This window comes from Pseudarthrobacter siccitolerans, from assembly GCF_001046895.1.
Classification (GTDB): Bacteria; Actinomycetota; Actinomycetes; order Actinomycetales; family Micrococcaceae; genus Arthrobacter; species Arthrobacter siccitolerans.
In genome coordinates this window covers 1-57,097 of the sequence record NZ_CAQI01000051.1, presented here as the reverse complement: position 1 = coordinate 57,097, position 57,097 = coordinate 1, and the positions used below count along the sequence as shown (strand labels likewise).

Sequence of the window (57,097 nt, the reverse complement as noted above, 5' to 3'; positions counted from 1 at the left end):
TTCCGGCAGAAATATTCTGACTTCCGAGCACGGCGGTGGGCCGGTGCGGCCGCTGTGACTTGCGCCGGGGCTCGCGAGCCCCGTGGATTCGGCCGCCCGCACGCCCTGTTCATTGCGCCCTGAAGTCGCGGCGGGACATCACGTGGCCGCATGTGACCTTGCGTGGAGCGTTTTCCTTACCGGGCATTAACCGGCGTTTCCGTATGTGGCCCTGCATGTCCCACCATGTCAGCAGGCAACCACATGGAACGTCCCGTGACGCTGCACGTCCTGCAATTTCCCCGGGTTTCCTGCGGTTAACCCGCCTCTTCTGCCCCGGAATCTTTCCTGTTCTAGTTGTCCCCACGGCCAGCCCGGCACGGCCAGCCCGGCCCGGATCCCTAACTGCACCGGTCCCCAACGAACAGCAGAAAGAACAGCATCATGAAAAACGGACTCCTCTCCAAAAGGCACCGCCCCGCCGCCGGCGTGGCAGCAGCCATCGCTGCCGCCGCGGCACTCACGCTGGCGCTGTCAGGGTGCGGCGGGCCGGCGACGGCCCAGCAGGGCGGGACGAGTGGCGGCACGGAAACTAAAACCGTCCGTTACCAGGGTTCGCCCAACAGCGTCGCACTGCTGGAAGTGGCTGAAGATCTCGGCTACCTGGGCGACGTCAAGCTCGAATGGGTCAGCAACACCACCAGCGGCCCCCAAAGCATCCAGTCCGTCGCCACGGACCAGACGGACATTGGCGGCGCGTTTACCGGTGCCGTGATCAAGCTGATCGAGGCCGGCGCCCCGGTCCAGGCGGTCATCAACTACTACGGCGAGGACAAGGACACCTTCACCGGGTACTACGTGGAGGAAGGAAGCCCGATCAAAACCCCCAGGGACCTGATCGGCAAGAAAGTCGCCGTCAACACACTCGGCGCCCACCACGAAGCGGTCATCACCACCTACCTGAAAAACAGCGGACTCACGCCCGAGGAGATCAAGCAGGTCCAACTCGTTGTGGTGCCGCCCAACGAAACCGAGGTGGCGCTCCGCAAGAAACAGGTGGATGTGGGCACCCTGGGCGGCGTCCTCCAGGACCGCGCGCTCGCCGAGGGCGGCATCCGCGCCCTGTTCACCGACGTCGGGGTCATTGGGGGACCGTTCGACGCCGGCCAGTATGTCCTGCGCAAGGACTTCATCGCGAAGAACCCCGAAACCAGCCGCACCGTAGTGACGGGGGTGGCCAAGGCCATCGAATGGGAGCGCACCACCCCGCGCGAGCAGGTGATTGCCAAGTTCGAGGAGATCATCGCCAAGCGCGGCCGGAATGAGAGCACCGAAGCACTTAAGTACTGGAAGAGCGTGGGTGTGGCCTCACCCGGCGGACGGATCCAGGACCAGGACTTCACCCGGTGGGAGGACTACCTGAAGTCCGCCGGGATCATCAACGGCGCCCTGGACACCGCAAAGCTCTACACCAACGAGTTCAACCTGCTGGAAAACTCCGCGCCGGCAGCAACTTCCAAAGGATAAAAGATGACTCCCAAGATCAGCCTTCGCAACGTGACCAAGGAGTTCGCGGTCCGCCAGGCCAAGGGCCAGGGCAGGGGAAAGGGCAAGCCGGGCTGGCGGCAGGCGGAAGCGTCCGTCCTGACAGCACTGTCCGATCTCAGCCTCGACGTCGCCGCCGGCGAATTCCTCACCCTGGTGGGACCAAGCGGTTCCGGCAAAACAACCCTGCTGGACCTGCTCGCCGGGCTGTCCAGCCCAACCTCCGGAAACGTCCTGGTGGACGGCAGGCCTGTAACAGGCCCCGGCCAGGACCGGGCCGTCGTTTTCCAGCAGTACGCGCTGTTTCCCTGGCGCACGGCATCGGCCAACGTCTCCATCGGCCTCGAGAACAGCGGGCTGTCCAGGAAGGAGCGGGCCGCCAAAGCCAGTGAATTCCTGGACCTCGTGGGCTTGGCCGGGTTCGAGGACCGGTATCCGCACGAACTGTCCGGCGGTATGAAGCAGCGCGTGGCCATCGCCAGGAGCCTCGCCTATGAGCCGGACATCCTCCTGATGGACGAACCCTTCGCGGCCCTGGACGCCCAGACCCGCGAACAGCTCCAGGACGAGCTCCTGCGGATCTGGAAAGCCACCGGCAAGACCATCGTGTTCATCACGCACGGCATCGACGAAGCCGTCTACCTCGGCCAGCGCGTGGCAGTGCTCAGTGCCCGCCCGGGCCGGCTCAAGGAAATTGTTGGCATCAACATCCCGGACCGGGACGGCGGCGAGGACATCCGCTCCCACCCTGCCTTTGTGGAACACCGCCACCAGGTCTGGTCCCTCCTGCACGACGAGGTCCGGCTGGCCCAGGACTCCGGCCACCGGAAGATCCTTCCGGACGGCACCGCCCCCGACGAAGAGCCCGCTGAAAGGAGCGCTGCCTGATGAGCGCACTGCTGACCCAACCGCACCCGCCGGCCGCCGCCGTCGACCCTTCCCACCCGGCCGAACCATCGCCGCGCGCAACAGAGCAACGCCCGACGGCGGCACCCGGGTTCGCTGCCCTGGCAAGCCTCGCCGCGCGGGCCGGCTGGAAGTCCCTCGCCGTGGTGCTGTTCCTTGCCTTGTGGGAATTCGGCCCGACCTTCCTGGCTGCCCCGGCCACCAAGGTGTTCCTTCCGCCCCTGCACGAAGTCCTGGCCGCCGGCGCCCGGCTGGTGGAGACCGGGCAGCTGCAAAGCCACCTCCAGGCAAGCCTGACCCGTTCGGCATCCGGCTTCATCATCGCGGTGGTGTCCGCCGTGGTCCTGGGACTCCTGATCGCCTGGTACGGCTGGCTGAACTCGTTCCTGAACCCGCTCCTGGAGCTCTTCCGCAACACCGCAGCCCTGGCCCTGCTGCCGGTGTTCACCCTGCTGCTGGGCATCGGCGAAGAATCCAAAATCACCATCGTGGCCTACGCTGCGTTCTTCCCGGTGCTGCTGAACACCATCGCCGGTGTCCGGACGGTAGACCCGCTGCTGATCCGGGCCGCAAGGTCCCTGGGGCTGGGCAGCTTCCGGCTCTTCCAGAAGGTGATCCTCCCGTCCGCCGTGCCAACGATCTTCACCGGAATCAGGATGGCCGGCACGTCGTCCATCCTGGTGCTCATCGCCGCAGAGATGGTCGGTGCCAAAGCGGGCCTGGGCTACCTGATCGTCAATTCCCAGATGAGCTTCCTGATCCCGGACATGTACGCCGGCATCCTTACGGTCTCCGTGCTCGGGCTGCTGGTAAACGTCCTGCTCGTGGCACTGGAACGGCACTTCTCCCGCTGGCGCACCGCCGTCGGCTCCGGCAACTGACCACCAAACGAATCACCTGAACCAACCGCACTGAAAGGCAAGGAACCACAATGACCCTCATTACCGAAACCAAACTCGAATTCACCAAGCTGGGTGCCCGCATCGGTGCCGAAATCCGCGGCCTGGACCTCAGTGCCGACCTCAGTGACGACACCATCGCCCAGATCCGCGAAGCCTTGAATACGCACAAGGCACTGGTCTTCCGTGAGGCCAATATCGGTAGCGACGAGGACCAGGTGCGGTTTGCCAGCCGGTTCGGCCCGCTCACCAAGGCGCACCCCACCGTGGCGTCTGTGGACGGAAAGCCTGCGGTCCTGCCCGTCGACAGCGAGAACGGCAGCGCGAACAACTGGCACACCGATGTCACGTTTGTGGTCAACCCGCCGCAAGCCTCCACCCTGCGCAGCATCACCTTGCCGGCATACGGCGGGGAAACCCTGATCGCGTCGTCCGCCGGCGCCTACCAGAACCTGCCCGATGAGCTGCGGAACTTCGCCGACACCCTGTGGGCCATCCATACCAACGACTACGACTACTCCGTCCCGAAGAACCTGGAGCACAGCAACGCGGAGGAGCGGCGCAAGGAGTTCACCCGGATCCACTTTGAAACCGCCCACCCGGTGGTGCGCGTGCATCCGTTGACGGGGGAGCGCGGGCTGTTCATCGGCGGCTTCGCCCAGCGCCTCAGGATCGTGGGGCTGTCCAACACCGAATCGAAGGACATCCTGCGCATCCTGCAGGCCTACATCACCCGCCCGGAGAACGTGGTCCGGGTGAACTGGGAACCGAACCAGTTGGTGTTGTTTGATAACCGCATCACCCAGCACTACGCCCCGGACAACTACGACCGCCAGCCGCGCACGCTGAACCGCGTCACCATCGCCGGCGATATTCCGGTGGGCGTGGACGGCCGCAGCAGCCAAGCCATCAAGGGCGACTCGTCCGCGTACTCGGAGACGGTGGTGCTCCCCTAAAACCCGGAGTTTTTGTCCAGATATGCAGGGCTGAAGGCACCGGAAGTCGGCATATGTGGACAAAAACTCCAAATAGAGAAGGTGCCCCTCCCTGGCCTTGCCCGGCCGGGAGGGGCACCTTTTTTCTACTGGCCCCTGTGCTAGCCGCGCAGGCAGTGCTGGTACTGCAGCCAGGCGATGCCGTACCGGATCCAGCCGAGGACGTCGTACCACTTCGTGGGGGTACCGGAGTGGTGCACACCGGTTCAACCGGCGGGACCGCCACGCTCACATCAGCAGTGACCAAGGTTCCGGATTCAACAGCAGTGAGGACCAGGGTCCCGGTTCCTGTTGCGGCGCCGGCCGGAACCGACAGGTTCACGGTGGCCGCCCCGGCACTGACGGGCACTGATCCGAGCTGGGTTGCCGTCCCGGCGGAATCGGTGAAGACAGCTGACAGCACGGTGTTGACCGGGCTGCCCAGCGACGCCAGGTCCAGCTTGGAGACCGTCAGGGTGATAGGCTCCCCGGGCTTTACCTCAGGCGCAGTGGTGTTGGCGACAGCCACTGACCTGCGCGCGAAGTCAGGCGAGACCGGGCTGCTCTTCTGCAGGTAACCGATCCAGGCATCCCGGTCCACCAGCCCCGAGTCCCTGGTATTGGCACCCTCAGTGAAGACCCGGAAGTTGTCGCCCCCGGTGGCCAGGAAGCTGAACGTCCCCACCCGGTAGGACTTGACCGGATCAAGCGTGGCCCCGTTCACCCGGACGGACGTGATGCGGTCCCCGGCCGGACGGGCGGCGTCATAGGTGTAGTTGACGTTCTTCGACAGGCCGAGCTGCAGGTAGGCGCGGCTGGGAACGGTACCGTCCGCATTGGTCTGCCACTGCTGTTCCAGCAGCGTCTTGAACTGCGCACCCGTCAGCGACGTGGTCCAAAGGTTGTTCACGAACGGCAGCACCGCGTTGGCCTCCGCGTAAGTGATGGTTCCATCCGGAGCGTAGTACAGCTCGTTCCGGAGCCCGCCGGGGTTGACCACGCCGATTTCGGCCCCGCCGAGTTCCGCCGGCTGCAGTGAGGCCAGCAGGGAATCGGCCACCAAGTAGCCCAGGGTTGACTCGCTGCCGCGGTCATCACGTTTGGCAACACCGGCGGCATCCGTGGTGAAGGCCGTGGTGATGTCCGCGGTGACGGAACCGACAGGCTGGTTGCCCACCACGGCGGCGTCCGCCAGCGCCTTTTTCACGATGGCGTCGACGGCGGCCACCCGGGGGTACGCGGCGATCAGGTCCGCCGCCGGGTCGGTGGTGCGCTTGACGTTGCCGGCCTTGTACGCAGTGACTTCCTTGGTGGCGGTGTCCACGGTGAGCTGGATCTGCCCCACGTTCTCGCCGTAGTTGCCGGTCTGGACGATGGGGCGGGTCTTGCCGGCCGCTCCCGGGACGGGGGCGTCCCAGGCGTATTCCTTGTGCGTGTGGCCGGTGAAGATGGCGTCAACGTCCGGGGATGTTTCGGTGACCAGCTTCGCGAAGGGGCCCCCGGCTGCCACTTCCTCCTCCAAAGTGGCGCCTTCCACCGTTCCCGAGCCGGCGCCGTCGTGGTTCTCCACGATGATGACGTCGGCAAGGTTGCCTGCCGTGATCTTTGCTGCGGCCCGGTTGATCGCTTCCACCGGGTCGCCGAACTCCAGGTCCGCGACGCCGGCCGGGGTCACCAGGGAGGGGACCTCCTGGGTGACGGTGCCGATCACGGCCACCTTGATGCCGTTCATGTCCAGGATGGTGTACTCGGGCAGGACCGGTTCGGTGGTGCCCTTGTGGTAGACGTTCGCTCCCAGGTAGGGGAACTTGGCGTTGGAACCGCCGGCGATGACGCGGTCCCGAAGGTCCGCCCAGCCGCCGTCGAACTCGTGGTTGCCCACCGCGGAAGCCTGAAGCTCCAGGGCGTTCAGCACGTCGATGGTGGGCTGGTCCTTGGCGACGGCGGACGCGAACAGGGATGCACCGATGTTGTCGCCGGCGGAGAGGAAGGCGGTGGCACCCGGAGCGGCTGCTGCGCGCAGCTTCTCGATGGTGCCGGCGAACTGGACCGTGTTGGTGTCGATCCTTCCGTGGAAGTCGTTGATGCCCAGGAAGTTCAGGTCAACAGTGGCCAGCGCGGGCTGCAGGTTCAGGCCCACAATCACCGGATCATGGTCGCTGGCGCGGAACTGGTCCGGGGCGTAGTAGTTGGTGACGTTGTTGTTGTAGCGGCTGTACTCCAGCGCTACGGACTCCACGGAATTGATGTTCCAGATGTCCGCGCCCGCCACCACGGCATTGGCCGCAGGGGAGGCGAGGATGTGGTCCAGCGAGCCGACCATCCCGCCGAAGAGGTAGGAGTGCTTGGCACTGCCATCGGCGTTGCGGGCCTTATCGTCCTGGTTGACGTACCCCTCGGCGGTGAAGACGTTGATGGGGTCTTCCTTGGCGTAGGAGTTGAAGTCGCCAATCAGGAAGACTTTGTCCGTGCCCTTGGACTGCTGCAGGGATTTGGTGAACTCAAGCAGGGACTTGGCCTGGGCGGTGCGCGCCAGGTTTGATGCGCCCTGGCCCTTGTCCGTGTCGTCCGGGGTAGCGGCCGATCCCTTGGACTTGAAGTGGTTGGCGATGGCGATGAACTCTGACCCGGCACCGCCGCCTACCGGCTTGAAGACCTGTGCCAGCGGCTTGCGTGCACTGGCGAAGGCAACCGTGTCGTTGTGGATGATCGATTCACCCACGGGTTCGGCCACGGCCTTTTTGTAGATGAAGGCGGTGCGGATCATGTCCTCGTCGCTCAGCGGCGGCGCGTTGGCGGGCGTCCGGACGTAGTCCCAGATCCCCGGGGTCGCGATGTTCAGGGCGTCCACCAGTTTGGCCAGGGCGTCGTCCCGGTTCTTGCCGAACTGTGCGGAGTTTTCGATCTCCATCAGCGTGACGACATCTGCGCCAGCCTTGGTAATGGCCGCGACGATCTTGTCCTGCTGCCGTTTGAAGTTCTCGGCGTTGGCCGCCCCGCGGGCGTTGCAGCCGTCCCGGACGGTGATCGGGTTGCCGTCACGGTCCTCGTAGTAGGTGCAGCCGGTTAGCTGGTCGCCGGTCGTGGGAAAGTAGTTCAACACGTTGAAGGAGGCGATTTTCAGGGCGCCGCCCACGGATGCGGGAGCGTCCGTCCGCGTGGCCCCGAAGGTGGCGGGTTGGACGGTGGCTTTGTTGGCTTCGGTCAGGTGCGTGAGCGGCTGGAGCTTCCAGGCATTGTTCGCGTAGCCAAGCACTACGTTGGTGGTGAAAGTGGCGGATGAGCCCACCCGGACCGGATCCATGGTGGTCAGGTAGGGCAGTACCAGGGCTTTGGTGGCGGCGTCCCTAAGGAAGTTGGTGCTGGAGCCGTCGTCGAGCTTGATGGCGCGGGCAGCGTTGTCCGCCACAGCCGTGGTGTACTCGGCAGAGCCGTAAGGTGCGACGGCGGTGGGCTGGACCAGGGGCGTGGTTCCGCCGGCAAGGCCGACCTCACCGTACTGGTTCAGGCTGTAGTTGTCCGTAACGGTCAGCGGGCCTTGGGGCGCCAGCAGCATCCCTTCGAGGGACTCACGGAAGGCTTCGGTGGCGGGCAGCGTAAAGGCGGTGGCCTTCACTTCGGGGGCTGGTTCCGTCAGTTTGGCCAGCCCGGCCCCCGAGGTGACGTTGAGCTGGGTCATCCCGTAGTACTCCGCGACGGTGCCGGTGACCTGGACATAATCACCCGCTTGCACGGAGGCCGCGGTGGCTGGGGAGTAGACGAAGATGCCGTCCGAGGCGGTGTGGTTGGTTGCTGTCAGGTCACCGCCGGTTCCCGCGGTCTGCAGGTAGTAGCCGTTGAGTCCGCCGGTGGGGAAGACAGCTGTGACCTTGCCCGTGGTGGTCACAGTGGTTCCGGCCAGCGGGCTTTCGGTGCCCGTGCCCTGGATTTCGGCAATGCTCCTGGGTGACGGCGTGGGCGTCGGGTCCGGTGTTGGATCCGGATCCGGTGCGGTGCCGCCGGCTCCCGTTGGGGTGATGGCCGCGTTGAGGCTGAAGTCCGCCGCATTGCTGTTGCTGTCTGCCCCGGCGGACCGGTTCAGGCTTTTGACGTCGGTATTGCCGGCAGGGGCAGGTGCTGCCTGTGTTTCGAAGGTGTTGGAGGCGCCGTAGCCCAGGAGGTCCGCCACGCCGGACGGCTCCACCTGGGAGCCGGTGGCGAGCACGACGGCGGTGGGCTGCTTCGCGAGCACGATGGTTCCGGCCGCGCCGCTGAAGTTCAGGGCTCCCGCCACCAGATCCGGTGCCGGAAGGTCTGCGCCGTTGGCCCCGTTGCTTGAGCCCTGGACGAGGTAGTGTCCCTTGGCCGGGATGGAGCCGGAAAGGGCCGCAACGCCGGCGGGAGCCGCGGTGCCTGTTGCGGAGCGGTATTGCAGCGACCAGCCGGCCAGGGAGACCGGCTCATCCGAGGAGTTGTAGAGTTCAACGAATTTGTTTTTGTAGGCGGCACCGCTGCTGCCGCCGCTGAGGTAGGCCTCGTTGATTACAACGGGCGAGGTTCCTGCCGCGGCTGAGACCTCCGCGGCTGTAGAGTCCGCAACTGCGGGCAAGGCTGCCAGGGGAGCTGCTGCCAGCCCCGCTGACAGCACTGTGCGCAGCGCTAATTTCCAAGGTGTTTGATGCATCCGCTCTTACTTTCAGAAGGGTTCCCGGTGGGGAAACCGATGGAAGGTGTCCGGGTTGTACCGACGGACAAGGGCCCGGATCCTGCTCCTGGTCAAGTGGTATCCGGCACATCACAGCAGCGTTGAATGAACGCAGGGTTGATAGCGCGTACATTCGGCGGAACGTCCCCCAGCGGAACGTACCGCCCCGCCGTCCGGTTGCCCCGGTAGCCCGGTCCCGGCGGAAGCTGTCAGTGCTTGGGTTGGTGGCCGGTACGGAATGTGCCGTCCATCACACAAAGGATACCGGCCGGTAGCTTTAAGGAAAGCTCCGGCCGGCATGTTGCCGGTAACCGTTTCCGGGTGTCAGTCCGGCCTCCCGTTATGGCGCGGTTGACTTAGTGGTCTCCTGCCGCGGGGTACCGGCTGGAAATGACCTTGAACATGCCGCCGGTGGGATCAGCCAGCTGTGCCACCCGGCCGAAGTCGCTGTCCGCCGGGCCGTCCAGCAGGGTTCCGCCCATAGCCAGGGCGTGCTCCACCGTGGCATCGGTGTCCTCAACCGCGAAGTACACCTGCCAGTGGGAAGGGACCTCGCCGGGAAGGTATCCGGACGCGTCCATGATTCCGGCCTGTGCCGTTTCACCCGAGCCCAGGGTGGTGTAGCGGAAGTCGGGAGAATCGCTCATAACGCTCGTCTGCCAGCCGAAGACCTTTTCGTAGAACGTCACGGCGCCCTGGTAGTTCTTGGTGTGCAGTTCGTGCCACGCGGGCGTCCCGGGTTCTCCGGCAATTTCATATCCCCGCATTTCCCGCCGCTGCCAAGCCCCTACGGACGCGCCGCTGGGGTCGCCGAACATGGCCATAATTCCCTGGGCGGGCACGTCCATGGGCGCCAGGTGAACCTGGCCGCCGTTCGCTGCCACCGAAGCTGCTGTGGCAGCGGCATCGTCGGTGCATAAGTAGGTGGACCACATGTCCGGGAATCCGGCCTGGTCCTCCTGCTTCTGCATGATGCCGGCAACCGTTTTTCCATTCCGTGACGCCGTGATGTAGCCGCCGTAAAGCTCCTGGTCGCCGGACTGGAACTGCCAGCCGAAAAGTTCGCCGTAGAACTCCCGTGCCTTGGCAGCGTCCGAGGTGATCAGGTCGATCCAGCAGGGGGAACCGGGCTTGGTGTCGGGACTGGGCATAGGGATCTCCTGGTGCGGTAGGTGTTCGGGGTGGGACACCATGAGGCTATGCGCGGGGTCTGACAGTTTCAATGGATCCCGAAGTTCCTGCCCGTCCCGGCAGTTTTAGCGCATGCAGGGGAAATGAAGGACCCCTGCCGGCCAGCATGCTGGCGGACAGGGGTCCCAATCGCGGAAGGTAAGAGATTCGAACTCTTGGTACGGGGTTACCGCACACTAGTTTTCAAGACTAGCTCCTTCGGCCGCTCGGACAACCTTCCTCGACTAGTAGTGTTTCATAGGCACTTGCCTGCAACAAAACAGAGGCGAAGAAGGTGTCCGGTGCACACTGGTTGCAGCGAGTATTCAGTCAGAAACGGGAGTGTTCCATGAAAGCCGTCTACATTTCGGAGCCGGGCGGCCCGGAGGTCCTGGAGGTCCGCGAGACGGAGGCTCCGGTACCCGGGCAGGGCGAGGTGCTGATCGACGTCGTCGCCGCCGGCCTGAACCGGGCGGACGTGCAGCAGCGCAGGGGCTTCTACCCCCCGCCGCCCGGCGCTTCGGAAATCCCCGGCCTCGAAGTATCCGGCCGGATTGCCGGATTTGGCCCCGGCGTAAGCAAACCCTTTTCCCTCGGCGACAAGGTGGTGGCACTGCTGGCCGGCGGTGGGTACGCCCAGCAGGTGGCTGTGCCGGCCGAGCAGGTCCTCCGGGTTCCCGAGGGTGTGGATCTGGTGACGGCGGCTGCCCTTCCGGAGGTGGCGGCCACGGTGTACTCCAACCTGGTGATGACCGCCCAGCTCCAGCCAGGCGAAACGGTCCTGATTCACGGCGCCACCGGCGGGATCGGCACCATGGCCATCCAGCTGGCCAAGGCCCTGGGCGCGAAGGTGGCCACCACGGCGGGAACGGATGAAAAGGTGGGGACGGCGAAGGCCTTCCTCGGTGCGGACATCGCCATCAATTACGCCGAGGAGGACTTTCCTGTAAGCCTTCGGGAGCAGAACGGCGGGCGTGGCGCGGACGTGATCCTCGACGTCGTTGGGGCCAAGTACCTTTCGCAAAACGTGGATGCCCTCGCCGACTACGGTCGGCTGGTGGTGATCGGCCTGCAGGGCGGCACCAAGGGCGAGCTGGACCTGGGCCAGCTGTTGAAGAAGCGCGCGGCGGTGGTTGCCACGGCACTCCGGCCCAGGCCGGTCCAGGAAAAGGGCGCCATCATGAACGCCGTCCGGGACGCCGTCTGGCCACTGATCACTGACGGCCGGATCCGACCGCTGGTGGCCAAAACCTTCCCGTTGGAGCAGGTCCAGGCCGCGCACAGCTACTTCGACAGCGGCGACCACGTAGGGAAGGTCCTCCTGCTGCTCTAGCTGGCGCTACCTTTCAAGAGGTGCGTAGATACTGAGTATTGCTATCCGCCAACAGCTGGCCTAGGCTGGGCGCTATACGCGGTATGCACGGCCATTGGGGGACCGTGCGCATTGCCGCCAAGCGCAAGGAGCACCATGTCCATCCGCCACAGCCTCCTCGCCCTGCTGCAGGACCAGCCGCGTTACGGCTACCAGTTGCGGGTCGAGTTCGAAAACCGCACCGGGGCCACCTGGCCGCTGAACATCGGGCAGGTGTACACCACGCTGGACCGGCTGGAACGCGACGCCCTGGTCACCAAGGAAGGCGACGACGGCGACGGCCACGTGGTCTACAGCATCACCGACGCGGGCAAAGCCGAAGTGACCAACTGGTTCGCGGCGCCGGTGGAGCGGAACAACCCGCCCCGGAACGAGCTCGCCATCAAGCTGGCGCTCGCCGTGACCCTGCCCGGCGTGGATGTCCAGGCGATCATCCAGGCCCAGCGGGCCGCGTCCATGCGGGCGCTGCAGGACTACACGAAGGCGCGGCGGGACACCACCGCGAACCAGCGCGCCGGCGATACTGCCTGGCTGCTGGTCCTTGATTCCCTGATCTTCCAGACCGAGGCGGAGGTCCGCTGGCTGGACCTCTGTGAGGCAAGGATGGTCCAGCAGGCGCAGGCAGCCGGGCCGGGCCAGACACGCAAAACGTCCAACGGGGTCACGGAAGACGCCGCCCCGCTCAACGCGGACAGCCGCCGGTGAGCGTCCAGGGGCCGCAGCAGGTCCTGGAACTTGCGAAGGTCAGCAGGACTTTCGGGGAAGGCGCGACGGCGGTCGCGGCCCTCCGCGACGTGGACCTCACCATCGAAGCGGGTGAGTTCGTTGCGGTGATGGGGCCGTCCGGCTCTGGAAAGTCCTCCCTGCTGGCTCTGGCCGGGGGACTGGACCACCCGACGTCGGGCGGTGTCTTTGTGGAATCCACACCCTTGGCGGGACTGGGGCTGAACGACCTGGCGCGGCTCCGGCGGCGAGCCGTGGGCTATGTTTTCCAGGACTTCAACCTGGTGCCCACCCTTACTGCCGCCGAGAATGTTGCGCTGCCGCTGGAACTCGACGGCACAGCGTGGAAGAAGGCCCGCCGGCAAGCGCTGGACGCCCTTCGGCAGGTGGGGATCCCGGAACTGGCAGACCGATTTATGGACCAGATGTCCGGCGGCCAGCAGCAGCGGGTCGCCATTGCCCGGGCGGTGGTGGGGCAGCGGCGGCTGATCCTCGCCGACGAGCCTACGGGAGCATTGGACTCCACCACAGGCCAGGGGGTGATGGAAGTGCTGCGTGCCCGGGCCGATGCCGGTGCGGCCGTGATGCTGGTGACGCATGAGGCACGGCACGCGGCCTGGGCAGACCGGGTGGTGTTCCTGCGCGACGGCCGGATCGTGGACCAGGCTGCGGCGATGCACGATCCCGCGATGCTTCTGGCCCAGGCAGGGTTCTGATGCTCGATCTCGCTCCGGCACCTAATTGCCGCCGGAGCAGCTTCCGTGTTGCCCTGCGTGTGGCGCGCCGGGATATCAGGAGGCACAAAGGGCGCTCGCTGCTCATCATCCTGCTGATCATGCTTCCCGTGGCCGGCATGACCGGGGCCGCCACGTTGTTCCAGAGCGCGCAAAGAACGCCCCAAGAAATTGTCCGGTACGAGCTGGGCCAAACGGAGGCCCGGTACAGCACCCTGCATGCTCCCAACGCTGATTCCGTCCAGGACCCGCTCAACGACGCCATGGTGGTGTCCAGCAGCGGCGTCTACGATCCGGACTTCAAGCCGGCCAATCCCCGGGACCTGCTTCCGCCGGGCTATGAGGTTCTGCCGCTCCGGCAGTTCAATCTGACCACGGGGATCGGGGCAGCGCTGGTGTCCCTGCAGGGCGTGGTGGCGGACACCCTGCATCCTGCCTTCGCCGGGAAATTCACGCTGCTTGAGGGCAGGGCTCCGCAGGCCGCGGGCGAGGCCCTGGTTTCACCGGGGCTTCTTGAGCGGTTCAGCCTGGGGTTGGGTGAGGAAATCACGACGTCGGCCGGCACCTTTGTGCCCGTGGGAACCATCCGGGATGCGGACGCCTCGGACCGGAACTCCGTCATTTTCCTGCAGCAGGCGCAGGTGCCGGCGGAGGTCCTGACGCAGGAACCCCGGTCCCCGGACGCCACGTCTTACTACCTGGTTGGCTCCGAAGCGGTGACCTGGCCGCAGATCCTCGCGGCAAACCGCCAGGGCGTCAGCGTGCTCTCCCGCAGCGTGGTGCTCAATCCGCCGTCCCTGGCCGAGCGCACCGTCGATGGCGTCCCCCCGCCGCAGCCATCGTCAGGATGGGTGGCGATGTACACAATGTTCGGCCTGGTCGCTGCCCTGGCGCTCCTGGAGGTGGGCCTCCTGGCTGGCGCTGCGTTCGCCGTCGGCGCTAAACGGCAGGTCCGGGAACTCGCTCTGCTCGCAGCATCCGGAGCCGACGCCCCCACCGTCCGCTCCGTGGTGACGTGCGCCGGTCTCTGGCTCGGCAGCATCGCTGTTTTGTCCGGCGCCGTCCTTGGGCTCGGGTCGGGTGCAGCGGTGGTTCACTGGGTCCGCTCCATGGGTTCGGCCCGCTTTGCCGGCGTCCATCCTGATCTCCTGCTCACGCTGATGGCCATGGTCCTGGGACTGGTGTGCTGCCTGCTCGCAGCCATGGCCCCGGCCGACCAGGTTGCCCGGCAGGCCGCCATGGGCGGGCTGAAGTCCGGCCGCGCCCCCGCCGGGAGTGCGAAGCGGACCACGGTGGCCGGTGCTGTGCTGCTGATTCTTTCTGCCGCACTTCTGTCCGGCGGCTGGCTGCTGGGGGAGTCTGCCACGGATCCGGACCGGAAGGCAGGGCAACTGCCGGTGGTCACCACGCTGCTGATTGGAGGCGCCGTGCTCGCCGTCGTGGCACTGGTGCTTCTGGCCGGATACCTCGTAACCCTGCTGACCGCGCGGACGGCAGTGCTGCCGCTGTCCTTGCGGATGGCTGCCCGTGATTCGGCCAGGAACCGGGCCCGGACGGTGCCGGCGGTGGCAGCCATTCTCGCCGCCGCCACGTTGGCCAGCGCCGCACTGGTCCTTTCGGCCAGCCAGCAAGCCATGATGCGGGAGAACCATTCGTGGACCGCCATGGAAAACCAGGCATTCCTGCCGCTGTCCCTGGAACAGCCCCTCCTGCCCGACGGCAGCACCCAGCCGCCGGTCAGCGTTGATCCGGCCGAACTCGCTTCCGCGGTGGACGGTGCCACCGGCAAGGTGGCATGGACCAGAACCATCAGTGCACCGGGCTACATCCGGAACTGCGCTTTCGGGAATGGCACGGATCTGTCGGTGCCGGCACGCACTGCCACCTCCAATTGCCTGCAGTACGTGCTGGCCACGCCGGCCGGCAATGAGTGTCCGATGACACCGGAGCGGAGGGTGGCGGACCCCGATGACTGGCGGTGCCGGGGATCGATGGCCCAGTCGCCGGGCGCCCAGGGTTCCATCCTGGTGGGTGGCGCGGACGAGATCAGTGCCGTCCTCGGCGCCGAGGCCGGACCTGAGGCACTGGCCGTGCTGGCCGACGGTGGCATGGTGGTGACCAACCCTGTTTTCGTTCGGGACGGGACGGTGGTGCTCGAGGGCCAGGATGTGCGGACCCAGACCCAGGACCCGGCGGACCCTTCCCGCATGCATCAGGCGTTGACCACCAGCACGCTTCCCGCGGTGGTGGTTGAACCGGCACAGGCCCTTCCTTACTACGGAGTCATTGCGCCGGAGACGGCCCGGCGCCTGGACCTGCGTCCCGAGCCAGCCGAACTCCTGGTCCAGCTCAGCAGCTTTCCCTCGGCTGCCGAGAGGGATGCCGCAGCCGGAGCAGTCGCCGCCGTGTACCAGCGGCCCGAGGTCGGATTCTGGGCCGAACCCGGCATCACGCAGGGCGACTCGTGGATGACCTGGTCCATCGTTGCCGTCAGCGCGCTGATCACGTTCAGCGCCGCCGGCATCACCACCGGCCTTTCCTTGGCCGACGCCCGCGCCGACCATGTAACGCTCGCCGGCATCGGTGCCTCCCCCCGCCTGCGGAAAAGCCTCGCGGGATCACAGGCGCTGCTGACCGGCGGGCTGGGAACCCTGCTCGGCAGCCTCGCCGGGACCCTGCCGGCGGTGCTTGTTGCCGGTTCCACCGAGCTGGGCACCGCCGTCGAAGTGCCCTGGCTCCATTTGCTGGCGCTCGTCATTGCGGTGCCCCTGGCCGGTGCCCTGCTGGCCTGGCTCTTCACGCGTGCCCGCTTGCCGGTGTCGCGCCGAACGCTGGGCACCTGAGGGCAGCTTCGCGTTTGAGCGCGCACGGCTGGCGCTGAACAGGGCGGTTGGATGCGGCGGGGGTCTTTCTGATTGGCGCCGGCAGGCTTACCGTGGGGTGAGGAGCTGCCCTCCGGGCAGCCGTGGCAGGGATTCGCAGCACCCTCGACGGCGGTGCGGCCCGACGCTCGTCGCCGGGTGTCCGCCGTTCGGCGCAGGCTGGTCCTGATCACGGCAAAACACGGTCCGGCCCAAGCTCCCCGTTGGTAGGGTGCCTGTCAGCAGATGGGGACGAATCTCAAGGAGGAGACATGGCCGGAACACCGGATCATCGACGGAGCGCAGCCCGGGGGGAAGGTGCGGTCGCCACCGATACCTCGCTCCCGCCGTCGGCAGTTGACGAGACTGTCCGCGAGGCGGAAGAGAAGAAGTGGACGCCCGGAAAAATAGCGCTCTGGGCAGCGATTGCCCTGCTGGGCGGCGTGGCCTGGTTTATGCTCGCCATCATCCGCGGCGAGACCGTGAACGCCATCTGGTTCGTGTTTGCCTCGGTCTGTACCTACCTCATCGGCTACCGCTTCTACTCCAAGGTCATCGAGCGCTACATCACCAGGCCCGATGACCGCCGCGCCACCCCGGCCGAGTACAAGGCCGACGGCAAGGACTACGTGCGGACGGACCGGAACGTCCTGTTCGGCCATCACTTCGCCGCCATCGCAGGGGCAGGGCCGCTGGTGGGTCCCGTGCTTGCAGCCCAGATGGGTTACCTGCCCGGCACTCTCTGGATCATCATCGGCGTCGTGCTGGCCGGCGCCGTGCAGGACTACCTGGTGATGTTCTTCTCGATGCGGCGCGGCGGGCGTTCGCTGGGCCAGATGGCACGCGAGGAACTCGGCGTCATCGGCGGCACGGCAGCCTTGATCGCCACCCTGCTCATCATGGTCATCATCGTGGCAATCCTCGCCCTGGTGGTGGTCAACGCCCTGGCCGAAAGCCCGTGGGGCGTCTTCTCCGTTGGCATGACCATCCCCATCGCGCTGTTTATGGGCGTCTACCTCCGGTTCCTGCGGCCCGGCAAGGTGATGGAAGTGTCGCTGATCGGCTTTGTCCTGCTGATGGCGGCCATCATCGGCGGCGGCATGGTGGCCGAGACCTCGTGGGGTGTGGAGATCTTCACGCTGGACCGGGTGACCCTCGCCTGGGGCCTCATCGTTTACGGTGCCATCGCGGCGATCCTGCCGGTCTGGCTGCTCCTGGCGCCCCGGGACTACCTGTCCACGTTTATGAAGATCGGCGTGATCGTGATGCTGGCGCTGGCCATCATTGTGGTCCGCCCTGAAATCAGCGTTCCCGCGTTCAGCGAGTTCGCGAGCCGGGAGAACGGCCCCGTGTTCCCCGGCGCGCTGTTCCCCTTCCTGTTCGTGACCATCGCCTGCGGCGCCTTGTCCGGATTCCACGCCCTGATCTCGTCGGGCACCACCCCGAAACTGGTAGAAAAGGAGCGGCAAACCCGCTACATCGGCTATGGCGGAATGCTGATGGAGTCCTTCGTGGCCATCATGGCCCTCGTGGCGGCCATTTCGATTGACCGCGGCCTCTACTTCGCCATGAACTCGCCAACGGCCTTGACCGGCGGAACTGTCGAAACTGCCGCCGCCTGGGTCAACAGCCTGGGCCTGTCCGGCGTCAACCTCACCCCCGGCCTGCTCTCGGAAACCGCCGCCAACGTAGGCGAGGAGAGCATCGTCTCCCGTACCGGCGGCGCGCCGACACTGGCCGTGGGCCTCGCCCACATCATGCAGCAGTTCATCGGCGGCACAGCCATGATGGCGTTCTGGTACCACTTCGCCATCATGTTCGAGGCCCTCTTTATCCTCACCGCTGTTGACGCCGGAACCCGCGTTGCCCGGTTTATGCTCCAGGACTCCATCGGCAACTTCATTCCCAAGTTCAAGGAGCACTCGTGGCGGCCGGGTGCCTGGCTGTGCACGGCGGTTATGGTGGGCGCCTGGGGTGCCGTACTGCTGATGGGTGTCACCGATCCATTGGGCGGCATCAACACGCTGTTCCCGCTGTTCGGCATCGCCAACCAGCTGCTGGCTGCCATAGCCCTTGCTGTCTGCCTGGCCATCGTGGCCAAGCGCGGTACGTTCAAATACCTCTGGATCGTGGCCCTGCCGCTGGCCTTTGCCGCCGTTGTGACCATCACCGCGAGTTTCCAGAAAATCTTCTCTCCCACCCCGGCAGTGGGCTACTTCGCCAATAATGCAGCCTTCAGCAAGGCCCTGGCGGATGGGAAGACCGAGTTTGGCACGGCGAAATCAGTGGCGGCCATGGAAGCCGTGGTGCGCAATACAGCGATCCAGGGCTGGCTCTCGGTGATCTTTGTGGTGCTGAGCATCATCGTGATCGCGACGGCGTTGCTCGCCACGGTCAAGGCGTTCCGCAGCCGCGCGCACGGGACGGCCGTGAAGGACAACGAAGACCCCGCCACGCCGTCGCGGGTCTTTGCCCCGGCAGGGCTGATCCCCACTCCGGCCGAGCGGAAGCTGATGGCGGAGTGGGACAAGGTGCCGGCCGAGCTGAGGTTCGAGCGGGCAGGGCACCACGGATGAGCACCGGACTCGCTGCGGTCACCAGGGGCTTCCGGGGGTTTGCGCGCTACCTCGGAGGTGTCCTGGGTGCGGATGCCTACACGAAGTACCTGGAGCACCACCGGGCCTCGGGGCACAGCACGCCGCCGCTGAGCGAGCGGGAGTTCTGGCGGGACCGGACGGACCGCCAGGACTCCAATCCCCAAGGCCGGTGCTGCTGATTGAGCCCATAGCGGACAGCACGTCAGCGGGGTTCATCGAGTGGACCTTGGGCGGATCGCTCATGAGAGTATGAACGCATGAGCGATCCGAATGACACTCAGGCACCTGAGGACCTCCCGGTAGAAGGCACCACCATCGATGACAGCCAGCCGGCACCGGCACCGGCTGTGCCGGAAAACGACGGCAAACCCAAAGGCAGCAACCTGCAGGACCTGGTGGATGAACCGGCCAAGGTGATGCGGATCGGCACCATGATCAGGCAGCTCCTGGAGGAAGTGAAGTCCGCGCCGCTGGACGATGCCGCGCGGGGACGGCTGGCCGAAATCCACGAGCGCTCCATCAAGGAGCTGGAAGACGGGCTGGCGCCTGAACTGGTGGAGGAACTGGACAGGATCAGCCTGCCGTTCTCGGATGACGCCACCCCTTCCGATGCTGAACTGCGCATCGCCCAGGCCCAGCTGGTGGGCTGGCTGGAGGGGCTGTTCCACGGCATCCAGACCGCCATCGCCGCGCAGCACGCCGCCCGCGAGCATGCGGCCGCGCAGATGCAGCTCCGCCAGCTCCCGCCCGGCACGGTGATCGCGCCCGGCGTGGTGATCGGGGAAAACGGCGAGCCGCAACGCGCCCCTGCTGGCCCCCGGCCGGCCGCCCCGGGGCGCCCCGGCCAGCCGAACGACCCGGACCACGGTCCCGGACAGTACCTCTAGGTTCATTGGGCTTTTTCAGCGCCGCCAGGCAGGGGCGCAAAGACGACGCGGAATTGGGGAAGGGGTTGTGGCGCCGCGCCCACGACCGCTTCCACCGGGGGCTGGACCGCTTCCACCAGGTCCTCGAAGGCGTGGAGGACGACCAGCTCTACGGCGAACTGGTGGAGATCGCCAATGAACTTGCTTCCCTGCTGGAACGGGTCAGGGCTGTGTGCAAGGAAGCGCAGCAGCGCTCGCCCAGCGAAGGACTGGATATCCCGGTCCGGCTCGCCAGCGTGCACCGCGCGTTATCCAAAGCCGGCAACTCCCTGGCCACCACGTCGGAAGCGGCTGCCATGCTCCGGCTTGCCGTTGGCCCCATCCCGGTGGGCGCCGCGTCCGTACGCCGGCGCGCCGAGGCGGTTTTCCAGCAGGTGGCCGACGCCGAGAGGCACCTTGCCGAGGAAGGCTCGGGTTACCCGCGGGAAGATATTCCCGGTTAAGCGTGTGGCTTAGTCAGGCCCGTTTCCCTTGGCAGGGGCGGTCGGTTTGGCAGGATAAAAGAATGACTCTTTCACCCACACTGACTTTCAACGACGGCAACCAGATTCCCCAGCTCGGCTATGGCGTATGGCAGGTTGAGGACGGAGTGGCCGAAAAGGTTGTCCGCCAGGCTTTCGAAGCGGGCTTCCGCCACATCGATACTGCCAAGATCTACGGTAACGAGGCCGGCGTTGGCCGGGCCATCGCCAGCTCCGGCCTGTCACCGGAACAAATCTTTATCACCACCAAGCTGTGGAACGCTGACCAGGGCTACGAATCCACGCTCGCCGCGTTCGAGGAGTCCATGGACCGGCTGGGCCTCGAGACCCTGGACCTGTACCTGATCCACTGGATGCAGCCCAAGCAGGACAAGTACGTGGACACCTGGAAGGCGCTGATCGAGCTTCAGAAGCGCGGCCGGGTTAAGTCCATCGGTGTTTCAAACTTCACGGTTGAGGGCCTGCAGCGGCTGATCGATGAAACCGGTGTGGTTCCGGCCATCCACCAGATTGAGCTGCACCCGTACTTCAGCCAGCGCGGGCTGCGCGACTTCGGCGCCTCAAAGGGAATCCTGACCCAGGCCTGGTCCCCGCTCGGCCAGGGCGGCGAGCTCCTGGAGGACGCAACAGTGGCCGCCATTGCTGCCAAGCACGGAGCCACGCCCGCCCAGGTTGTTATTGCCTGGCACCTTGCCATCGGCAACGTGGTGATTCCGAAGTCCGTCACCGAGTCCCGGATCCGCGAAAACTACGCGGCGCTGGACGTCTCGCTGTCTGCCGACGACGTAGAGGCCATCAACGCACTGGACCGCACCGCCAAGGGCGAAGGCCGGATCGGGCCGGACCCGGCCGTCTCCGACTTCGCCTAATTCCAGCGGAACCTACAACCCGCGCTGCCAGGGATCTTTGCCCCGGCAGGGCGGGTTGCCTGCGTTAACCGGCCGCCAGGAACCCGGGGTTCCTTGGACGCTGCCGCAGATTAGGCGGCGATGCGGACCTGCTGGACCGGGACAGCGTCCACAACCGCCCAGTTGTCCTCGCCGTGGCAGTACCGGCTCGCGAAACGTTCTGCCTCTGCAAGGGTGTCAAAGACTTCAGCCCGGGCACGGCCGCAGTCGGCGTCGAAGTAGGTGACGTGAAATTCCTGTACCAGTTGGTTTTCCATAATTCCAGTGTGCAACCGGGGTCTGACATTCCTCGGAATCAGGACGGCGTGTCCGTACTGCCCAACCGGAGGACCCGCTCCTGGGCCAGCATGGCTGTCCGCTCCGCCTTGTCGGCAGCCCGCACCGCCTGCTTCGCCTCGGCGGCAGTGGCGGCGAGGCCCCTGCGCAACTGCTCCAGCCGGTCCTCGGCCGCCTTGAGGCGTGTCCTCAGCTCGGCTGTTTCCTGGAGGAGCCCTGCCATTTCTGTTCGTGTCTCGTCCTCCTGCTCCTGCAGGTCCCGGGCCAGCTGCGCCGTCTCTGCCTGCGCGGCCTCCGCTTCGGCCAGGGCGGCTTTTGCTTTCTCCAGCGCGGGCGGTGACTTTGGCCGCGGTGTTTGCCGGACTGCCTCAAGCCGCGGCTTGTCCGGCTTCGGACGGGAGGTGCCCCCCGCCGTCGTACTCTCCTCCCGCGGCCTGTCCGGTACCGTAACAGCCGGAGCAGCAGCTGTCCGGGGCGGTGCCGGGAGGGCGGCGGGGACGGCCACCAGGCCGTCAAGGTCCACCGCGTTCACGCCGTCCGCCGAGAGTGTCTTGAGCAGGCGGCCGCTGTGGACCGCGGCGGCCGCCCCCTCATCGGCGGTCAGGGCGCGCAGGGTCTCCTCGACGTCGGTTGCCATCGCGTCGCTGATAGAGCGGCCCTGTTGCCGGGCCACCGAGCGGGCGGTGTCGACGGCGGTAGCCAGCACAGTGCGCCGCTCACGGCCCAGCTCACGCAGGGCAGTGGCGTCCAGTGAGGCTTGCGCCTCGCGCATCCGGCCGCCAAGGTCCATCAGCCCGGCAAGGACGTCCGGCTGGTGCAGGGCCAGCATGTTCACGGCCCAGGCGGCAACCGACGGCTTGGGGAGCCCGCGCACAGCCGCCGCGAGCTCCTTGTCCGATCCGGCCGCTTCCTTCGCCGCGGCTGCACGGGCGGCGATGAAGTCGTCGAGGGGTTTGGCGTAGAGCTCATTGGCGATCTCTGCCAGGACCTGGTCATCCATGCACGCCATCTTAGGGGCCCGCATTACCGGCCGGTGGGATGACCGGGCAGGCCGGACTTGCCCCTGGCCGCGGCCGCCTTCCTAAGTGTCCTGCTGCCGCCGCACCATTTCGGCAATCCATGCGGGTGCAAAGGGAGACGTGCAGCCCGGGGGAGTGGGGTAATCCTTGAGCACCTCAAGGCGTTCGCCGATGCTGACCGCCCTGCTGCGGTGTTCGGCGTGCCGGATACCGATGGTGGCCAGGCAGGTGTTCATGGCCCACTGCAGCCGTTCCGGCGCGTCCTTCATGCCAGCTTCGATGACGTCCAGCAGTCCTGGGAGGTCGAGGCCGTCAGGTTGCTTCGCTACCCGCTCGCTGGTCAGCGCCCAACCTCCGCTGGCAACTACCGGATGGGGGTCAGCCAACCACGCGGTGCGGAGTTCTTCTGCATGCGGGCTTTTCTTCACCACGTAGTTCACCAGCCAGTCGTTCACCTTGGGTGTGCGGGCCTCGCGCATCATGGCGTCCAGCTCGTCCTGCCCGAACGCCTTGGGCCGGCAGACCAGGAGCGCCAGCAGCCGCGCAGCCGTATCGCCGGTGGCCCAGAGCTCAGCGGCGAGTTCCTGTTGCGTCTTGAGCCGCTTCGCCACAGCGCGGAGCTTGCCCAGGTTCACGCCGTGATCGTCACCGTGCTTTTCGTTCACCTCGCGTGCACGGGGGTCTTCAAGGTCAGCGAGTTCCGCCATCACCTCTGCCACAGTCGTTCCGGCCAACGCTGTTTTGTCCAATGCTGCCCCGGCCATGTCTGGCTCCTCTCCGTCGCCTCTTCAGCCTACGACGGAAAACCGGTATGGCGCGTGCTCCGGCCACACTCCGGCGGGCGCACCATGCTGATCCATTGCTGTTACAGCCGGCGCACCAGCCAGCTTGCCAGCCACCGGGCGTCGTGGCCGCCGTCGTTCTCCCACTCCACCAGCACATGCGTCACGGTGTAGGCGACGGCATGCCCCAGGGTGGAACCGACCTTGACGGGAGCCGGCCGGAGCATCAGGACGGGCCTGCCCGGCGCTTGCCGGAGGGCGTCCTCACGTGCGGCTGACTGGGCCATACGGGCCGGCAGCTGCTGGGGAGGCGGATCCAAAAGCTCCAGCCGATCGGCTGGATCTGGGGATAGCGGCATTGGAAGTCCTGGAGGGATTGGACTGTGCACCAGTACCGTCTTCATCGGCTGGGCCAGGTTCACCGGGTAAACCCGGAGTGGGGCAGCGCCTGGGTGGGCTCCGCCGTATCAACAAGATTAGGAGTGCTACCCACGCTATTCATGCGTAGGAAGTACTCGACTCTTGCGGGGTTGCACTACTTGTCGTGCCGGATCTGGCTGCCGTCGTTGCGTTCCCACATCCCTCAGCCGCGGACTTTCCTGAGTCTTAGCCTGTGCCGGTGTGTCGGTATCTTGCCCGTTACAGCGCCAACGTCGTGCCAGGGCCTGTAGGAGAGGTTGCTGGCGGGCCCAGCCACAGGTGGAGCGGAAGCTACCAGTGATGACCCGCGCCGGCGGCGTCGCAACCGCAAGAGCACGAATACCGTCAAGCCGATCCAGGCGGTGGCAACACAGAAAATCAGGATCAAGGATGCGGTCGTGCTCATGGCTCAGTGTAGGGGTGGGAAGAGGCTGGTGCCCCTCCCCTTGGCTAAGGGTTACGGACCCGTAATTGCGGCGATGCGGCCGTTACCGGTTCATGATCTTCCGCACGCTTGTAACGCTCCGGACGAGGCGCAGGACACCCCCATCCTTAGCTCACCAAAGGGGCAGATCTGCTTTCATTGAGTCGCTGGTGCGCGCCGGCAGCGGGATAGGGGATGCGAATTCCACCCTCGATAGAATGACCCCGTGAAGCAGAGTATTTTCGCCCGCGTCGCCCAGCTGGCCAAGGCAAACCTGAACGCCCTCCTGGACTCCGCGGAAGACCCGCAGAAGATGTTGAATCAGATGGTCCGGGACTACTCGGAGAACATCCGTGAAGCCGAGTCCGCCGTCGCGCAGACCATCGGCAACCTCCGGATGGCCGAGGACGACCACGCCCGCGCCGTGAACGACGCCAACACCTGGGGCAACAAGGCCATCGCCGCCTCCCGCAAGGCGGACGAATTCCGGGCCGCCGGTAACAGTGTGGACGCCGACAAGTTCGACGCCCTCGCAAGGCTCGCGCTTCAGCGGCAGATGACCGCCGAATCCACCGCGAAGGCCCAGGAACCGGACCTGGCCGCGCAGAATCAGGTCGTCGACAAGCTTAAGCAGGGCCTGGACCAGATGAAGGGCAAGCTGCACGAGCTGACCGCCAAGCGCAACGAGCTGGTCAACCGCTCCCGTGTCGCCGCAGCCCAGTCCCAGGTCCACGACGCCCTCAAGTCCCTGGACGCCGGAGACCCGACCTCGGCGATCGGCCGGTACGAGGAGAACATCCGCCGCCAGGAAGCCACCGTGCGGGGCCAACAGGAACTCGCCGCCTCATCCCTGGAAGCCCAGTTCGCCTCCTTGGAAGACCTCGGTGAGCAGACCGAAGTGGAGGCACGGCTCGCCGCTCTGAAGTCCATCGACCGGAAGGCCATCGACTACTAATAAGGGCGCCCGCACGTCCCTGCCGTTCCCTAAGATGACTAACTCGCGCGTGTTTGCGACAGAGTGAAGGCCGACACCCACAAAATAACGGGGTGCCGGCCTGCACTTGTTGCTATGGCTAACTTCCACGTGAACTCGCTAACCGCCGTGCCACTTTTTCGATATGGCGCCCCGGCGGCCGCGGCGTTACCCCGGCGGGGAGTGTGGGGCTAGGCCCAGGACTGGTCCCGGTCGAGGCAGGCCCCGCCGTTGTAAGCTACGTGGATTGAGCTGACCCTGTTTTTCATCTCGCCCAGGTTGAGACGTTCCCCCGGTTGGATGTACCAGGCGTAGCCGACGCAGCCGGGGCTGTCGTAGATGGTGATGTACGCGTACGTGTTGTTGACCAGGGATGCTGCGTTGTTGTTGACCTGGACGCCCCATCCGTTCCGTCCGACGGGGCCGTCGGTGAAGAGCTCGTTGCCCATGGTGGCGTCGCTGTTGGCGTAGTCCGCGCGTGCGCCCTGGAAGTCGGAGTTGAAGTAAAAGCACACCCGTCCTGATGGGCACGCGGTTCCTGTCCCTGACGCGCCGGCAGCGGGTGCGCCCGCCAGAATTGCGCTAGCGCTCAAAGCGAAGACGGCTCCGGCAGTAGCTGTTTTGTGCATCGCGAGTTTCATGAAGTTCCCCAGTCATTTTTCACGGATTTACCATCCGGGCGTCCAAGGCAGACACCTTTCCCATTCTGCGCCCTTCCCGTGCCGAGCAGCCATGGGGATATCTGCCCTAACGCTGGGGGGCTCGTTTGGGAAGTTCTTGCTGCAGCGGGTTCCATTGCCTGGATCACGCGGGCCAGCGGAAGTTAGTGGTGATTAGCGCTGCCCTACAGCTTGGTTTTCACCGCCCTGTACCGGCTCGGGAAGCGCCCTGTGCCCGATTCCCGCACGCTCCGTGATGCTCCGCCTTAGACTCTGGCCATGAAGAAGTGGGTCATCCGGCACCCCTGCCTGGCAATGGCGTTCGGCTACGTCCTCATGTTTGTCATCACCACCGGGGTGTGGCTGCTGTTTTCGGCTCGCGGTCTGGTGGATGCTTTGGTGAGCGCCTTCTTCAACACGCTGGTGTACTGGCTGCTGGCAATTTTTCAGATACGGAACTTGCGCAAGACCAAGCAGCGCCTCGATGAAGAGGGTCAGTTCAGGGCTTACATCCGCTACCTGGACGCTTTGCCAGGTTCGCTCAGCGGTATCTGGAACCAAGGAATCGCAACACCCGGCGATGGCAGGTTGCGCTTCCAGGCCGCCGTCTACGACAGCCTGGAGCCTTCAGGGCGGCCGACTCAGTTCAGGGTGCACGAGATTCTTCCGGAACGCCTGAAAATCAGCGGCAGGGACCGCAAGTACCTGCCGGTGTACGGGTACGAGGCAGTGGTGCTGCTGACCGGGAGCGGTAAGGTGCAGCTCGCTGCAAGCCCGGAGTCGCTGGACAGGCTGATGGAGGTTGCCGGGTTGGGGCCTGCGAAGGCGGCGTCATGAAAGCCCCTGCTCTGCGGCAGCGTTTGCCGCTTAACCAGCGAAAAACCCCCCAAAGCCCTAAAAATAAGGGCAATAGGGGGTTTATCCCGAGCTTCCTATCAGAATCGAACTGATGACCTTTTCATTACGAGTGAAACGCTCTACCGACTGAGCTAAGGAAGCACCGCACAAACTTCCCGGAAGAACCGGGCCCTTCATGCAAGAGTCAACTGTAATAGAGTCCCCGCACCCGGGTCAAAATGGCCGGACCGAAAGGACTGAGGCCTTCAGCACACCGTGTTGTCGGCTGGAAGCTGACCGCTTACAAGGTAGCGGTCAACAGGGTCCTCGATGCAGCTGTTGGACCGGCCGTACGCCGTATGGCCTTCGCCCTTCCACGTCAGCAGCGATGCATTTCCCAGCTGCTTGCGGAGGGAAGCCGCCCACTCCACCGGCGTGGCGGGGTCGCCAGTCGTGCCGATCACCACGATGGGGGCGTCGCCGGTGTACTCCACCGGTGCCGGGGTGCGGAGGTTCTTGTACGGCCAGTCCGCGCAGTTGGTGCCGCCGTAGGCGAAGAAGTACCCGAAAGTGGGGGAGTCCTGCATCAGCTGCTGCTGTTCGGCCCGCATGGCTGCCGCATCGGCCTCCATGGGGTAGTCCAGGCAGTTGATGGCATTGAACGCGAATGTTGAGTTGGAGGTGTAGGTGCCGTTGGAGGCGCGGTCCGCGCCCAGGTCGGCGAGTCGCAGCATCAGGCTCACGTCCCCTGCCATGGCTGCCTCGAGGGCCTGGGTAAGGGCAGGCCAGCTTTGGTCGTTGTACAGCGGGGTGATCAGGCCGCTGACGAACATGGTGGCGTTAACCACCCGGCCGTCCTTGGCGGTGCGGGGCGTCTGCTGGACGGCGTTAATGAGGTCGCGGATCTGCTGCACGCCGGAGTCCGCGTTTCCGCTCAGCGGGCACCCGTCCTGGTTCAGGCAGCTCTCAACATACGCCCGGATGGACTTCTCAAAGGCGCGCGCCTGGCCGCGGGTCAACTCCTCGTTGCTGATCGATGGATCCAGGGCACCATCGAGCACCATGCGGCCCACGTTGTCCGGGAAGAGCGAAGCGTAGGTGGACCCCAGGAACGTGCCGTAGGAGTACCCCAGGTAGTTGAGCTTCGCATCGTTGACCACCGCGCGGAGGATGTCCAGGTCCTTCGCGGAACTCACAGTATCGATGTGGGCCAGCACTGCCCCTGTCTGCTCCGAGCACTTGGCGGCGATGGCCTTGTTGTCCGCCAGCACCTCCTGCAGGCCGGCATCCGTGTCCAGGTCGTAGATTTTGGCGCGGGCAGCGTCGCGTTCAGCGTCCGTCAGGCAAGTCACGGGGGCGGAGCGCTTCACGCCCCGTGGATCGAAGCCCACGAGGTCGTACGCGTTGCGCACCGCCTGGGAAAAGTGCGTTCCCGAAGCGTCCTTGACGAAGTCGTACCCGGACGCCCCCGGCCCGCCGGGGTTGACGAGCAGGCTGCCTGTCTTGTTCCCCGTGCTCGGCGCCCGCAATGCCGAGAGCTCAATGGTCTCGCCGCCGGGATCGCCGTAGTCCAGGGGCACTTTGACCTTGGCGCACTGGAAGTCGTTTTCGCACGGCTCCCACACCACTTCCTGGGAGTAGAACTCCTCCAGCCCGGCCGGAGCGGACGCCACAATCGAGGGATCGGCCTTCGCCGTGGCTGCCTCCTGGTTGCGGTCGCCGCCGTTCAGGAGGCTGCAGCCGGCCAGAACCATGGCAAGAGCCATGGCCGCGGCGGCACGAACTGCAAGCACCCAGGATGCGGGGCGTGCGGGCAGGGGGCGGGCAGTCATCGGGTCTCCTTGGAAGGGGGCTAGATCAGGCTGGCTGCCATGGACTCAATAGTCAACAGCGGGGCAACGTTGGTGGTGGTGATGCGTTCGCGGGCTTTGTTGATCGCATCCATCCGGGCAAGCGTGGTTTCTGGAGTGGAGCGGCTGGCGAACTCCACCAATTCGCCCCTCAACTCAACGTTGACCAGCTCCACAGCATTCCCGAGCTGGATGATCATCACATCCCGGTAAAAGGACAGCAGGTCGGTGAGGGTACGGTCCAGCGAGTCGGTGATGGAACGCTTGGCACGGCGCTTCTGGTCTTCTTCAAGCTGTTTCACCTGGCTCCGCATGGCCGGCGGGAGCGTACCCGATTCGGGGGCGCCAAGCGTGGCCAGCAGGGCGGCTTTCTCTGCTGCGTCGCGTTCCTCGTTGGAACTGGTGGCCTCGGCGGTGGCAATCTTTACCAGCTTCTCAGCCATCATCACTGCGGCGGTGACCCCACGCAGTCCCAGCGGAAACCTCACCGTCTCCAGCCGGCGCTCCCGGGCCGCGGGATCCCGGGCAAGCCGCCGGGCAATACCCACATGGCTCTGCGCCGCCCGGGCAGCACGTTCCGCCAAAGCCGGCTCCACGCCGTCGCGCTTCACCAGCAGGGCAGCCACGTCAGCGGCGGGCGGCAGCCTCAAAGCCACGCTGCGGCAGCGCGAGCGGATGGTCACCAGGACATCGGCCGGGGACGGCGCGCACAGCATCCATACGGTCCGCGGCGTTGGCTCCTCGATTGCCTTGAGAAGCACGTTGGTGGTGCGCTCGGCCATCCGGTCCGCGTCTTCGACGACGATGATCCGCCAGCGGCCCGCGGAGGGGCGGTTCCCGGCGGTGGCGACCAGTTCGCGGGCCTCATCGATGGTGATGGTCACTTTTTCAGTCCGGACGAACGTCACGTCCGAATGGGTTTCGCCCAGGATCGTCAGGCAGGCGGGGCACTGCCCGCAACCGCGCCGGGTGACATCCTCCTGGTCGCAGTTCAGCGCCGCCGCGAATGCCTTGGCCGCGTTCGACCGGCCCGAACCCGGCGGGCCGGTAAAGAGCCAGGCGTGCGTCAGGTTTTCGCCGCTCGCTGCCTGGCGTAGTTGTTCGACGACGGCGGCCTGGCCCTGCAGGTCGTCCCAGACAGTCATGGGCTGCCCACCTCCGCGGCGGCCAGCAGGGTATCCACGCGCTGGAGGATCTGCGCGGCCAGGTCATCAACGGGAAGATGTGCGGGGAGCACCAGGTATGAACCGGCACGGCTGGAGGCGAGCTCCAGGAAAGCGTCCCGGATCCGGACATGGAACTCGTCAGCTTCGGATTCCAGCCGGTCTTCGGCGGCGTCGCCGGCGGTTCTGCGGCGGCGGCCAACTTCCGGGTCAACGTCCAGCAGCACGGTGAGGTGGGGTTCCAGGCCTGAGGTGGCCCAGGCATTAATGGAGCGCACGGCGTCCTTGCCGAGGTTCCGTCCGGCGCCCTGGTAGGCAACCGAAGAGTCGATATAACGGTCCGTCAGAACAACCTCGCCGCGCTCAAGGGCCGGCCGAATGACCTGGGTTGCATGCGCCGCACGGGAGGCGGCAAAGATCAGGGCCTCAGTGTGGGCGTCGATGTGCCCCTGTCCGTGGTCCAGGACCAGGGACCGCAGTTTTTCGCCGATGGGGGTTCCGCCGGGCTCCCGCGTGCGCCGGACTGTTAGTCCGCGCGATTCGAGGGCGTCCGCAAGCCGGGCCGCCTGGGTGGACTTGCCGGCACCGTCCCCGCCCTCAAACGCGATGAAAAGACCCGCCCGTTGTTTGCTCACTGCACAAGCCTACCGACCAGCACCGTCAATCGCAGTTCGCCGCAGGGCCATGTGGACAGTGCAGGCCGCGGCTTTCAAGGCTGCCCGCAGCGAACAGTACGCTTTTCTCTATGAGCCTTTCCGAACAGCGCGCGGCGTCCCTGGCAGCTGAGACGGTAGTGGTGGCCGCCGGGCGCCCTCCGAGGGACCGGGACCAGCCGGTCAACCCGCCCATCGTCCTGTCCTCCACATACTTTGGCAGCGGGCCGCTTGCTGACGGGGACCGCGGCTACGGCCGGTACTCCAATCCCACCTGGGATCCGTTCGAGGAGGCCCTTGGACAGCTCGAAGGCTCCGAACTGCCCGGCCTCCTCTACGCGTCCGGCCTGGCCGCCGTCAGTTCCGCGCTCTCCCTGATCCCGGCCGGGGGAGTGCTCGTGATGCCGACGCACAGCTATTCCGGTTCCCTGGTGATGGCCGCCGAGCTTGCCCAAAAAGGGTTCATTGAACTGCGCACCGTGGACATTGCGGACACGGAAGCCGTCAAGGAGGCACTCTCGCCCCGCGGTCCCGCCGCCCGCCCCGCTGCCATGCTCTGGCTGGAAAGCCCCACGAATCCCATGCTGGGCATTGCCGATATCCCGGCCCTGGCTGAAGCGGCGCATGCTGCCGGAGCCATCGTGGTGACGGACAACACCTTTTCCACTCCCTTGGTCCAGCAGCCCCTGCTGCTGGGATCCGATATAGTCCTGCATTCGGTAACCAAGTACCTGGCCGGCCATTCCGACGTCGTCCTCGGCGCCCTGGTGACGTCCAACCCCGATATCCGCTCCGCGCTGCTGCATCACCGGATCATCCACGGAGGGATCGCCGGCCCGTTCGAAGCCTGGCTGGCACTGCGCGGCCTGCGGACGCTCGCCCTGAGGATTGAACGGTCCCAGGCCTCCGCCAAGGTGCTGGCCGAGCGGCTGGCTGCGCATCCGATGATCGAGTCCCTCCGGTTCCCGGGCCTTCCCAGCGATCCCGGACACGAACGGGCGAAGACGCAGATGAAGGGCTTCGGCTCCATCATCTGCATCCAGGTGGCACCGGTGGCAGGGCTCAGCGGTGCCGACGCCGCGGACGCGCTGGTGCGGGCGCTGGAACTGTGGCTCCCGGCGACATCGCTGGGCGGGGTTGAATCCCTGATCGAACGCCGACGCCGGCATACCGCCGAACCTGCCAGTGTCCCCGAAAACCTGGTCCGCCTCAGCGTCGGCATCGAAAATGTCGAGGACCTCTGGGCCGACCTGAAGCAAGCGCTGGACGCGCTGGACGGCTAGGCTGGGCTTGTGGACGGTGAATCTATTATTCGGCCTGTCGAACAGGCAATCTTCTTTATCCTTGCCCTGGTGGCACTCGGACTTGAGCTGTGGGCGGTGGTGGACTGCGCCCGCCACCGCGCAAACGCGTTCGAAGCCACCGGGAAGAGGACCAAGACTTTCTGGCTGGCACTCACCGGCGGCGCCGCCCTCGTCGGCGTGATTTCGATGTTCGGCACCGGCGGCGGCTTCTTCGGCACGCTGGGACTGTTCGGGCTTGCCGCCGTTGTTGCGGCATCCGTCTACCTCGCCGACGTCCGGCCCGCTGTGAAGGATGCCGGCCGCGGCGGCAGCCGCAACACCGGTCCGTACGGGCCCTGGTGATCCCCACCGCCCCCTGGACTCCCGTGGTTGATCTAGCTGCGCGGGGACTCCGGCGGTTGATCTAGCTGCGCGGGGCCACTGCCTTCCAGTCCACTGTCAGCTCACCCAGCCGCCACCGTGCCGGCCCGTCCTGCACCGGCCATCCGGCATCCCGCAAAAGGCGGCACATGGACTGCCACCGCTGCCGGTTCCCGAATGATGCCTGCGGGGCAGATTCCAGCCATGCCCGGTCCATGGCCTGCATGAGGGCGTGTACCGGTTCGCCGGGGACATTGCGGTGGATCAGCGCCTTGGGAAGCCGTTCGGCAACATCAGAGGGCAAGGAAAAACTGCCGAACCGGACAGAGATGCTGAGTGAGAGCGGCCGCTCGGCGTCCAGCGCCACCCACGTCACACGACGGCCGATCTCGTCGCAGGTGCCGTCGATAAACAGGCCGTCCGCGGACAGCCGGTCCTGCACCAGCCGCCAGATTCCGGGCACATCCGCTTCCTCGTACTGCCGCAGGACATTAAAGGCCCGCACCAGCACCGGCCGGCCGGGAACCGGAAGTTCGAAACCGCCCACATGGAAGCTCAGCCCCGGCCGCTGCAGCGGCAGGGCGGCGCGGACCCGGTCGGGCTCGATTTCGATCCCGCACACCTGGACGTCCGGCCGCACAGCACAGAGCCGCTCAAAAAGTTCGACGGCGGTGGCCGGGGTGGCGCCGTAGCCCAGGTCCACCACCAAAGGGTTCGCGGCGGAGCGGAGGCGCCAGGCCTGCGGACCGGTCAGCCACCGGTCCAGCCGGCGCATGCGGTTGGGGTTGGTGGTGCCCCTCGTGACGTTCCCCACCGGCCTGCCCTGCCTTCCGGCCGGGTTCCGGCCGGTTATCTGCGGGGCGGCCACCCGTTCAGCTTTTTGCACCACCGCCCCACCATATCGCTGCGGCCCTTACAGCCTGTACAGGGTGCTTCGTGACGCCGGCGGAGCACCGGCTGTAACGCTGGGCGGGCGGCAGCGGCGCTCGGCTAGGATGAAAATCATGACTTACAAGCTGATTCTGCTGCGCCACGGCCACAGCGAATGGAACGCCAAGAACCTGTTCACCGGCTGGGTGGACGTAGACCTCAACGACCAGGGCCGCACGGAAGCAGCACGGGGCGGGGAGCTCCTGGTTGAGAACGATGTTCTCCCGGACATCCTGTACACCTCCCTGTTGAAGCGGGCCATCAACACGGCCAACATCGCCCTGGACAAGGCTGACCGCGGCTGGATCCCCGTCAAGCGCGACTGGCGCCTGAACGAACGCCACTACGGTGCGCTGCAGGGCAAGGACAAGGCCCAGACCCTCGCCGAATACGGCGAAGAGCAGTTCATGGAATGGCGCCGTTCCTACGACACCCCGCCGCCGCCCCTGGACGACAACTCAGAGTTCTCCCAGGCCCACGATCCCCGCTACGCGGACCTCGGCGACGCCCTCCCGCGCACCGAATGCCTGAAGGACGTCCTGGTCCGCCTGCTGCCGTACTGGGAATCGGACATCAAGGAAGACCTGAAGGCCGGCAAGACCGTCCTGGTCACCGCCCACGGCAACTCGCTGCGCGCCCTCGTCAAGCACCTGGACGGCATCAGCGACGAAGCCATCGCCGGGCTCAACATCCCCACCGGCATTCCGCTGGTCTACGACCTGGACGAGGACTTCCAGCCCATCAAGCCGGGCGGCACCTACCTCGACCCCGAAGCTGCGGAAGAGGCCATCCTCGCTGTAGCCAATCAGGGCAAGAAATAAGACTTCGCGGTTCTTCGCCGGGTGCTCGGTCGTTCCTCCCTTAGACGCACTCCGGCCGAAGAACGCGCTGCGTCCACGGTGAATGGACGACGGCGGGCCGGTCACCTCAGGTGACCGGCCCGCCGTCGTTGGTTCCCGCAAGAGTTTTTGTCCAGATATGCAGGCCTCCGGGCCTCGGAAGTCGGCGTATCTGGACAAAAACTCCCCGGGGGTTAGCTGTGCTCGGTGGCGTTCGGCTGCCAGGCGCCGGTCACCAGGTAGGTGACCTTCTGCGCCACCGAGACGCCGTGGTCCGCGAAGCGCTCGAAATACCGGCTGGCCAGTGCAACGTCAACGGTGGTAGCGGGGGTCTCGGCCCATTCCGGCGCCGCGATGGCCTTGAAGACGCTCAGGTGCAGATCGTTGATGGCGGTGTTCGCCTTCAGGATGTCCCGGGCCACCTCAAGGTCGCGGGTCTCCAGGAGAACGGTGAGCTTGTCCGCGATCTCCTGGTCCAGGTCAGCCATGCTCTTGAACGTTGCCGTCATGGTTTCCGGAATGACGACGGAGGGGAAACGGAGGCGGGCCAGCTGGGCGATGTGCCGGGCAAGGTCGCCCATACGCTCCAGCGAGGCGCTCATCCGCAAGGACCCCACGATCATCCGCAGATCGCTGGCGACAGGGCCCTGCAGCGCCAGGATGTCAATGGCCCGTTCGTCAAGGCTGTTCTGCAGGAAGTCGATGCGGGCATCCGCAGCGATCACATCCTGGGCAAGATCCACGTCCGCCACCTGGAACGAAGTGGTGGCCTTATCCATCGCCTCGCTGACCAGCCGGGAAATCTCCACCAGCTGGTCACCAACCTGGGTGAGCTCTTCCTGAAAAACCTTACGCACGTAGGCGTCCTTTCCTTGGAACTCCCGTCCCGCCCGCACCCGGACAGCAGGAATTCATGTCGCCGTTCGGCAGTCCAACTCGTTACTCTGCCAGTATCCGGTAAACGGTTAGGCCCTTGAAGATGAACGTTAGTTGAACCGTTGGCACAGCGGCTCCGGACGTGCCGGTGGCCGCCCGCCAGCGCATAAGGTTGAGCTGTGGATCCTATGCTCATCGGACTGGTTGCCGGCCTAGTTGGCCTGGCGCTCGGTACCTTCGGGGTGCTTGCCTACAGGGTCAGTGAGAAGCAGCGGCAGCTGCTGGATGTCGACGCCGATGAACTCGCCCTGCCGGCCGGGGCAGCCGAGGTGCTTGCCGTCGTCGGACGGGCCTTTGTGGTGGTGGACGCCATCGACGGCGTGGTCCGCGCCAGCCCGGCCGCCTACGCCTACGGACTGGTCCGCGGGCACACAGTGGTCCACAAGGAACTGCTGGACATGACGGCAGGCGTCCGGCGCGACGGCGTCATCCTGGAGAAGCAGCTGGAGCTGCCGCGGGGACCCCTGGGCCAGGGCACCATCATTGTGCAGGTGCGCGCAGCCATGCTGGGCGAGGAATACATCCTCCTGCTGGCGGATGACCGCACGGAAATTACCCGGACGGAAGAGATCCGCAACGACTTCGTGGCCAATGTTTCCCACGAACTGAAGACCCCGGTGGGCGCCATTTCCCTGCTCGCCGAAGCCCTCGAATCCTCGGCCGACGACGAAGAGGCAGTGCGCCGGTTCGCCAAGCGCATGCACAAGGAGTCGGGCCGCCTGGCCGCCCTGGTGCAGGACATCATCGAACTTTCCCGGTTGCAGGGGGCCAGTGTGTCCCAGGCTGGCGGACCTGTTGACGTCAACGCCGTGATCGCGGAGGCCGTTGACCGCTCGCAGCTCCCGGCCGAAAGCAAGAACATCAATATTGTTGTGGGCGGCCGGACCGAAGGGAAGGTCTTCGGAGACCAGGACCTCCTGGTCACGGCCCTGCGCAACCTCATCGACAACGCCATCCGCTACTCCCCGCCGAACACCAGGGTTGGAATCGGTGTCCGGTCCAGGGACGGGCTGGTGTCCATCTCGGTGACGGACCAAGGCGAGGGACTCAGTGCCGAGGACCAGGAGCGCGTCTTTGAGCGTTTCTACCGCGTCGACGCCGCCCGTTCGCGGCACACCGGCGGCACCGGCCTGGGACTGAGCATCGTCAAGCATGTGGCCGCCAACCACGGCGGGGAAGTGACCCTCTGGTCCCAGCCCGGCCAGGGTTCCACTTTCACCCTCCGCCTCCCAGAGATGGAAGGCCAGGACGGCGGTGAGGAGCTTCCGCGGCCGGCAGCCGGTGTGTCCGGCCGGGAACCCCTGAAGCCACCTGTCACCCAAGTACCACGCGCCGCAGGCGCAAAAGAACGAGGAGCCAACGCTTGAGCAGGATCTTGATTGTGGAGGACGAGGAATCGTTCAGTGACCCGTTGTCCTATTTGCTGGGCAAAGAGGGATTCGAGGTTGAAGTGGTGGACAACGGACTGGACGCCATCACCGAATTCGACCGGAACGGGGCGGACCTTGTGCTGCTGGACCTGCAGCTGCCCGGGCTGTCCGGCACGGAGGTCTGCCGCCAGTTGCGCCAGCGCTCCAGCGTCCCGGTAATCATGCTGACGGCCAAGGACGCCGAAATCGACAAGGTAGTGGGCCTGGAACTGGGCGCCGATGACTATGTCACCAAGCCCTACTCCTCGCGCGAACTGGTGGCCCGGGTGAGGGCCGTCCTGCGGCGCCAGGGCGAACCCGAGGAACTGATCTCTTCCACGGTCCAGGCCGGCCCCGTGCGGATGGACATCGAACGCCATGTGGTCAGCGTGGGCGGCGAGCAGGTGCTGCTCCCGTTGAAGGAATTTGAACTCCTGGAGATGCTCCTGCGCAACTCCGGCCGGGTGCTCACCCGCGGGCAGCTCATTGACCGTGTCTGGGGCTCGGACTACGTGGGGGACACCAAGACGCTGGACGTCCATGTCAAGCGGCTGCGCGGCAAGATTGAACCCGATCCCTCAGCGCCGCGGTACCTGGTGACGGTCCGCGGCCTCGGCTACAAGTTCGAGCCCTAAAGAGGGCGGCCAATAAGGCACATACAAAAGGGAGGGGGCCGGCCGGCCCCCTCCCTTTTGTAAAGCTTTTGTGTATCTCAGCTGTTCCGCGCCTGTGGCCTAGTGGTTGCTGCCACCGAGTTCGGAAGCAGTGGGCGAAGGAGTTGCCGACGGTGAAGGAGTGCTGCCTGCCGGCAGGTATTCCTTGTACTCCGGCAGCGTGGCATCCAGCACCGGAACCTTGACGGTGTTGCTGACGTTCGTGCCGTCCTCGGTGATCTTGACGTCCACCAGCGAGCCCGGGATGTCACCCGTGGTGCTCAGGATGGCTTCGTCCGAGGTCTCGTTCAGCAGCGTGTAGGAGTTGGCCTTGACTGGAACCTCAGTCTGCGAACCCTCGGCGCCGTTGACCGTGAGCTTCACATCCTGCGAGGAAGAGTTGTAGACGGCGCCGATCAGGCGGCCCGGCTGGTCCTTGCCGGAGGAGACAATGAGCATGTTCCGGAGCTGCAGGGGGCCGAGGTCGGTGATGATGCCGTCTGACGACTGGTACTGCTCGCTTGTCTGCTGGGAATTGGTGTACCCGCAGCCTGACGCCAGCAGCCCGACGCCGAGAGCGCCTGCCGTCAGTGCCAGTTTGGCGCGCTGGGCCCGGTTCATCGCAGTGAAACGCACGTCACGTACTCCTCAAGAGTTCTGAAAGATTATTCAGCCATAGCCTAGCCGCAATCCACTGCAAACGAGGATTCGAGGGCCGTCATATCACCCTTGGCAGCGTACGTGACATGCACTATTATCTGCGTTCGTCAAGGGGGTTGAGGGGGTCGATTGCGCTGTTTTTCCGCGGAATTTCGCGGTTCGGGGCCCTTTTGCCGGCCGGTCATATGCCCGAATCGTGATAAACTGGTCTGCGGGAAAGGGGAAATGTCCACATGGTATTTGAGGTCGGCGAGACAGTAGTTTACCCTCACCACGGTGCTGCGAAGATTGAAGAAATCAAGATGCGCACCATCAAGGGCGAAGAGAAGATGTATCTCAAGCTCAAGGTGGCTCAGGGTGATCTGACCATTGAAGTTCCAGCAGAAAATGTTGATCTTGTTGGCGTTCGGGACGTAGTGGGCAAGGAAGGCCTGGAGCATGTGTTTGATGTGCTTCGCGCTGAGTTCACCGAAGAGCCCACCAACTGGTCACGCAGATACAAGGCAAATCTGGAGAAGCTTGCTTCCGGTGACGTCATCAAGGTGGCAGAGGTCGTCCGCGACCTGTGGCGCCGCGATCACGACCGGGGCCTTTCCGCAGGCGAAAAGCGAATGCTGGCCAAAGCCCGGCAGATTCTGATTTCAGAACTGGCCCTGGCTGAAAAGACCGACGAGGAGAAGGCTGCAAGCGTTCTCGACGAGGTTCTGGCTTCCTAAGAATTGAACCCCGGTGGCACCCATGTGCCGCCGGGGCTTCTTTTTGCCCGGATTCAGGTCCGGGCGGGGCAGGCCGCGGGGACGTAGGCTAGTCGGCATGAGTGAAACTCCCACCCGTCCCGTCACTGCCGTGATCCTCGTGGCCGCCGGCTCCGGGCAGCGGCTCGGCTACGGCATGCCCAAAGCAGCCGTGCCCCTGGGCGGCGAACCAATCCTCATGCATGCACTGCGCGGGATTGTCGCGTCCGGCGTGAGCAGCCAGGTGTGCATCGCCCTTCCTGCCGGGGACACTGCCCTGCGGCAGTTGTGTGAGGACTTCAGGGAGGAACTGGCCGACGGCGGCCCCCTCCTTTCCATTGTCGACGGCGGCGCCACCCGCGCCGACTCCGTCCGGGCCGGCATTGCTGCCCTGATGGACGGGATCGAGGCGGTCCTGGTCCACGACGCCGCCCGCGTGCTGACCCCCGAATCGGTTTTCCACCGGGTGACCGACGCCCTCGCTGCCGGTGCCGCCGCGGTGATTCCCGCCGTCGCCGTAGTGGACACCGTGAAAACCGTGAAAGCTACCACCGGGGATGACAGCGCACTGGCACCGGAAGTCGTCACCGGCACGGCACCCCGGGAGGAACTGCGCGCCGTGCAGACGCCCCAGGGTTTCCAGCTCGGCACCCTCCTGAAAGCCCACGAGTCCGCACGGACCCTGGACCAGCAGCAGTCCGCGGCTGTCACCGATGACGCCATGCTGGTGGAAATGCTGGGCACCCCGGTCCACGCCGTCCGCGGCTCCAGCCAGTCACTGAAGATCACCACCCCGCTGGACCTGATCATCGCCGAGGGGCTGCTGGAAGGGCCCCTGGGCGTGCGTTGGGTGGAGGGCTAGGCATGGACATCACCGCGATCCTTCCCCGCACCGGCATCGGGCTGGACGTCCACGCCTACGCCTCCGATGACGCGCCCCGTCCGCTGTGGCTTGGCGGCCTCCACTGGGAGGGGGAACGCGGCCTCGCCGGGCACTCCGACGGCGACCCGGTGGCACACGCGGCCGCAGATGCCCTTTTCTCGGCAGCCGGCATCGGCGACCTCGGAACCCACTTCGGAACCAGCCGCCCTGAATTCGCGGGCGCATCGGGGGTCACGCTGCTCGCGGAAGCGGCCCGGATCGTGCGGGCCGCCGGGTTCGAAATAGGCAACGTCGCGGTCCAGTTCGTGGCCAACCGGCCCAAGTTCGGGCCCCGGCGTGAGGAATCGCAGCGGGTGCTCAGCGAGGCCGCAGGCGCGCCCGTCAGCGTAACCGCCACTACCAGCGACGGGCTGGGGTTCGCCGGCCGGGGGGAAGGCATCAGCGCAGTGGCCACCGCCCTGGTGTATCCAAACCCGTCCGGCGCCATCGGCTAATCTGGAGCGGTGACCCTGCGCTTCTATGACACTGCCTCCGCCGAAGTCCGCGACTTCGTGCCCCTCGTCGAGGGCAAGGCCAGCCTCTATTACTGCGGGGCCACGGTGCAGGGCATGCCGCACGTTGGCCATATCCGCTCCGCCATCGCGTTCGACCAGCTCACCCGCTGGCTCCAATACCGCGGCCTGCGGGTCACGGTGGTCCGGAACGTCACGGACATCGATGACAAGATCCTGGCGAAGTCCGAGGCATCCTTCGCGCCGGACTTCAGCCCGGAACCCGGCGAAGTGGCGGGCGAAGAATGGTGGGCCCTGGCATACCGCTACGAGCAGGAATTCCTGAAAGCCTACGACGCCCTGGGCGTTTCCCGGCCCACCTACGAACCCCGCGCTACCGGCCACATCCCGGAGATGCATGCGCTCATCCAGCAACTGATCGACCGCGGCCACGCCTACCCGGCCCTGGACGGCTCGGGGGACGTGTACTTTGACGTCCGTTCCTGGAGCAAGTACGGCTCGCTCACCCGCCAGAACATCGATGACATGCAGGCAGCCCCCGACGCCGACCCTCGCGGCAAGCGCGATCCCCGCGACTTCGCGCTGTGGAAGGGTTCCAAAACCGGAGAGCCGGCGACGGCGAGCTGGGCTTCCCCCTGGGGTGCCGGCCGGCCCGGCTGGCACCTGGAGTGCTCTGCCATGGTCACCAAGTACCTGGGCACCGAGTTCGATATCCACGGCGGCGGCCTGGACCTGCGGTTCCCGCACCATGAAAACGAGCTGGCCCAGTCCCAGGCGGCAGGCCACCCGTTCGCCAACTTCTGGATGCACAACGGCATGGTCACCTACCAGGGTGAAAAGATGTCCAAGTCCATCGGGAACACCGTCAGTCCTGCGGAGATGCTGGAACTGGCCCCACCCCGGGTGGTCCGCTACTACCTGGGCCAGGCGCACTACCGCTCAGTCCTGGACTACCGCCCCACGTCGCTGCAGGAGGCCGCGGCCGCCGTCGAACGCATTGATGGGTTTATCGCCAAAGCCACCGCCAAGCTCGGAACGGACTTCGGTTTTGTGGCCGGCACGTCCGGCTCATCCCCGGACACCCTCAGCGCATTCTCCGCGGCGATGGACGATGACCTGAACGTTCCGCGCGCGCTGGCGGCGCTCCACGAGACGGTACGCGCCGGCAACACCGCCCTCGCCGAAGGAAACGATGACGCCGCCCGCCTCGCCATGTATACGGTGGCAGTAATGACTGACGTACTCGGCCTGAACGCCGTGGCCGGTTCTGATGCCGGCAACAGCAAGGAAGCAGCCGCCCTGGACGTCCTGGTGCAGGCGCAGCTGGAAGCCCGGGCTGCGGCGCGGGCCGAAAAGAACTGGGCGGCGTCCGACGCCATCCGGGACACACTCAACCAGGCCGGCGTCGTGGTGGAGGACGGGCCGGACGGCGCAACCTGGAGCCTGAAGCGGGACTGACACCCCACCCTGCGCCGGGCACGCCCGAAACCACGGATCGTTCGATTTTTCTTCGGTCAGTAGACTGGTAGGCAGACTCAGTCAGCACAATCAAGGGTGGAACACAATGGCCAACAATGGTCGCCGATCGGTTAAAGCGAAGAAGGGCCCAACCATCGGAACCGGTGGCCATGGCCGCAAGGCCCTCGAAGGCAAGGGCCCCACGCCCAAGGCGGAGGACCGCCCGTACCACAAAGCCCACAAGGCCAAGCAGCTCTCCGAGCGCTCCGCCGCCAAGCGCAACCCGGGTGCCCGCAGCGCCGGTGCAGCCAAGTCGGGCCCCAAGGGACGCGCTACCGAAGAAGTGGTCACCGGCCGGAACTCCGTGGTCGAAGCGCTCCGCGCCGGCATCCCCGCCAAGGCACTGCACGTGGCCATCCGGATCGAAATGGATGACCGCGTCAAGGAATCCCTGAAGATTGCCGCCGAGCGCGGCATCCCCTTGATGGAAACCGGCAAGCCCGAGCTGGACCGGATGACAGACGACGCCGTGCACCAGGGCCTGGTGCTCCAGATCCCGCCGTACGAGTACCAGGACGCCTACGAGCTCGCCGAAGACACCGTGGCGAAGTGGAAAAAGGGCCACGTGGCCAACGCCCCGCTCTTCGTCGCCCTCGACGGCATCACCGACCCCCGCAACCTGGGCGCCATCATCCGCTCCGTGTCCGCCTTCAGCGGCCACGGCGTGATCGTCCCCGAACGCCGCTCAGTTGGCGTCACCGCCTCCGCCTGGAAAACCAGCGCCGGTGCGGCCGTGCGGGTGCCCGTCGCCCGCGCCTCCAACCTCAACAGCGCCCTGAAGCAGTTCAAGAACATGGGCATCTTCGTCCTGGGCCTGGACGGCGACGGCGACGTGTCACTTCCCGACCTGACCCTCGCCACCGAACCGGTGTGCATTGTGGTGGGCTCGGAAGGCAAGGGCCTCAGCCGCCTGGTCCGCGAAAACTGCGACCAGATCGTCTCCATCCCCATCGACTCGGCGATGGAATCACTGAACGCTTCCATGGCCGTGGGCATCTCCCTGTACGAAGTGTCCCGCCAGCGCGCGGCAAAGTAGCAGGTCCGTTGGCGGCTAGGATTTAGGTGATGGTCATGCCGCTCTTCGAAACTGCAGCTTCCGCCACGGACGCCTCAACGGCCCTTCCACTCGGTGTCAGTGTCCCGCGCGCAGGCGCGGCCCGCGGGGGTTCAACCGGCAACGCCACCGTGTCCCCGGCTCAGGCCAATGTGGCCTGTTACGCTCCGGGCATCCGGAACCTGGAAATCGTCTACCAGGCCCCCGGCGCCGACTGGCGCGTCCAGGCGCTGCCCAACGTAAGCCAGGGCGTCCATCACGGAATGGTGGACAACCTCCCGTACGGCTCCAGGTATGGCTTCCGGGAAGCAGCCGCCGGGCAGTCCCTGCCGGTGGCCGTGCCGGCAGGCGGCATTGACGACGACGGCGGGCAGCCGCTGCTGCTGGACCCGTACGGGCGCGCCGTGGACCAGTCCGAGGGTTTCCTGACGAGCGTGCGAATGGCCGGCGACTTCGATTGGGGACAGGACGCACGGCTGAAGCTGCCGTGGCGCGACACCATCATTTATGAGGCCCACGTCCGAGGGCAGAGCAAGCTCCACCCCGACGTGCCCGAGGAACTCCGCGGCACCTATGCCGGCCTGGCACACCCTGCCATCCTGGAGCACCTCAAGAGCCTGGGCATTACCTCCGTCCAGCTGCTGCCGGTGCATTTCCACCTGGATGAACCGCATCTGCAGGACCTTGCCCTGACCAACTACTGGGGATACAACACCGCCGCCTTTTTCGCCCCGCACCCCGGCTACGCCACCAGGGCTGCCCGGAATGCGGGCCCCCAGGCAGTCCAGGACGAGTTCAAGGGCATGGTCAAGGCGCTGCATGCGGCCGGACTGGAAGTCATCCTGGACGTGGTCTACAACCACACCGCCGAGGGCGGCCCCGACGGCCAGACGCTGAGCTTCCGGGGCCTGGGGGAGGACAAGTACTACCGCACCGACGGGCACGGCAGGTACGTGGACACCACGGGCTGCGGCAACAGCCTGGACTTTTCCCAGCCCCGGGTGGTGCAGCTGGTCCTGGACTCGTTGCGGTACTGGGTGGATGAATTTCACATCGACGGCTTCCGCTTTGACCTGGCGGTGACGCTGTGCCGGAACGCCGCCAATGAGTTCGACCCCAAACACCCGTTCCTCGTGGATATCGCAGCAGATCCGGTGCTGTCTGATGTGAAGCTCATCGCCGAACCCTGGGATGTGGGCTACGGCGGCTGGCAGACCGGACGGTTCCCGGCGGGCTGGGCCGACTGGAACGACCACTTCCGGGATGCCCTGCGCTCCTTCTGGGTAGCCGACCGTGCCTCCCTGGAGTCCGGCGGCCAGGGCGGTCCGGTGTCCAGGCTCGCCGACGTGCTGTCCGGGTCCGCGGATCTCTTTGCCGCTTCCGGCCGCTCACGCCTCGCTTCGCTGAACTACATCACCTCCCACGACGGCTTCACCATGAACGATCTCGTCTCCTACGACCGGAAGCACAACGAGGCCAACGGCGAGCAGAACCGGGACGGGCATGGCGACAACCGCAGCTACAACCACGGGTTTGAAGGCCCCACGGAGGACGGCACCATCCTCGCGAAGCGTGCCCAGTCCCGCCGGAACCTGATGGCGTCGCTGATGATTTCGCTCGGTGTCCCCATGATCACGGCCGGAGACGAACTGGCGCGGACCCAGCAGGGAAACAACAACGCCTACTGCCAGGACAACGCCATCGCCTGGCTCGACTGGACCAGGACCCCGGAGTCCCACGAGATGCTCCGCAGCACCAAGCGGTACATCCGGCTCCGCAAGGAGTTCCTGGCCGCGCAGCCCAACGACTTCCCGGGGCGGGACGAACAGTCCTACCTGTACTGGTTTGACCAGGCCGGCCAGCCCATGTCCATGGAACGCTGGAACGATCCTCAGCACCGGGTGATGCAGCTCCTGCTCGGTTCCGATGACGGCACCCTGGCCGGCCTGGTGGTGGTGAACGGCAGTACGTCTGACGTGGAGATCACCCTGCCCCGGATTACCGCGGAGGGCGCCCCGCACCGGATGTTCGAGCTGCGGCTGACCACCTCGCCGCTGCACGAGCTCCGGCAGGGGAGCAGGGTCTCTTCGGGGGAGAAAGACCTCGTCGAGGCCAACTCCATGAACATTTACCGCACGTAGTCCGCCGGAGAACCCATACCTATGCGCAACCGCAACACCCTGCCCTTGGTGCTGGCCGCCGTCGTGGTGCTGGCCCTGCTGGCGTTTGGCGGCAGCGGCGTCCTGGGCCAGTTCACAGAAGGCACGGTCGCGCAAGGCACGCCCACTCAAGGTACGGTGACACAAGGTACGACGACGGAGGGCGCTTCGAGTGCAGCGCCTGACCCGGGTGCTTTGGTGGACAACCCGTCAAGCCTGCCGGAGGTGCGTGAGTCCGCGCTTCCCGCCGAAGCCCGGAACACCCTCGCCCTGATCCGGGCCGGCGGACCTTACCGCTACAGCCAGGACAACCAGACGTTTGGAAACTTCGAACGGATCCTCCCGCGGAAGGACCGGGGCTACTACCGCGAGTACACCGTACCCACGCCCGGCGAATCAGACCGGGGAGCCCGGCGCATCGTCGCCGGCGATGAGGGCGAAAAGTACTACACCGACGATCACTACGAGACATTTCGATTCATAGCGGAAGGCAGTTAAGCACAATCATGAAGATCTACTCCGGCGATACCTGGACCCTGGAAGAGCTGCAGGAACAGGTAGCCGATGCCGGACGCCGCAGCCTGGTGGTCCCGGCCGCGGACAGCAAGAAGGGCGTCCTGGAAACGTTCGGCGAGGTCCTCAACTTCCCCGAACACTACGGCGTGAACCTGGATGCCCTGAACGATTCCCTGCATGACTTCGCAGACAGCATCACTGACAACGGCAACCGCCCGGTCACCGTGCTCTGGCAGGTAGCGGCACCGTTCCGCGCGGACAGGTCCTTCGGGATCATCTGCGAGATCCTCCAGGACGCCGAGCGCTACGCCGGCAAGGACCTGGCCGTCACCGCGGTCCTGCTCTAAACCCCGCCCGGCGGAACCGGTCCTGGACCCGGCCCGGCTGGAAACCGGTCCTTCCCTAGCCGCGTTCCTCTTGCCCGGTATACGTATCCAGCAGATCCAGCGCCCGGCCGCCGCCGTCCTCCCCGGCAAGGGCCTTGCGCATGCTTTCCGCCTTTTCCTTGCCGCCCGGGAAGGGCGGCAGCAGCGGAACCTCGGGATCGGTCAGGACCTCAATCATCACCGGCCGGTCCGCCGCGAAGGCGCGCTCCCAGGCATCTGCCAGCAGTTCGGGATCCTCCACCCGGATGCCGGTAAAGCCGAGCAGGTCCGCGTAGCCTGCGAACGGGAAGTCCGGGAGTTCCTGGCTGTCCCGGAACCGCGGTTCGCCCTCGGATTCGCGCTGCTCCCACGTGACTTCGGTGAGCTCACGGTTGTTGAAGACGCAGACAATGAACCGCGGGTCCTGCCACTGCCGCCAGCGGTGCGCTACTGTCACCAGTTCTGCAATCCCGGCCATCTGCATGGCGCCGTCGCCGGCCAGCGCCACCAGCGGCCGGTCCGGGCGGGCGAGCTTGGCCGCAATTCCATAGGGGATGGAGCAGCCCATGCTGGCCAGCGTGCCGGAAAGGTGGGCCGGAACACCCGGCGGAAGGATGAGTTGCCGCGCGTACCAGTAAACGCAACTGCCGACGTCGATACTCACCTGGGCGTCCGCCGGCAGCCGGCCGTTGAGCTCCCGGACCACCCGCTCCGGGTTCACCGGCCTGGCCGGTACAGCGGCCCGTTCCTCCGCCAAGGCACGCCAGCGGAGAACTTCCTGTTCGACGTCGTCGCGCCACTGTCCGCCGGGACGTGCCGTCAGCCGGGAGCTGAGTGCCTGGAGCGCAGCGGCTGCGTCGCCGGCCAACCCGACCTCAACGGGGTAGCGGTTGCCGATCTTCCGCTCGTCAATGTCGATCTGGACCGCACGGGCGGCGCCGGGCGGGGGATAAAACTCGGTCCAGGGATCGTTCGATCCCACGATCAGCAGGGCGTCGCAGTTGCCCAGCAGGTGGGCACTTGCCGTGGTGCCTAGGTGTCCCATCGTGCCCACGGCGAAGGGCAGGGTCTCATCCACGTACGGCTTGCCCAGCAGGCTCGTGGCGATTCCGGCACCAAGCTGCTCGGCGATGGCCACCACTTCCGCTCCTGCATGCCGGGCACCCTGGCCAACAAGCAGCGCGACCTTCCGGGACCCGTTGAGGATCGCGGCGGCGGCATCCAGGTCTTCCGTGCGCGGGGTCTTGGCCGATGTGCTCCAGGACGGCGCGGTGACCACCACGCCGTGCTTCTGTTCCAGCTCCGGCGCGGGCGCGGACTGGATATCATGCGGCAGGATCACCACACACGGCGACGAGGTGGCCTTCGCGGTCCGGAAGGCACGGTCCAGGACCATGGGCAGCTGCTCGGGCGCGTTGACCTGCTGGACGAACTGGGCCGCGACGTCCTTGAACAGAACAGTGAGCTCAATTTCCTGCATGTAGGCCGAGCCGAGCACCGTGCGGCTCTGCTGCCCCACGATGGCCACCACGGGAACGCCGTCGAGCTTTGCGTCGTACAGGCCGTTCAGCAGGTGGACGGCGCCGGGGCCCTGGGTTGAGGTGACCACACCCACCCCGCCGGTGTATTTGGCGTGGCCCACGGCCATAAAGGCCGCGGTTTCCTCGTGCCGGGCCTGCACGAATTCCACCCGGTCTTCCGCCCGGCGGAGGGCACCCATGAACCCGTTGATCCCGTCCCCGCTGTAGCCGAACACGCGGCTGACGCCCCACGTTTCCAGCCGGTCCACAATCAGGTCCGCCACGGTACGGTCGTTCATGGGTTCCTCCTGCTGGTTGCTCCTGCCGCGGGTCCGGCGTCAGCCCCTACGCGTTGACGATCAATCCCAGTTCAGCCTTGGACGCCAGCGCGTCATGCCGCGGCAGCACCCGGACGGTGTAGCCGAAGGACCCGGAACGGTCGATCACCAGGGAGCCGCTGAACAGGTGCCGGCCGCTGCCCAGGTCCTCCTGGACCTTGAGTTCCATCACGGTGATCTCTGCCAGCGTGTCGCTTTCCTCGGCCCGGCCATAGGCCACTTCCACGCTCACATCCTCCGGAGTCAGGCTGTGCAGGGCCACGTAGGCGTTCACCTGGAGCGTGTCGCCGATCTGCGGGTCTTCGGATACCCCCACCGAGTCGACGTGTTCCACATGCACGTGCGGCCACGCGGAGCGGACGTTCGCGGTCCAGGATGCGAGGCTCCGGGCCTGCAGGTACGAGTTCGCGCCGGCGCTCCGGCCCGCCTCCGCCGCCGGGCGGTAGAGGATGTTCACGTAGTCGCGGAGCATGCGCTCGGCTGAAACCTTGGGCCCAAGGTGCGCCAGGGTGTGCTTGATCATGGACACCCAGTGCGTGGGCACCTTTTCGGCCGCGGACGTGGTGGACGGACCCGCTGCGCCGGCACCCTCGGACACGGTGCTGCCGTAGAAGCGCGGGGCCACCTGGGTCTCGAGGAGCTCGTACAGGGCCGCGGCCTCGATATCGTCGCGTTCCTCCGGCGAGGCTCCGTTGTTGGCGGTGGGGATCGCCCAGCCGTTCTCGCCGTCGTACATCTCATCCCACCAGCCGTCCAGGACGGAAAGGTTCAGCGAGCCGTTCAGGGCGGCCTTCATGCCCGACGTTCCGCAGGCCTCAAGCGGCCGGAGCGGGTTGTTCAGCCAAACGTCGCAGCCCGGGAAAAGTGTGCGCGCCATCGCGATGTCGTAGTTGGGCAGGAAGGCGATGCGGTGCCGGACCTCAGGATCATCCGTGAAGCGGACCAGGTCCTGAATCATCTTCTTGCCCGCGTCGTCGGCGGGGTGGGACTTGCCGGCGATCACGAGCTGGATGGGGTGTTCCTTATGCAGGAGCAGCGCCTTGAGCCGTTCGGGCTCGCGCAGCATCAGCGTCAGGCGCTTGTAGGTGGGAACGCGGCGGGCGAACCCGATGGTGAGCACGTCCGGGTCCAGCACGTTGTCCGTCCAGCCCAGTTCAGCGTCCGCGGCCCCGCGCTTCTTCCACGCGGCACGCAGCCGCTTGCGGACATCATCCACCAGCGCGGCGCGCATCTCGCGCCGCAGCGCCCAGACGTCGGCGTCGCTGACGTTGTAGGCGAGGTCCCAGCGGCCGTTGGCTTCGGCTTCGCTGCCGAACTGGTCGCGGGCGAGCTTGGAAATCCGGCTGTCCACCCAGGTGGGCACGTGCACACCGTTGGTCACGGACGTGATGGGTACCTCGGAGTGGTCGAATCCGGGCCACAGGGCAGAGAACATGCCGCGGGACACTTCGCCGTGCAGCTTCGCCACGCCGTTGGCCCGCTGCGCCAGCCGGAGGCCCATCACGGCCATGTTGAACACTGAGGCGTTGCCGTCGGCGTAGTTTTCCCTGCCCAGCTCCAGGATCCGGTCCACGGGCACGTCGGGTGCCAGGCCGGCCTGGAAGAAGTGGTGGATCTGCGCGATCTCGAACCGGTCGATGCCGGCGGGGACGGGGGTGTGGGTGGTGAAGACGGTGGACGCGCGGCCGGCGGCCAGTGCCTCATCAAAGGTGAGCGCCTCGTCCCCGGCCATCAGTTCCTGGATGCGTTCGATGCCCAGGAAACCGGCGTGCCCCTCATTGGTGTGGAACACCTCCGGAGCTGCCGTTCCGGTGAGCTTCTGGAAGGCACGCAGCGCCTTGACCCCGCCCATGCCCAGCAGCAGTTCCTGCTGCAGCCGGTGGTCGCCGCCGCCGCCGTACAGCCGGTCCGTGATGCTGCGGGCGGCTTCGTCGTTGCCCGGGACGTTGGAATCCAGGAGCAGCAGCGGGACACGGCCGACGTCGGCGCGCCAGATGTGTGCCAGCAGCCGCCGGTGGTTGGGGAGGGGCAGTGAGACCTGCAGGGGCCGGCCGTTGCCGTCCGGGGAAGGCTCGCGCAGCAGGGTGAGCGGCAGCCCGTCCGGGTCCAGGACGGGGTAGGTTTCCTGCTGCCAGGCGTCCCGGGAGAGGGACTGCTTGAAGTATCCGGCCTGGTACAGCAGGCCAACACCGATCAGCGGCACGCCCAGGTCCGAGGCCGCCTTCAGGTGGTCGCCGGCCAGGATGCCCAGGCCGCCGGAGTACTGCGGAAGAACTTCGGTGATGCCGAATTCGGGCGAGAAGTAGGCGATCGCGGCCGGCGCGTCCGGGCCCAGGCCCTGGTACCAGCGCGGCTCCTCGAGGTAGCGGTCGAGGTCCTCTTCGGCGGCGCGTACGCGTTCCACCACGGACTGGTCCGCGGCCAGCTGCTGCAGCTCTTCGCGGCTCACCAAACCCAGGAAACCCACGGGGTCTTCGCCGCTTTCAGTCCAGAGGCGGGGGTTCAGCCCGGCAAAGAGATCCCGGGTGGGGCGGTGCCAGGACCAGCGCAAATTGCTGGCCAGCCGGGCCAGCGGGCGGATCGGCTCGGGGAGCACTGTACGGACCGTAAATCTGCGGATTGCCTTCACCTGCGTCACACTAACGGACAACATGGGCAGCCGGAACCAGCTTTGGGTTTCTTTTGGGTAAATGACCGTTGGCGTGCAGGAAATGACGCGAACCGCAACAAAATTAGGGAGCAGGCTTAGCAATCCTCGCCATTTCTCGCTAACGTCGAGCCTGTGACGACTAACTCAGGAACCAGTGCCGCATTAGACAATAAGCCGAAGGGCCGCATCACTGACGGCCTGCGGTTTGGACGTTTTCCCATCACCGCAGTGCAGCCGGTGGTGGACGGTGGAAAAGTCCCCGCCAAGGCGCTGCCGGGTGAGGGAATCGTCGTGGGGGCCACGGCCTTCCGGGAAGGGCATGACCAGCTTGGGGTCAGCGCAGTGCTCCTGGATCCCCAGGGCACCGAACGCCAGCGCGTACGGCTCGCCCCGCCCCGCGGGGAACGCGGCATGGGGACGGACCGCTGGGAAGGCATCCTCACGCCGTCGGACGTTGGCAACTGGTCCTTCGTCATCGAAGCCTGGCACGACCGCTACGGCACCTGGCACCACAACGCCGAGGTGAAGGTGGCCGCCGGAATCGACGTGGAGTTGATGCTCGCCGAAGGTGCGGCCCTGCTGGGTGAAGCGTCCGACGACGACTCCCGCAGCGAGGCGGACAGGGCAACGCTGCGCTGGGTCGCCGAGCGGCTGGCGGACCGGTCCCTGAGCCCGGAAGAGCGCCTTGCCGCCGGGTTCAGCCAGGGGGTGACGGACATCGTGGGGCGCGAACCCATCCGCGAACTGGTGACCGTCTCCGAGCAGTTCCCGCTGCTGGTGGAGCGCGACCTCGCCGGCCGGGGCGCCTGGTACGAATTCTTCCCCCGCTCCGAGGGCGCCGTCCGCAACCACGACACCGGCACCTGGACCTCCGGCAATTTCCGCACCGCCGCGAAGCGCCTCGACGCCGTTGCCGCCATGGGCTTCGACGTCCTGTACATGCCTCCCATCCACCCCATCGGCGTCCAGCACCGCAAGGGTCCCAACAACACCCTGATCGCCGGCCCCAACGATCCCGGCTCGCCGTGGGCCATCGGCGCCAAGGAAGGCGGCCACGACGCCATCCACCCGGACCTTGGCACGTTCGAGGACTTTGACGCTTTTGTGGCGCGGGCGAACGAGCTCGGCCTGGAAGTGGCCCTGGACCTCGCGCTGCAGGCCGCACCGGACCACCCCTGGGTCCAGTCACACCCGGAATGGTTCACCACCCGCGTGGACGGCAGTATTGCCTATGCGGAAAACCCGCCCAAGAAGTACCAGGATATTTATCCGCTGAATTTCGATAATGATCCGGAGGGCCTCGCAAACGAAATTCTCCGTATTGTCCTGTTGTGGGTCAACCACGGGGTAAAGATTTTCCGCGTGGATAACCCGCACACCAAACCGGTGTGGTTCTGGGAATGGCTCATTGCTGAGGTGAATAAGGAAGTTCCGGGTGTGGTCTTCCTCGCTGAAGCCTTCACCCGGCCCGCCATGATGCACGCGCTGGGCCGTGCCGGCTTCCAGCAGTCCTACACCTACTTCACCTGGCGCAACACGAAGAAGGAGATCCAGGACTACTTCACCGAGGTCAGCCACGAATCGCCTGCCTTCTTCCGGCCCAACTTCTTTGTGAACACGCCGGACATCCTCACCGAATACCTCCAGTTCGGCGGCCCTGCGGCCTTCAAGATCAGGGCGGCGCTGGCGTCCACGGCCAGCCCGCTGTGGGGGGTCTACGCCGGTTACGAGCTGTACGAGCACGTTGCCCGGCCGGGAGCGGAAGAGTACATCGACAACGAAAAGTTCGAGTACAAAGCTCGTGACTGGGACGCCGCCGCCCGCTCCGGGCGGACCCTGGCCCCCTACATCACCAGGCTGAACGAGATCCGGCACACCCATCCGGCACTGCAGGACCTGCAGAACCTCACGGTGCATTACACAACTGACGATTCCACCGTTGCCTACTCCAAGCACAAGACGCTCGCGGACGGATCCAAGGACACCATCATTGTGGTGGTTAACGTTGATCCGCACGTCACCAAGGAGTGCAGCGTCTCGCTGGACCTCGCGGCGCTGGAGCTTGACCCGGAGGACCGCACCGCGAACGGCGGCTTCTATGTGGACGACCTCATTTCCGGGGAAAGCTGGGAATGGGGAGAGTTCAACTACGTCCGCCTCGATCCGCACGTTGAGCCCGCACACATCCTGAGTGTCAGGAGAGCGCATCAGTGAGTTTTAATCCGCAAAGTTCGGGCCAGCATTTCACGCCGAAGAGCACCTTCGAACTGAATGCGCCGGGGCTGCAGCACGATCCGCTGTGGTACCGGAAGGCCGTTTTCTACGAGGTCCTCGTCAGGGCTTTTGCGGATGCCAACGGTGACGGCTCGGGAGATTTTTCGGGCCTCATCGACAGGCTTGACTACCTGCAGTGGCTGGGCGTGGACTGCCTCTGGCTGCCCCCGTTCTTCCAGTCGCCGCTGCGCGACGGCGGCTACGACATTTCCGACTACAACTCGGTGCTGGACGAGTTCGGAACCATCACCGATTTCAAGCGGCTCGTGGCCGAAGCCCACGCCAGGGGGGTGCGGGTCGTCATCGACCTGCCCCTGAACCACACCTCGGACCAGCACCCCTGGTTCCAGGAATCGCGGAAGGACCCGGACGGCCCGTACGGGGACTTCTACGTGTGGAGCGACACGGACGAGAAGTACCAGGACGCCCGGATCATCTTTGTGGACACCGAGGAATCGAACTGGACCTTCGACCCCATCCGCCGGCAGTTTTTCTGGCACCGGTTCTTCAGCCACCAGCCGGACCTGAACTTCGAAAACCCCAAGGTGATCGAGGCCCTGTTCGACGTGGTGCGGTTCTGGCTGGACCAGGGCATCGACGGGTTCCGCGCAGACGCCATTCCCTACCTCTTCGAGGAGGAAGGCACCAACTGCGAGAACCTGCCCGCCACCCACGAATTCCTCCGCAGGCTCCGCGCCATGGTGGACGAAAGCTACCCCGGGCGCGTCATCATCGCCGAGGCCAACCAGCCGCCCAACGAGGTGGTGGAGTACTTCGGGACGGAAGCCGAACCCGAATGCCACATGGCCTTCCACTTCCCGATCATGCCGCGCCTGTACTACGCGCTCCGCGACCAAAAGGCCGCGCCCATCATCGAGACGATGAAGGACACCCCCGATATTCCCGAGGGCGCGCAGTGGGGCACCTTCCTGCGGAACCATGACGAGCTCACCCTTGAGATGGTCACCGCGGACGAGCGTGCCGCAATGCTTGGCTGGTACGCGCCGGATCCGCGGATGCGGGCCAATATCGGCATCCGCCGCCGGCTGGCACCCCTGCTGGACAACTCCCGGGCCGAGATCGAACTGATCAACGCCCTGCTGCTCTCGCTGCCGGGCAGCCCTTTCCTGTACTACGGGGACGAGATCGGCATGGGGGACAACATCTGGCTCGAGGACCGCGACGCCGTCCGCACGCCTATGCAGTGGAACCCGGACCGGAATGCCGGCTTCTCCCACGCGGACCCGGGCAAGCTCTACCTGCCCGTGATCCAGTCCCTGGTCTATAACTACAACATGGCCAACGTTGAGGCTGAGGCTGCACACTCGGGCTCCCTGCTGCGCTGGACGCGGCAGATCCTCAGCGTCCGCAAGAACCATTCCGCGTTTGGCCTTGGTGCCTTCAAGCACGTCGAGGCCGACCACGACGCCGTCCTGGCCTACCTCCGGGAGCTGCCCAACGGCAACTCCGCCGGGGTGGACGGTGAAACCATCCTGTGTGCGTTCAACCTTTCGCAGCACCCCGTGGCCGCCAGGCTGCGCATTCCCGATTACGCCGGACGCGGCCTTCGGGATGTGTTCGGCGGCCAGCCATTTCCTGGCATCAACGAGGACGGGACGCTGACGCTGACCCTGGGCAGCCACGATTTCTTCTGGCTGCGGGTCCGCTCTGCAGCGTCCAATCCTTCGTCCCCCTATACGCAGGCAATGCCGATCCTCTCGATTGAGAACTGACATGAACCAGCCCATCCTTACTCCCGCCCTGACCGCGCTGCTTCAGGAATGGCTTCCGAGGCAACGCTGGTTCCCCGTCAAAACGCCCGGTTTCGAGGTAGCCCAAGCCGGCAGCCTGGGGTTGGACGATCCCTCCGGCCACGCGGCGCTGGCAGTGTTCCTGCTGAAGGTCACCACCAAGGGGGCCGACGGCGGCCGGCGCACCGAAGTGGTGCAGGTCCCCTTGAGCTTCCGGCCGGCACCGGCGGCCGGCATGGAGCGGGCCCTGATCGGGGAGGCCGCCGGCACTGATCCTTCCAGGCCATGGGTCTACGACGCCGTGCACGATCCGGACTTTGTGGGGGCCTGGCTTGAGCTGATGCGCGGCGGCCAGAAAGCCCCCAGCGGTACTGCCTCCGGGTTCCGGTCTCCAGGGGACCACCGGCTGCCCACCGCGCGCGGTGTGGTCAAGGTGCTGTCGGGGGAGCAGTCCAACAGTTCGGTGATAGTGGACGACGGCGAATCGGCCGCCATCGTGAAATTCTTCCGTGTCCTCTCGGAAGGGACCAACCCCGAAGTCGAAGTGGGCGCCGCCCTCACGTCCGCCGGTACCGCTGAAGTTCCGGCCACACTGGGCTGGGTCCGCGGCGAATGGCTCACCCAGGGCCTTCCTTCCCCGGACGGCACTGCCGCAGGTTCCCGGCACGCCGAGGGGGAGTTGGCCGTGGCGCACGAGTTCCTGGCCGGCGGGCTTGATGCCTGGCGACTTGCTGTTGACGCGGCGCGGTCCGGAACCGACTTTACGGCGGAGGCACGCGCCCTGGGAGCCGCCACCGCAACGGTCCACCGCCGGCTGGCCGAAGCACTCGGACAATCCGAGGAGGCCGCGCCCGGCAAGGTGATTGCGCCTGCAGTAGCCCAGCGCGTCCGGCAGGCGTGGGCCGAATGCGCCTCCGCCGTCGGGCAGTACGACTCCGCTCTGGACACCCTGCTGGACGGGCTCGACGGCGTCCCTGCCGGTCCGCTGCAGCGGATCCATGGTGACCTCCACCTGGGACAGATCCTCCAGGTGCCGGGCCGGGCCGGGGAACCGGCCCGGTGGGCCATCCTCGACTTCGAAGGCGAACCGCTGCGTCCCATCGCCGAACGGAACGTTCCCGACGTTCCGCTGCGCGACGTGGCGGGGATGCTCCGGTCCTTCGACTATGCGGCAGGCGCCGCGCAGCGCGAGCAGGAAGGCGCGCAGGTGCCCGCCTCCTGGGTGGATGACTGCGCCGCAGCGTTCCTCGCCGGCTACGCGGAGGTCACTCCCGGCACCGTCGACAAGGACTCGCCCCTCTTTGTGGCATTGTGGCTGGACAAGGCACTGTACGAAGTAGTTTATGAAATGCGTAACAGGCCCGACTGGCTGGCGATCCCCGTGAACGCCGCCAGGCGGCTCCTCAGCGGTAACGGCGCCGGCCAACAGGCCGGGGCAGCATCGGAAGGTAACGAAATGACAGGCTCAGCACGAACCGACCATCCGGGGGTGCCGCTGCATGTGGATGCAGGCATCCTGGGCAAGATCGCGAATGGCGAACACCACGCCCCCCATTCCGTCCTTGGGGCGCACCTGGACGACTACGGCCACGTCACCATCCGCACCGTGAAGCATCTGGCCGAGGCCGTCACCGTCATTACGGCCGCGGGCGAGATTCCCATGGAACATGAAGCCCACGGCGTGTGGGTGGCCGTGATGGAGCCGCTGCAGCAGGGCCACGTCCCTGACTACCGGCTTGCCGTCACGTACCCGGGGGCCGAACCCGTCACCGTGGACGAGCCGTACCGCTACCTGCCCACCGTTGGGGAGGTGGACCTGCACCTCATCGGTGAGGGCCGGCACGAGAAGCTCTGGCAGGTCCTCGGCGCGCATGTCCAGCACTACAAGTCCTCCCTCGGCGATGTGGACGGCGTCTCCTTCGCCGTATGGGCCCCCAACGCCCAGGCCGTGCGGATCAAGGGCGACTTCAACGACTGGGACGGCCGCGAGAACTCCCTTCGTTCCCTCGGCTCGTCCGGTGTCTGGGAAATCTTCATCCCTGGCGTAACTGCGGGTGCATGCTACAAATTCGAGATCCGCACCCGGTCCGGCTACTGGGTGGAGAAAGCCGATCCCCTCGCCTTCGGAACCGAGGTCCCGCCGCTGACCGCCTCCCGGGTTGTTGAGCCCTCGTACGCGTTTAAGGACGACGAGTGGATGGAAGCCCGGGCCAAGCGGGACCCGCACAACTCGGCCATGAGCGTCTACGAAGTGCACCTCGGCTCCTGGCGCCTGGGGCTGGGCTACCGGGAACTGGCCAAGGAACTGGTGGACTACGTCAAGTGGCTGGGGTTCACCCACGTGGAGTTCATGCCGGTAGCGGAGCACCCCTTCGGCGGCTCCTGGGGCTACCAGGTCACTTCGTACTTCGCGCCCACCTCCCGGTTCGGCCATCCGGACGAATTCCGGTACCTGGTGGACGCGCTGCACCAGGCCGGGATCGGGGTCCTGCTGGACTGGGTGCCCGCGCACTTCCCGAAGGACGCCTGGGCCCTGGCACAGTTCGACGGCGAGCCCCTCTACGAGCACTCCGACCCGGCGCTGGGTGAGCACCCTGACTGGGGCACGCTCATTTTCGACTTCGGCCGGACCGAGGTCCGGAACTTCCTCGTGGCCAACGCGCTGTACTGGCTGGAGGAGTTCCACATCGACGGCCTGCGCGTGGATGCCGTGGCGTCCCTGCTCTACCTGGACTACTCCCGCGAAGAGGGGCAGTGGCGGCCCAACCGCTTCGGCGGCCGGGAGAACCTGGAAGCCATTTCCTTCCTGCAGGAAGTCAACGCCACGGTGTACAAGACACACCCCGGCGCCGTGATGATCGCCGAGGAATCGACGGCCTTCCCGGGGGTTACTGCTCCCACCAGCCATGGCGGCCTGGGCTTTGGCCTGAAGTGGAACATGGGCTGGATGCACGATTCGCTCAAGTACGCCTCCGAGGATCCGGTCAACCGCAAGTGGCACCACGGCACCGTGACGTTCTCCCTGGTGTATGCCTTCACCGAGAACTTCCTGCTGCCCATCAGCCACGATGAAGTCGTCCACGGCAAGGGCTCCATGCTCCGGAAGATGCCCGGCGACCGCTGGCAGCAGCTGGCCAACCTGCGCGCCTTCCTGGCGTACCAGTGGGCGCACCCGGGCAAGCAGCTCATCTTTATGGGTACCGAATTCGGCCAGGAAGCGGAATGGTCGGAACAGCACGGACTCGACTGGTGGCTTGCCGACATCCCCGCCCACAAGGGGATCCAGCTGCTGACCAAGGACCTCAACGAGCTGTATGCCTCCACCCCGGCGCTCTACACGCGCGATAACGAGCCGGGTGGCTTCCAGTGGATCAACGGGGGAGACGCGGACCGCAATGTCCTCTCGTTCATTCGTTGGGACAAGGAGGGAAACCCCCTGGTGTGCGCCATCAACTTCTCGGGCGCGCCGCATGCCGGCTACACGCTGGGGGTGCCTGAGGCCGGTGCCTGGACCGAGGTGCTCAACACCGACTCCACCACGTATGGCGGATCCGGTGTGCTGAACAACGGAGAACTGAAGGCAACCGGGGAGGGACAGGACGGGCAGCCAGCCACGTTGAGCGTCACCTTGCCGCCGCTGGGTGCTGCCTACTTCAAGCCGGGAAAGGCAGCCCGCGGCTGACCTCCGCGTTGCTTTGTTGAAAAGGCCCGGGATCCTTGTGATCCCGGGCTTTTTCGCGCCCCGGCTTTCCGTGTTGGAGCGCCGCCAGCACGCCCGGTTGGCCATCCCGGAAGAGTGGTGGTAGAGTTTATTTCCGCGCTGCTCCACGGAGTCAGACCGAAAAACCGACCATTCAAGCCTCAAGCTGATGAGGGTCGCGGACGCCGGTTTGACAAGTGAGAAGCCAGCGGGTAA

The 57,097-nt window shown here is 65.9% G+C and carries 45 protein-coding genes, 2 tRNA genes and 1 pseudogene; 31 read left to right on the top strand and 17 right to left on the bottom strand.

Translation table 11 applies throughout. The features are described 5' to 3' along the window. The first annotated feature begins 423 nt into the window (after window positions 1-423). From ARTSIC4J27_RS16735 to ARTSIC4J27_RS16720, 4 genes are read left to right on the top strand one after another with little or no spacing between them, the layout of a single operon-like run. Window positions 424-1,506: an ABC transporter substrate-binding protein gene (locus ARTSIC4J27_RS16735; protein WP_050056341.1), complete on the top strand. Its 1,083-nt coding sequence runs from the start codon at window positions 424-426 to the stop codon at window positions 1,504-1,506. 3 nt (window positions 1,507-1,509) lie between these two features. Further along, the gene (locus ARTSIC4J27_RS16730) at window positions 1,510-2,412 is read left to right on the top strand and encodes an ABC transporter ATP-binding protein (protein WP_050056340.1); all 903 of its coding nucleotides are present in this window, start codon (window positions 1,510-1,512) and stop codon (window positions 2,410-2,412) included. Then, window positions 2,412-3,311, top strand: a complete 900-nt coding sequence (locus ARTSIC4J27_RS16725; RefSeq protein ID WP_050056339.1) for an ABC transporter permease — start codon at window positions 2,412-2,414, stop codon at window positions 3,309-3,311. Before ARTSIC4J27_RS16730 ends, ARTSIC4J27_RS16725 begins: the two co-directional genes overlap by 1 nt. 50 nt (window positions 3,312-3,361) lie before the next feature. Continuing rightward, the gene (locus tag ARTSIC4J27_RS16720; RefSeq protein ID WP_050056338.1) at window positions 3,362-4,285 is read left to right on the top strand and encodes a TauD/TfdA dioxygenase family protein; all 924 of its coding nucleotides are present in this window, start codon (window positions 3,362-3,364) and stop codon (window positions 4,283-4,285) included. Window positions 4,286-4,425: 140 nt separating this feature from the next. On the opposite strand, the pseudogene ARTSIC4J27_RS16715 reads toward ARTSIC4J27_RS16720, so the two are convergent. From ARTSIC4J27_RS16715 to ARTSIC4J27_RS16705, 3 genes and pseudogenes are all read right to left on the bottom strand, one after another. Next, window positions 4,426-8,966 (bottom strand): annotated as a pseudogene (locus ARTSIC4J27_RS16715) (ExeM/NucH family extracellular endonuclease). Between the two features lie 377 nt (window positions 8,967-9,343). Further along, on the bottom strand, window positions 9,344-10,138 hold the full coding sequence (locus tag ARTSIC4J27_RS16710; RefSeq protein WP_050056337.1) for a VOC family protein: 795 nt from the start codon (window positions 10,136-10,138) through the stop codon (window positions 9,344-9,346). A 172-nt stretch (window positions 10,139-10,310) separates the two neighbouring features. Then, window positions 10,311-10,398 (bottom strand) — tRNA-Ser (locus ARTSIC4J27_RS16705). A gap of 108 nt (window positions 10,399-10,506) precedes the next feature. Between ARTSIC4J27_RS16705 and ARTSIC4J27_RS16700 the strand changes: the two genes are divergently transcribed. The 9 genes from ARTSIC4J27_RS16700 (at window position 10,507) to ARTSIC4J27_RS16660 (ending at window position 20,721) form a co-directional block, all read left to right on the top strand. Beyond that, window positions 10,507-11,490 carry an NAD(P)H-quinone oxidoreductase gene (locus ARTSIC4J27_RS16700; RefSeq protein WP_050056336.1) on the top strand — a complete coding sequence of 328 codons (984 nt, stop codon included), beginning with the start codon at window positions 10,507-10,509 and terminating at the stop codon, window positions 11,488-11,490. A gap of 135 nt (window positions 11,491-11,625) precedes the next feature. Then, window positions 11,626-12,234 (top strand): PadR family transcriptional regulator, encoded by a 609-nt coding sequence (locus ARTSIC4J27_RS16695; RefSeq protein ID WP_050056335.1) that lies wholly within the window; start codon window positions 11,626-11,628, stop codon window positions 12,232-12,234. Further along, the gene (locus ARTSIC4J27_RS16690; RefSeq protein ID WP_050056334.1) at window positions 12,231-12,968 is read left to right on the top strand and encodes an ABC transporter ATP-binding protein; all 738 of its coding nucleotides are present in this window, start codon (window positions 12,231-12,233) and stop codon (window positions 12,966-12,968) included. The genes ARTSIC4J27_RS16695 and ARTSIC4J27_RS16690 overlap by 4 nt, the downstream gene beginning before the upstream one ends. Continuing rightward, on the top strand, window positions 12,968-15,829 hold the full coding sequence (locus ARTSIC4J27_RS16685) for an ABC transporter permease family protein (RefSeq protein WP_235436734.1): 2,862 nt from the start codon (window positions 12,968-12,970) through the stop codon (window positions 15,827-15,829). Before ARTSIC4J27_RS16690 ends, ARTSIC4J27_RS16685 begins: the two co-directional genes overlap by 1 nt. Window positions 15,830-16,119: 290 nt before the next feature. After that, window positions 16,120-18,423: a carbon starvation CstA family protein gene (locus tag ARTSIC4J27_RS16680; RefSeq protein ID WP_050056332.1), complete on the top strand. Its 2,304-nt coding sequence runs from the start codon at window positions 16,120-16,122 to the stop codon at window positions 18,421-18,423. After that, window positions 18,420-18,623, top strand: a complete 204-nt coding sequence (locus ARTSIC4J27_RS16675; RefSeq protein WP_050056331.1) for a YbdD/YjiX family protein — start codon at window positions 18,420-18,422, stop codon at window positions 18,621-18,623. The genes ARTSIC4J27_RS16680 and ARTSIC4J27_RS16675 overlap by 4 nt, the downstream gene beginning before the upstream one ends. A 78-nt stretch (window positions 18,624-18,701) precedes the next feature. Continuing rightward, window positions 18,702-19,331 carry a bacterial proteasome activator family protein gene (locus tag ARTSIC4J27_RS16670; protein ID WP_050056330.1) on the top strand — a complete coding sequence of 210 codons (630 nt, stop codon included), beginning with the start codon at window positions 18,702-18,704 and terminating at the stop codon, window positions 19,329-19,331. A 5-nt stretch (window positions 19,332-19,336) separates the two neighbouring features. Further along, complete coding sequence (locus ARTSIC4J27_RS16665; protein ID WP_050056329.1) at window positions 19,337-19,813, top strand: hypothetical protein; 477 nt, start codon at window positions 19,337-19,339, stop codon at window positions 19,811-19,813. A gap of 62 nt (window positions 19,814-19,875) precedes the next feature. Then, complete coding sequence (locus ARTSIC4J27_RS16660) at window positions 19,876-20,721, top strand: aldo/keto reductase (RefSeq protein ID WP_050056328.1); 846 nt, start codon at window positions 19,876-19,878, stop codon at window positions 20,719-20,721. 110 nt (window positions 20,722-20,831) lie between these two features. Here the strand turns inward: ARTSIC4J27_RS16660 and ARTSIC4J27_RS16655 are convergent, their stop codons facing one another. The 4 genes from ARTSIC4J27_RS16655 to ARTSIC4J27_RS16640 form a co-directional block, all read right to left on the bottom strand. Continuing rightward, window positions 20,832-21,017 carry a hypothetical protein gene (locus ARTSIC4J27_RS16655; RefSeq protein ID WP_050056327.1) on the bottom strand — a complete coding sequence of 62 codons (186 nt, stop codon included), beginning with the start codon at window positions 21,015-21,017 and terminating at the stop codon, window positions 20,832-20,834. Between the two features lie 38 nt (window positions 21,018-21,055). Further along, entirely contained in the window at window positions 21,056-22,036 is a 981-nt protein-coding gene (locus ARTSIC4J27_RS16650) for a hypothetical protein (RefSeq protein WP_050056326.1), read from the bottom strand. Window positions 22,037-22,117: 81 nt separating this feature from the next. Next, window positions 22,118-22,819 carry a DNA alkylation repair protein gene (locus tag ARTSIC4J27_RS16645; RefSeq protein WP_050056325.1) on the bottom strand — a complete coding sequence of 234 codons (702 nt, stop codon included), beginning with the start codon at window positions 22,817-22,819 and terminating at the stop codon, window positions 22,118-22,120. 101 nt (window positions 22,820-22,920) lie between these two features. Continuing rightward, the gene (locus ARTSIC4J27_RS16640; RefSeq protein ID WP_152683903.1) at window positions 22,921-23,196 is read right to left on the bottom strand and encodes a hypothetical protein; all 276 of its coding nucleotides are present in this window, start codon (window positions 23,194-23,196) and stop codon (window positions 22,921-22,923) included. 711 nt (window positions 23,197-23,907) lie between these two features. Between ARTSIC4J27_RS16640 and ARTSIC4J27_RS16635 the strand changes: the two genes are divergently transcribed. Then, complete coding sequence (locus ARTSIC4J27_RS16635; protein ID WP_050056323.1) at window positions 23,908-24,636, top strand: PspA/IM30 family protein; 729 nt, start codon at window positions 23,908-23,910, stop codon at window positions 24,634-24,636. Window positions 24,637-24,845: 209 nt separating this feature from the next. Here ARTSIC4J27_RS16635 and ARTSIC4J27_RS16630 read toward each other — a convergent pair whose 3' ends face one another. Next, window positions 24,846-25,295 (bottom strand): peptidase inhibitor family I36 protein, encoded by a 450-nt coding sequence (locus tag ARTSIC4J27_RS16630; RefSeq protein ID WP_050056322.1) that lies wholly within the window; start codon window positions 25,293-25,295, stop codon window positions 24,846-24,848. Between the two features lie 297 nt (window positions 25,296-25,592). Between ARTSIC4J27_RS16630 and ARTSIC4J27_RS16625 the strand changes: the two genes are divergently transcribed. Continuing rightward, window positions 25,593-26,150, top strand: coding sequence for a hypothetical protein (locus tag ARTSIC4J27_RS16625; RefSeq protein ID WP_050056321.1), 558 nt, complete (start codon window positions 25,593-25,595; stop codon window positions 26,148-26,150). An 89-nt stretch (window positions 26,151-26,239) separates the two neighbouring features. On the opposite strand, the gene ARTSIC4J27_RS16620 is transcribed toward ARTSIC4J27_RS16625, so the two are convergent. The 4 genes from ARTSIC4J27_RS16620 to tmk all read right to left on the bottom strand — a co-directional run bounded on the left by ARTSIC4J27_RS16620 (window position 26,240) and on the right by tmk (window position 29,798). Then, a tRNA-Thr gene (locus ARTSIC4J27_RS16620) sits at window positions 26,240-26,312 on the bottom strand. Window positions 26,313-26,416: 104 nt separating this feature from the next. Continuing rightward, window positions 26,417-27,982: an alpha/beta hydrolase gene (locus ARTSIC4J27_RS16615; protein WP_050056320.1), complete on the bottom strand. Its 1,566-nt coding sequence runs from the start codon at window positions 27,980-27,982 to the stop codon at window positions 26,417-26,419. Between the two features lie 20 nt (window positions 27,983-28,002). Further along, complete coding sequence (locus ARTSIC4J27_RS16610) at window positions 28,003-29,145, bottom strand: DNA polymerase III subunit delta' (RefSeq protein WP_050056319.1); 1,143 nt, start codon at window positions 29,143-29,145, stop codon at window positions 28,003-28,005. Next, window positions 29,142-29,798: a dTMP kinase gene (gene tmk, locus ARTSIC4J27_RS16605; RefSeq protein WP_050056318.1), complete on the bottom strand. Its 657-nt coding sequence runs from the start codon at window positions 29,796-29,798 to the stop codon at window positions 29,142-29,144. The genes ARTSIC4J27_RS16610 and tmk overlap by 4 nt, the downstream gene beginning before the upstream one ends. A 110-nt stretch (window positions 29,799-29,908) precedes the next feature. Between tmk and ARTSIC4J27_RS16600 the strand changes: the two genes are divergently transcribed. Continuing rightward, window positions 29,909-31,099, top strand: coding sequence for a trans-sulfuration enzyme family protein (locus ARTSIC4J27_RS16600; RefSeq protein ID WP_050056317.1), 1,191 nt, complete (start codon window positions 29,909-29,911; stop codon window positions 31,097-31,099). Window positions 31,100-31,108: 9 nt separating this feature from the next. Further along, window positions 31,109-31,462 (top strand): DUF2516 family protein, encoded by a 354-nt coding sequence (locus ARTSIC4J27_RS16595; RefSeq protein WP_050056316.1) that lies wholly within the window; start codon window positions 31,109-31,111, stop codon window positions 31,460-31,462. 61 nt (window positions 31,463-31,523) lie between these two features. Here the strand turns inward: ARTSIC4J27_RS16595 and ARTSIC4J27_RS16590 are convergent, their stop codons facing one another. After that, on the bottom strand, window positions 31,524-32,369 hold the full coding sequence (locus ARTSIC4J27_RS16590; RefSeq protein WP_200900848.1) for a class I SAM-dependent methyltransferase: 846 nt from the start codon (window positions 32,367-32,369) through the stop codon (window positions 31,524-31,526). Window positions 32,370-32,484: 115 nt separating this feature from the next. Between ARTSIC4J27_RS16590 and ARTSIC4J27_RS16585 the strand changes: the two genes are divergently transcribed. Beyond that, complete coding sequence (locus ARTSIC4J27_RS16585) at window positions 32,485-33,231, top strand: phosphoglyceromutase (RefSeq protein ID WP_050056315.1); 747 nt, start codon at window positions 32,485-32,487, stop codon at window positions 33,229-33,231. Window positions 33,232-33,443: 212 nt separating this feature from the next. Here the strand turns inward: ARTSIC4J27_RS16585 and phoU are convergent, their stop codons facing one another. Next, window positions 33,444-34,106: a phosphate signaling complex protein PhoU gene (gene phoU / locus ARTSIC4J27_RS16580; RefSeq protein ID WP_050056381.1), complete on the bottom strand. Its 663-nt coding sequence runs from the start codon at window positions 34,104-34,106 to the stop codon at window positions 33,444-33,446. A 207-nt stretch (window positions 34,107-34,313) separates the two neighbouring features. Here phoU and ARTSIC4J27_RS16575 point away from each other — a divergent pair, with 207 nt between their 5' ends. Together ARTSIC4J27_RS16575 and ARTSIC4J27_RS16570 are read left to right on the top strand one after the other, a co-directional pair. Next, the gene (locus ARTSIC4J27_RS16575; protein ID WP_050056314.1) at window positions 34,314-35,552 is read left to right on the top strand and encodes a sensor histidine kinase; all 1,239 of its coding nucleotides are present in this window, start codon (window positions 34,314-34,316) and stop codon (window positions 35,550-35,552) included. Then, window positions 35,549-36,229, top strand: a complete 681-nt coding sequence (locus tag ARTSIC4J27_RS16570) for a response regulator transcription factor (protein WP_050056313.1) — start codon at window positions 35,549-35,551, stop codon at window positions 36,227-36,229. The genes ARTSIC4J27_RS16575 and ARTSIC4J27_RS16570 overlap by 4 nt, the downstream gene beginning before the upstream one ends. Before the next feature lie 99 nt (window positions 36,230-36,328). Here ARTSIC4J27_RS16570 and ARTSIC4J27_RS16565 read toward each other — a convergent pair whose 3' ends face one another. Beyond that, window positions 36,329-36,868, bottom strand: a complete 540-nt coding sequence (locus ARTSIC4J27_RS16565; protein WP_050056312.1) for a hypothetical protein — start codon at window positions 36,866-36,868, stop codon at window positions 36,329-36,331. 272 nt (window positions 36,869-37,140) lie between these two features. On the opposite strand from ARTSIC4J27_RS16565, the gene ARTSIC4J27_RS16560 reads away from it, so the two are divergent. The 8 genes from ARTSIC4J27_RS16560 (at window position 37,141) to ARTSIC4J27_RS16525 (ending at window position 44,630) form a co-directional block, all read left to right on the top strand. Continuing rightward, window positions 37,141-37,623, top strand: coding sequence for a CarD family transcriptional regulator (locus ARTSIC4J27_RS16560; RefSeq protein ID WP_011690592.1), 483 nt, complete (start codon window positions 37,141-37,143; stop codon window positions 37,621-37,623). Window positions 37,624-37,720: 97 nt separating this feature from the next. Beyond that, the gene (gene ispD / locus ARTSIC4J27_RS16555; RefSeq protein WP_050056311.1) at window positions 37,721-38,503 is read left to right on the top strand and encodes a 2-C-methyl-D-erythritol 4-phosphate cytidylyltransferase; all 783 of its coding nucleotides are present in this window, start codon (window positions 37,721-37,723) and stop codon (window positions 38,501-38,503) included. 2 nt (window positions 38,504-38,505) lie between these two features. Then, window positions 38,506-39,018, top strand: a complete 513-nt coding sequence (gene ispF, locus ARTSIC4J27_RS16550; RefSeq protein WP_050056310.1) for a 2-C-methyl-D-erythritol 2,4-cyclodiphosphate synthase — start codon at window positions 38,506-38,508, stop codon at window positions 39,016-39,018. Between the two features lie 9 nt (window positions 39,019-39,027). Further along, window positions 39,028-40,494 carry a cysteine--tRNA ligase gene (gene cysS / locus ARTSIC4J27_RS16545; RefSeq protein ID WP_050056309.1) on the top strand — a complete coding sequence of 489 codons (1,467 nt, stop codon included), beginning with the start codon at window positions 39,028-39,030 and terminating at the stop codon, window positions 40,492-40,494. Between the two features lie 106 nt (window positions 40,495-40,600). Then, window positions 40,601-41,590 (top strand): 23S rRNA (guanosine(2251)-2'-O)-methyltransferase RlmB, encoded by a 990-nt coding sequence (rlmB, locus tag ARTSIC4J27_RS16540; RefSeq protein WP_050056308.1) that lies wholly within the window; start codon window positions 40,601-40,603, stop codon window positions 41,588-41,590. A 29-nt stretch (window positions 41,591-41,619) separates the two neighbouring features. After that, window positions 41,620-43,749: a glycogen debranching protein GlgX gene (gene glgX, locus ARTSIC4J27_RS16535; RefSeq protein ID WP_050056307.1), complete on the top strand. Its 2,130-nt coding sequence runs from the start codon at window positions 41,620-41,622 to the stop codon at window positions 43,747-43,749. A gap of 21 nt (window positions 43,750-43,770) precedes the next feature. Continuing rightward, window positions 43,771-44,265 (top strand): ribonuclease domain-containing protein, encoded by a 495-nt coding sequence (locus ARTSIC4J27_RS16530; RefSeq protein WP_050056306.1) that lies wholly within the window; start codon window positions 43,771-43,773, stop codon window positions 44,263-44,265. Between the two features lie 8 nt (window positions 44,266-44,273). Continuing rightward, a complete protein-coding gene (locus ARTSIC4J27_RS16525; protein WP_050056305.1) occupies window positions 44,274-44,630 on the top strand; it encodes a barstar family protein in 357 nt (118 codons plus the stop codon). 55 nt (window positions 44,631-44,685) lie between these two features. Here the strand turns inward: ARTSIC4J27_RS16525 and ARTSIC4J27_RS16520 are convergent, their stop codons facing one another. After that, window positions 44,686-46,467, bottom strand: a complete 1,782-nt coding sequence (locus tag ARTSIC4J27_RS16520; protein WP_050056304.1) for a thiamine pyrophosphate-requiring protein — start codon at window positions 46,465-46,467, stop codon at window positions 44,686-44,688. Between the two features lie 46 nt (window positions 46,468-46,513). Then, window positions 46,514-49,135, bottom strand: a complete 2,622-nt coding sequence (gene glgP / locus ARTSIC4J27_RS16515; protein WP_200900847.1) for an alpha-glucan family phosphorylase — start codon at window positions 49,133-49,135, stop codon at window positions 46,514-46,516. Between the two features lie 153 nt (window positions 49,136-49,288). On the opposite strand from glgP, the gene ARTSIC4J27_RS16510 reads away from it, so the two are divergent. From ARTSIC4J27_RS16510 to ARTSIC4J27_RS16500, 3 genes are read left to right on the top strand one after another with little or no spacing between them, the layout of a single operon-like run. After that, window positions 49,289-51,370: an alpha-1,4-glucan--maltose-1-phosphate maltosyltransferase gene (locus ARTSIC4J27_RS16510; protein ID WP_050056303.1), complete on the top strand. Its 2,082-nt coding sequence runs from the start codon at window positions 49,289-49,291 to the stop codon at window positions 51,368-51,370. Continuing rightward, entirely contained in the window at window positions 51,367-53,163 is a 1,797-nt protein-coding gene (treS, locus tag ARTSIC4J27_RS16505) for a maltose alpha-D-glucosyltransferase (protein WP_050056302.1), read from the top strand. Before ARTSIC4J27_RS16510 ends, treS begins: the two co-directional genes overlap by 4 nt. 1 nt (window position 53,164) lies before the next feature. Further along, entirely contained in the window at window positions 53,165-56,863 is a 3,699-nt protein-coding gene (locus ARTSIC4J27_RS16500) for a 1,4-alpha-glucan branching enzyme (protein WP_050056301.1), read from the top strand. The last annotated feature ends 234 nt before the right edge of the window (window positions 56,864-57,097 follow it).

Excerpts from the sequence above, each read along its gene's own strand:
- ARTSIC4J27_RS16735 (WP_050056341.1), top strand. The coding sequence starts at position 424 with ATGAAAAACGGACTCCTCTCCAAAAGGCACCGCCCCGCCGCCGGCGTG.
- ARTSIC4J27_RS16730 (WP_050056340.1), top strand. The coding sequence starts at position 1,510 with ATGACTCCCAAGATCAGCCTTCGCAACGTGACCAAGGAGTTCGCGGTC.
- ARTSIC4J27_RS16725 (WP_050056339.1), top strand. The coding sequence starts at position 2,412 with ATGAGCGCACTGCTGACCCAACCGCACCCGCCGGCCGCCGCCGTCGAC.
- ARTSIC4J27_RS16720 (WP_050056338.1), top strand. The coding sequence starts at position 3,362 with ATGACCCTCATTACCGAAACCAAACTCGAATTCACCAAGCTGGGTGCC.
- ARTSIC4J27_RS16710 (WP_050056337.1), bottom strand. The coding sequence starts at position 10,138 with ATGCCCAGTCCCGACACCAAGCCCGGTTCCCCCTGCTGGATCGACCTG.
- ARTSIC4J27_RS16700 (WP_050056336.1), top strand. The coding sequence starts at position 10,507 with ATGAAAGCCGTCTACATTTCGGAGCCGGGCGGCCCGGAGGTCCTGGAG.
- ARTSIC4J27_RS16695 (WP_050056335.1), top strand. The coding sequence starts at position 11,626 with ATGTCCATCCGCCACAGCCTCCTCGCCCTGCTGCAGGACCAGCCGCGT.
- ARTSIC4J27_RS16685 (WP_235436734.1), top strand. The coding sequence starts at position 12,968 with ATGCTCGATCTCGCTCCGGCACCTAATTGCCGCCGGAGCAGCTTCCGT.
- ARTSIC4J27_RS16680 (WP_050056332.1), top strand. The coding sequence starts at position 16,120 with ATGGCCGGAACACCGGATCATCGACGGAGCGCAGCCCGGGGGGAAGGT.
- ARTSIC4J27_RS16675 (WP_050056331.1), top strand. The coding sequence starts at position 18,420 with ATGAGCACCGGACTCGCTGCGGTCACCAGGGGCTTCCGGGGGTTTGCG.
- ARTSIC4J27_RS16670 (WP_050056330.1), top strand. The coding sequence starts at position 18,702 with ATGAGCGATCCGAATGACACTCAGGCACCTGAGGACCTCCCGGTAGAA.
- ARTSIC4J27_RS16660 (WP_050056328.1), top strand. The coding sequence starts at position 19,876 with ATGACTCTTTCACCCACACTGACTTTCAACGACGGCAACCAGATTCCC.
- ARTSIC4J27_RS16655 (WP_050056327.1), bottom strand. The coding sequence starts at position 21,017 with ATGGAAAACCAACTGGTACAGGAATTTCACGTCACCTACTTCGACGCC.
- ARTSIC4J27_RS16650 (WP_050056326.1), bottom strand. The coding sequence starts at position 22,036 with ATGGATGACCAGGTCCTGGCAGAGATCGCCAATGAGCTCTACGCCAAA.
- ARTSIC4J27_RS16645 (WP_050056325.1), bottom strand. The coding sequence starts at position 22,819 with ATGGCCGGGGCAGCATTGGACAAAACAGCGTTGGCCGGAACGACTGTG.
- ARTSIC4J27_RS16640 (WP_152683903.1), bottom strand. The coding sequence starts at position 23,196 with ATGCCGCTATCCCCAGATCCAGCCGATCGGCTGGAGCTTTTGGATCCG.
- ARTSIC4J27_RS16630 (WP_050056322.1), bottom strand. The coding sequence starts at position 25,295 with ATGAAACTCGCGATGCACAAAACAGCTACTGCCGGAGCCGTCTTCGCT.
- ARTSIC4J27_RS16625 (WP_050056321.1), top strand. The coding sequence starts at position 25,593 with ATGAAGAAGTGGGTCATCCGGCACCCCTGCCTGGCAATGGCGTTCGGC.
- ARTSIC4J27_RS16615 (WP_050056320.1), bottom strand. The coding sequence starts at position 27,982 with ATGACTGCCCGCCCCCTGCCCGCACGCCCCGCATCCTGGGTGCTTGCA.
- ARTSIC4J27_RS16610 (WP_050056319.1), bottom strand. The coding sequence starts at position 29,145 with ATGACTGTCTGGGACGACCTGCAGGGCCAGGCCGCCGTCGTCGAACAA.
- ARTSIC4J27_RS16600 (WP_050056317.1), top strand. The coding sequence starts at position 29,909 with ATGAGCCTTTCCGAACAGCGCGCGGCGTCCCTGGCAGCTGAGACGGTA.
- ARTSIC4J27_RS16585 (WP_050056315.1), top strand. The coding sequence starts at position 32,485 with ATGACTTACAAGCTGATTCTGCTGCGCCACGGCCACAGCGAATGGAAC.
- ARTSIC4J27_RS16575 (WP_050056314.1), top strand. The coding sequence starts at position 34,314 with ATGCTCATCGGACTGGTTGCCGGCCTAGTTGGCCTGGCGCTCGGTACC.
- ARTSIC4J27_RS16565 (WP_050056312.1), bottom strand. The coding sequence starts at position 36,868 with ATGAACCGGGCCCAGCGCGCCAAACTGGCACTGACGGCAGGCGCTCTC.
- ARTSIC4J27_RS16560 (WP_011690592.1), top strand. The coding sequence starts at position 37,141 with ATGGTATTTGAGGTCGGCGAGACAGTAGTTTACCCTCACCACGGTGCT.
- ispD (WP_050056311.1), top strand. The coding sequence starts at position 37,721 with ATGAGTGAAACTCCCACCCGTCCCGTCACTGCCGTGATCCTCGTGGCC.
- ispF (WP_050056310.1), top strand. The coding sequence starts at position 38,506 with ATGGACATCACCGCGATCCTTCCCCGCACCGGCATCGGGCTGGACGTC.
- rlmB (WP_050056308.1), top strand. The coding sequence starts at position 40,601 with ATGGCCAACAATGGTCGCCGATCGGTTAAAGCGAAGAAGGGCCCAACC.
- glgX (WP_050056307.1), top strand. The coding sequence starts at position 41,620 with ATGGTCATGCCGCTCTTCGAAACTGCAGCTTCCGCCACGGACGCCTCA.
- ARTSIC4J27_RS16530 (WP_050056306.1), top strand. The coding sequence starts at position 43,771 with ATGCGCAACCGCAACACCCTGCCCTTGGTGCTGGCCGCCGTCGTGGTG.
- ARTSIC4J27_RS16525 (WP_050056305.1), top strand. The coding sequence starts at position 44,274 with ATGAAGATCTACTCCGGCGATACCTGGACCCTGGAAGAGCTGCAGGAA.
- ARTSIC4J27_RS16520 (WP_050056304.1), bottom strand. The coding sequence starts at position 46,467 with ATGAACGACCGTACCGTGGCGGACCTGATTGTGGACCGGCTGGAAACG.
- ARTSIC4J27_RS16500 (WP_050056301.1), top strand. The coding sequence starts at position 53,165 with ATGAACCAGCCCATCCTTACTCCCGCCCTGACCGCGCTGCTTCAGGAA.